A 54207-nucleotide genomic window follows, 5' to 3' on the forward strand; every position below is an offset into this window, starting at 1 on the left:
TTTTCGCCGAGCCATGGCAGGCCGAAGCGTTCGCGATGACGGTGGCGCTGCACGACAAGGGCCTGTTCTCGTGGGCCGAGTGGGCGCAGGCGCTGTCGGCGCAGGTCAAGAGACCGGGTGCCGCGGCTGACGGCCATGACTACTACGAGCATTGGCTGGCGGCGCTGGAAAGCCTGCTTGCCTCAAAAGGGCTGGCCGCCAAGGCGGATGTCGACGCGATGGCTGAAGCCTGGGAGCGTGCTGCGCATGCCACCCCCACACGGCAAGCCGATCCTGCTGGAGAACGATCCTCGACCGGCCAAAGGTCGTGGCGGCCCGAGCGGTCAGGGCCGTGCGGCCAGATAACTCGTTTTCGCCTGGCGATTGTATTCGGCAAGCCTTGGCCTTTAACCGGTGGGCATGCCGTCCAAAGCGAAGATCCTCGTCCTGGCAGAGCGTTCGCGGACAGGTTTGAGCCGTTGGTATTCTGGCGAATCGTACCATGCCGTCAGGGAAGCCATGTCTGGGAACTCGACAATAACCAGGCGGTGAGGTTCCCAATCGCCTTCCAACACTTTGGTTGCTCCGCCGCGAGCGAGGTACCTTCCCCCGTAGCGCTCTTCGGTTGCAGGTACATCCCGGCGGTATTCCTCGAAAACGGCGGCGTCGGTTATGTCTACATCGGCAATAAGATATGCTGCCATTGCCCTTACCTCCATGAAGAGACGCATTGAAGCGCGTCCATTAGCGATCCTGCAATTAAGCCAGGGTATTGCCTAGCCGTACGTATGGCGGCACCTAGGTACCTCCGATGGTCAATGATGGTGGCAGCTATCTTGTCTTTCCCTTGCGAATCCGGTCTCTCGCTGTGATGGAATTCTCTCCCCAACAGGACGAGGCGCTGCAAGCGGTTGCCCGCTGGCTGAAGACCGGAAAGCCGCAGCTGTTCCGGCTGTTCGGCTATGCCGGCACCGGCAAGACGACGCTGGCGCGCTATTTCGCCGAACATGTCGACGGCCAGGTGCAGTTCGCCGCCTTCACCGGCAAGGCGGCGCAAGTGCTGCGCTCCAAGGGCGCGGTCAATGCCCGCACCATCCATTCGCTGATCTACCGGCCAAAGGGCGAGGAATCGGTATCTGACGAGGTCACCGGCAAGACGTCGATGTCGCCGACCTTTTCGCTCAACCGGCAGAGCCCGATCTCGCGGGCGAAACTGGTCGTCATCGACGAATGCTCGATGGTCGACGAGCAGCTTGGCCGCGACCTGATGAGCTTCGGCACGCCGATCCTGGTGCTCGGCGACCCCGGCCAGCTGCCGCCGATTTCGGGCGGCGGCTTCTTCACCGACCACGAGCCGGATTTCCTGCTCACCGAAATCCATCGGCAGGCGCGCGACAACCCGATCCTGCGGCTGGCGCTCGATGTTCGCGAAGGCCGCGAATTCATGCGCGGCGACTACGGCACGGCACAGGTGATCGGCAAGGAAGACGTCACCCAGGAGTTGGTGCTGAAGGCCGACCAGGTGCTGGTCGGCACCAACCGCACGCGCCGACGCTACAATCAGCGGCTGCGCGAGCTCAAAGGCTTCAATGCCGACTATCCGCAGGCAGGCGACAAGCTGGTCTGTCTGCGCAACGATCCGGCCAAGGGTCTGCTCAACGGCTCACTGTGGAAGGTGATGACGTCGTCGCGCGAGACGGTGAAGCCCGGCATCAACCTTTTGGTGTCGCCGGAAGAGGACGATCCGGATCGCGGCGTCGCCAAGATCAAGCTGCTCAAGGCGGCCTTCGAGGATCCGGATGCCGATATCCCCTGGCAGCAGAAGAAGCGCTTCGACGATTTCGACTATGGCTACGCACTGACCGTGCACAAGGCACAGGGCTCGCAGTGGAACGAGATCGTGTTGTTCGACGAAAGCTGGGCCTTCAAGGAAACCCGCCAGCGTTGGCTCTACACCGCCATCACGCGGGCAGCCGAGCGGCTGACGATCGTCAGGTAGCGAGCATTCGCCAGGCCCTTGCGGGGAGCCGCGACCCTATTGCTTCCCGGTCGGCCGGGCGCCGAGCCATTGCCAGGCCGCGGCTTCATCCTCGGTCGTGAAATGCTTCAGTTCGATCGACGGCGAAGCCCGCAGCAGGTGTCGCGCGTCCGCGGTCCAGTCCGGCTCGCCGATCGCCGCGCAACGGCCGACATATTCTGTTGCGTGGACTGTGCCCTGCTTCAGGGTTTCTTCCGCGATATTGGCCCAGTCGACGCCATCATGGTCGACAAGGCGCACCAGCACATCGATGCGTTGATGGAGGGCATAGGCTGCCTCCATCAACCCGAAAAGGTTTTCGCCATCGGCCGCCGAGACGTGCCCGACGACGTCGATGGCCAGAAGGTCGTCACGGCTGGTCTCGAGACGGCGGATCGCCGGCACGGCGTCGAGAAAATTCATGGCGCTTCCTTTCCCGGACTCAAATTCATCAAGCTTGGAACACCCGAAACCCCCTGTCTGTTCCCGCCAAAGGCATTATAGGTGGCGCGTCGAATGATTTCCGAGGCCGCCGCCATGCCTGCAAAGCTCTCCGTCAATCTCAACGCCGTCGCCATGCTGCGCAACCGGCGTGACCTGCCGTGGCCGAGCGTGACCGGTCTCGGCCGCATTGCGCTCGCAGCCGGAGCCCATGGGCTGACGGTGCATCCACGCCCCGACGAGCGGCACACGAGACACTCCGACCTGCCAGAGATCCGCTCCCTGATCGACGACGAGTTTCCGCGCGCGGAATTCAACATCGAGGGCTATCCGACCGAGGATTTCCTGCTGCTTGTGGAAAAGCATCAGCCCGAACAGGTGACGCTGGTGCCGGACGATCCGGCGCAGGCGACTTCAGACCATGGCTGGAACTTTGCCGCCGAGGCCGCGTTCCTGACACCAATCGTCAAGCGTCTGAAAAAGGGGGGCTTCCGCGTGTCGCTGTTTGCCGATCCGGACCCCGATTGCGTGACGGCGGCGCGTGACACCGGCGCCGACCGCATAGAGCTCTATACGGGGCCGTATGGCAGTTATCATTCCGATCCCGCCAGAGCGGCCAAGGAGCTGGAAAGACTGGGAAAAACCGCCGACGCCGCGCTTGCCGCCGGCCTCCAGGTCAATGCCGGCCATGATCTGGTGGTCAGCAATCTGCCTGCGCTGGCAAGGCGCATTCCCGCATTGGCCGAAGTGTCGATCGGACATGGGTTGACAGCCGATGCGTTGGAGTATGGCATGGCTGGCACGGTGGGTCGATTTCTCAAGGCCTGCGGGTGGTAGCGATGGCAGCCTCGCGCGGCAGGCATGGCAGCCATCACGCGACGGCACTTGATATTGCATCGCAGCAAGCGTAGAGCACCGCGCGCTTATCGGAGTGTCGTCCATGGCCCTTACCAATGCTGGTACTGAGGCAGAACCCGTCGAACAATCGAGCCATCCAGAAATCGAACAGCACAGCACCAAGGTTCTGATGCTGGGCGCGCTCGGCGTTGTCTATGGGGATATCGGCACCAGCCCGATCTACGCCTTCCGCGAGGCGCTGGTGGCGTCGTCGGGCGGCAATGTCGCCCAGCGTGGCGATATTCTCGGTGTGCTGTCGCTGATCATCTGGTCGCTGACGATCATCGTCACCATCAAATACATCATGTTCGTGCTGCGCGCCGACAACCGCGGCGAGGGCGGCGTGCTGTCGCTGATGGCGCTGGCGCGAGGCAGTTTCCCGAAGCGCTCGGCGGTGATCCTGGGCGTCGGCATCGTCGGGGCGTCGCTGTTTTTCGGCGATGCCGTCATCACGCCGGCGATTTCGGTGCTGTCGGCGGTAGAGGGTATGAATGTCGTCACCCCCACCTTCCAGCCCTATGTCGTGCCGCTGACGCTGGTGATCCTTGCCATGGTGTTCGCGGTGCAGCGCTTTGGCACGGGCGGGGTGGGATTGGTGTTCGGCCCGGTGACCGCGGTATGGTTCCTGGCCATTGGCCTGTCCGGTCTCAACCATATCATCGCCGACCCGGAAATCCTGTGGGCGATCAGTCCGCACTATATCGTCGCCTTCCTGATCAATTCGCCCGACGTCGCTTTCGTCACCATCGGTGCCATCTTCCTTGCCGTCACCGGCGCCGAAGCGCTCTATGCCGATCTTGGTCATTTCGGCCGCAAGCCGATCGTGCTGGCCTGGCTGGCGATCGTGTTTCCATGTCTGCTGCTCAATTACGCCGGGCAGGGCGCTTTCGTGCTGGCGAAGAACGGCGTGGTCGGCCATCCGTTCTTCGAGATGAACCAGGGCTGGACGCTGATCCCGATGGTGGTGCTGGCGACCGCCGCGACGGTCATCGCCAGCCAGGCGGTGATTTCCGGGGCTTTCTCGCTGACCAGGCAGGCGGTGCAGCTCAACATGCTGCCGCGCCTGGAAATCCTGCACACTTCGGAAAAACAGTCCGGCCAGATCTACATGCCGCGCGTCAATCTGCTCTTGGCGCTGGTGGTGATGATGCTGGTCGTCGGCTTCGGCGAGTCCAGCAGGCTGGCTTCGGCCTATGGCATCTCGGTGACCGGCAACATGCTGGTGACGACGACCTTGCTCTTCGTCATCATGACGCGCATCTGGAAATGGAACCTCTGGCCGGCAATCGCGCTGACGGCGCTGTTCATGTTCATCGATATCGGCTTCTTTGCCTCCAACATCGTCAAAGTGTTCGAGGGCGGTTGGGCCTCGCTGGCGGTGGCCTTCGCGATCATCATGGCCATGTGGACCTGGGTGCGCGGCAGCCGCTATCTGTTCGACAAGACCCGCCGCAACGAAATCCCGCTCGATTTCCTCGCCGGCAATCTCTTGAAGAAGAAGCCGCAGCTGGTGTCCGGCACCGCGGTGTTCCTGACCAGCGATCCACTCAGCGCGCCAACCGCGCTGATGCACAGCCTGAAGCACTACAAGGTGCTGCATGAGCAGAACGTCATCCTTTCCGTGGTGACGGCGCCGCAGCCGGTGGTGCCCGACAGCGACCGGGTCAAGATGGAGACGGTCAACGAGCTGTTCATGCGGGTGACGCTGACCTTCGGCTATATGGAACAGCCCAACATCCCGCGCGCGCTGGCGATCTGCCGCAAGCAGGGCTGGAAGTTCGACATCATGACGACCTCGTTCTTCCTGTCGCGACGTTCGCTCAAGGCCTCGCCCAATTCCGGCATGCCGGTGTGGCAGGACCGGCTGTTCATCGGCCTGGCGCGCACGGCGGCCGACGCGACCGAGTATTTCCAGATTCCGACCGGACGCGTGGTAGAAATAGGTACGCAGGTGGCGATCTGACGGGCTCTTGCCGATGAATGGCTGAGGAGGCGGAATGAGCGGCGAATTGGTGCTTGTTACCGGCGGCTCCGGCTTCCTTGGCGCGCATTGTATTCTCGAACTGCTGAAGGCCGGCTACCGCGTGCGCACGACCGTGCGCTCGGCCAAGCGCGAAGCCGATGTGCTCGCCATGCTCAAGGCCGGCGGCGTCGACCCCGGGGCGGCACTTTCGTTCACCGTCGGCGACCTTATGGCCGATGCGGGCTGGCCGGATGCGGTGGCCGGTTGCGACTATGTGCTTCATGTCGCTTCGCCATTTCCGCCCGGGGTGCCCAAACATGAAAATGAGCTGATCATCCCGGCCCGTGAGGGCGCGCTAAGGGTGTTGCGCGCGGCGCGGGATGCGAAGGTTAAGCGCGTCGTGCTGACCTCGTCCTTCGCGGCCATCGGCTATGGCAAGCTGCCGCCCGGCGGCCAGCCGTTCACCGAGGAGAGCTGGACCGACCCGACGGCCAAGGTCAGCGCCTATGTGAAATCGAAGACTTTGGCCGAACGTGCCGCCTGGGATTTTATTGCCGCGGAGGGCGGCAAGCTCGAGCTCGCGGTCGTCAATCCGGTCGGCATCTTCGGGCCGGTTCTTGGGCCCGACCATTCGACTTCCACCGATTTTGTCCAGCGTATGTTGAACGGTGCCATGCCGGGGCTGCCGCGCCTGTCCTTCGGCGTTGTCGACGCGCGCGACGTGGCGGATCTGCATGTTCGTGCCATGACCAATCCTGCCGCCAGGGGCAAGCGGTTCCTGGCGGTTGCCGGCGATTTCATGACCGTGCGGGAGATCGCGCTGACCTTGAAAACGCGGCTGGGCGACGCCGGCGCGCGCGTCTCGACGCGGGAGCTTCCCGATTGGCTGGTGCGGATCGTCGGCCTGTTCAACCCAGAAGTCGCACAGTTGGTGCCGGAACTGGGCAAGGTCAAGAATGCGACCAAAGCGAGGGCGGTCCGCCTGCTCGGCTGGGCACCGCGATCGCGGGAAGACGCGCTGGTTGCCACCGGCGAAAGCCTGATCCGGCTAGGGTTGCTCAAAACGACGAAGTAGCGGCGCCGAAAGCCGGGATTTCGGCTTCCGGCACCGCCAACGTTCAACCGGTCAACGCTGCCTTGTTGGCTTCCAGGAACTGCTTCAGCGTTTTCGGCTTCCTGCCGGAAAGCGTCTCGACCGCGTCCGTCACCATGGCGATACGGCCGGCGCGCGTGTTGGCGTCGAACGACACGACGATGCGGGCGAAGTCCTCGGGAATGCCGGCCGCCTTCACCCCTTCGGTCAGGGCTTCATCAGAAATCTGCACGACATCGAGCGGCTTGCCTATAACCTCGCTCGCCAGGGCGGCGATCTCGGCCGTGGTGTAGGCATGCGGGCCAGTCAGCGTGTAGGTCTTGCTTTCGTCCGAAACGGCAGCGAGGCCGGCGGCGATCGCCGCTGCCATGTCATCGCGCGCGCCATGGGCAATGCGGCCGTCGCGGGCCGACGTGTACCAGTGTCCCGAGGCGATGGCCTGTGGCAATGCCATGAACAGGTTCTCCTGATACCAGCCATTGCGGAAGATGGTGTAGGCAATGCCGCTTGCCTTGATCGCCTGCTCGGTACCGTGGTGGTCGTTGGCAAACAGCACCGGCGAGACCGGCTCGGGGTTGGGCATCGAGGTGTAGAGAAGATGGCCGACGCCTGTCGCCTTCGCGGCGGCGACTGCGTTCTCATGCTGTCTCAGGCGCTTGCCGTGAAGCAGGTCGATCTCGCCGGTCGAGATGATCAGGACCCTGTCGGCGCCCTTGAATGCAGCCTCCAGCGATGCCGTATCGTCGAAATCGGCGGCCCTGACGACAACGCCGCGAGCGGCCAGGTCGGCAAGGTTCGCCGGCGTGCGGGTCGTTGCGATGATCCGTGCCGCCGGAACCTTGAGTGTGTCCAGCAGGTGATTGATGATGCCGCGGCCGAGTTGGCCGGACGCGCCGGTGACGAGAAGGGTTTTGCTCATTGGTGATCCTGGCATGGGTCGGAGGGAAGCGGGCAAAGGTCGGTCTCAAAAAGAGACCAGCACTAAAATAGGAATTGACCTGTCGCCGTAAAGAAGGCAGTTTTTCGGGAGGTAGGCACAGGCAGGGAACCAGCCGTGGACAGCACGATCGTCAATCTGAGATCCAAGCTCGAGATCTACAAAGCCATGAGCGGCGGCGGCAATTTTGCCAATTGTCCGGTCCGCGATGTCATCCAGGGTGTGAGCGGCAAGTGGAGCTCGCTGTTGATGGCGGCGCTGGCCGAGCAGCCATATCGCTTCGGCGAGCTGCGGCGGCTGGTCCCCGATATTTCCCAGCGCATGCTCACCCAGACGCTCTACGATCTGCAGCGCGACGGTTATGTGCGTCGCGAAGTATTCCCGACCAAGCCGCCGAGCGTTGAATACAGTCTCACCGACCTTGGACGGTCGATGTTCGGCGCCTTGCATCAGCTGATCCTGTGGGCCGAACTCAACCACGACGCGGTGCGCGACGCGCGTGCCGGTTTTGATGCCGCCCAAGGGTGAGCAGGGCCCGTGAGCCGGACAAAGCCCGGGGTGGCAGCTTGATTTAGTCCGCCCGCTGAAGGATTGTCCGGCCATTCGGCTTTGGGGGCGTTGGCATTTCCTACGATATCGCGATTGCCGGGGCCGGCCCGGCGGGGCTAGCCATGGCGCTCTATCTCAAGCGTGCCGGGCATCGGGTCACCGTGTTCGAGCGCTTCGAGGAGCCGAAACCGGTCGGTTCCGGGCTGATCCTGCAGCCGACCGGACTGACGGTATTGGCCGATCTTGGCCTGCTCGACGACATAATGGCGCTGGGCAGCCGCATCGATCGCCTGCATGGCGCCGATGCCTCGACCGGCCGCACCGTGCTCGACGTTCGCTATGATGCCCAGCGCGGCCATCGCTTCGGGCTGGCGGTGCATCGGGCGGCCTTGTTCGGCGTGCTCTTTCGCGCTGTGCGGCGCGAAGCGATCGCCATCGAGACCGGAGTCGAGATCGAGACACTGGAGACCGGCGAACGGGCAACGCTGATCTGTGGCAGCGGGCGAAGGGCAGGGCCGTTCGATCTGGTCGTGGACGCCAGCGGCTCGCGCTCGAAGCTGCGGCAGTGCGCGGGCAATGCCGGTGCGCCGCGCCCGCTCACCTATGGTGCGTTCTGGGCGTCGCTGCGCTGGCGCGGCGAAGGTTTCGACGAGCGCGCGCTGCTGCAGCGCTACGACAAGGCCAGCGTAATGATCGGCGTGCTGCCGATCGGGCGGCCGGAGCCGGGCGCTGAAAAGATGGCTGCCTTCTTCTGGAGCCTGAAGCCGGCGGACGCCGATGAGGTGCGCGCCCTAGGCCTCGACGCCTGGAAGGAGAGGGTGGTTCGGCTGTGGCCCGAGAGCGAGGCATACACCAGCCAGATCGAGGATTTCGACCAGCTCTCGCTGGCGCGCTATGGCCACCACACGATGAAGTGGCCGGCCGGCCGGCGGCTGGCCGTCATCGGCGACGCGGCGCATTCGACCAGCCCGCAATTGGGCCAAGGGGCGAACATGGCGCTGCTCGACGCGGCGGCGCTCAACCATGCTTTGGCGCGGACGGACAATGTCGAGGCGGCACTTGAGACCTATGCGAAGGCACGGCGCTGGCACGTGCGTGTCTTCCAGGCGCTGTCGCTGGCGTTCACGCCGTTCTACCAGTCGGACTCCATGGCGCTGCCCTTCATCCGCGACAGGCTGGTGGCGACGGTGGCGAAAATCCCGCCGGCGCCGCAATTCCTTGCCTCGATGGTGGCCGGCACGGTGATCGATCCGTTCAGGCGGATCGGGCTGGCCGAAACGCGGTGGCCGGATCGTCTCGGCGGATAATTGTCGAAAGGTAGGATCCCTTCGCCTGCAGGAAGGCATGCAGGCGCTGCGGGTAGTCCGGCGCCACGGCGTTTCTGATCGACGGGCGTTCCTTCAACGCCTGGCGCCACGCCCGGACGAACGGCTTGGCGTCCAGAATGCCGAAATCGTCGATCCGGTCGAAGGCGTCGAGATATCTGAAAACAGGGCCATGGACGGCGTCGACGAGCGAGAAGCGCTCGCCGGCGAACCACGGTCCGTTCGGTTCGGTGTCCGCCAGCTCGGCCTCGAGACGATCGAACATTGCCGACAGCGCGCCGGATACGGCGAGGAAGCCAGCTTCGGTCTGGGCCGAATAGAACCGGCCGATGGCGTTGAGGACGGCCGAGCCGAATTCGATCCAGGCACGATGCCGGGCGCGGGCATAGGGGTCGGCAGGGTGGAGGGGATCGGCTTGTGTCTCTTCGAGGAATTCGAGAATGACAGCGGATTCGAAGATCACCGTTTCCTCGCCACGTCGCTGCACGCGCAGCAGCGGGACCTTGCCGAGCGGCGAGATCGCCTTGAACCAGCCCGGCTTGTTGGCGAGGTCGATGTCGACGCGCTCGAACGGCACGCCTTTCTCGGTCAGCGAGATCGCGGCGCGCTGGACATAGGGGCAGAGAGGGTGGCTGACGAGGATGAGCCTGTCGGTCATCTCACTCTCCCCAGACATAGTTCAACGCGCCGTTCTCGACGTGCGTCGACAGGAACATCAGGCGGGAATTCTTGGGCGCGGGACCGTCAAGGCGATCGCCCGATGCCATGTCGAAGGCGGCGCCGTGCCATTGGCAGACCAGCCTGCCATCCTTGCAGTCCAACGGTCCGCCGAAATGCAGACAGGCATTGGCGGCAGCGCGGATACGCTCGCCGCTGCGATAGACATGGACCTCACGGCCGAAGAACTGGGCGATCAGGCTGCCCGTCTCAGGGACGTCGGCGACCTTGCAGATTTCGTGTTTCATGGGTTTGCCTTTCGATGTTAATGCAATTGCATCTATGTAGATGCAGTTGCATTGATCGTCAAGCTTGATGCATCTGCATCTATCGCCTAGGGTGGGCCATGACCGAGAAAGCCATGCCATCGCCCGAAGCCATCAAGGCCTGGGCCCGCCTGATGCGGGTTTCGCGCCAGCTTGTGGAAACTGCTGAAGAGGCGCTGAAGGTGAGCGGCCTGCCGCCGCTTGCCTGGTACGACGTGCTGCACGAGCTCGCCGAGGCGGGCGAGAGCGGCTTGCGGCCATTCCAGCTGATCGAGCGCACTCTGTTTGCGCAATACAACATCTCGCGGCTGCTGGCGCGCCTCGAGGCTGACGGGCTGGTCGAAAAACTGCCGGTGGCCGATGACGGCCGCGGCCAGACCATCCGCATCACGGTCAAGGGCCGCGAGATGCGCCGCCAGATGTGGGCCGTCTATGGACGGTCGATCACCGAACTGATCGGCGCCAAACTCTCTGGGGACGAGCTAAACATGGTCTCGGCCCTGCTTGGCCGATTGCGCCATCCGCCGGTTGTGGACCGATGATGTACCGCCGGTGAGGCTGAATGTCAGACCAGATGGCTGCCCGAGAGAAAGGCCAATGTCGCCAGCACGCCAAGTGTCGCGCGAACCAGGTGCATGTCGCCCCATTTGACAATCAAGGATCTCGCTTGCGGATTGCTGGTGCCTGCGTCCATCGCCTCCAATACTTTGTTCGTCGGCATCATGGCGATAAGCGTCCACGGCCAGGGCAGGATGATCAGTACCGCGCCCACCAGAAAGGCGGGACCGCCGGTCTGCCACCAGGCGATGAGACCGAGAACACAGGCGACAATGGCAATCGACGCCTGCATGGCGGCACCGCGCTTGTAGGAAGGCTGCCATTCCTGCAGCAGCGCCTTGTCGTCGAGACGAAGCCGCGCCGGTTGCTCTGCGACACTGACATAGATCGCGGTGCCAGAGAATGCGGCGGCAACCGTCAAGGCAAGCAATCCGATCAGCACTTTCTTTCCCCGCGCACGCCGTCCGGCGCCGACGCCGTACTGATAGAAATAGGGCTTGCAAGGCTCGGAACAATACGCCATAGAAGCGGCGAACCGTAACGTACGGTACGGCTATCCGGAAAGACCGGACGGCCTCGCCTGCCGAGGGAAGAGCGTGTTGCACATCGTGCCCGAGATCGACACCAGCGAAGTGCTGACGGAGCGGCAGAAAGCCGTGCTCGACGCTGCACTTCGGCTGCTGGTCGAGGAGGGCGATCAATTGACCATGACCGCCGTGGCGCGGCGGGCGAGCTGTTCCAAGGAAACGCTCTACAAATGGTTCGGCGACCGTGACGGGCTGTTGACTGCGACGGTGCAGTGGCAGGCATCCAAGGTGCGGGTGGCGCAGGTCGATGGCAAGGGGCTCGATCTTGCCTCGCTGACGGCGAGCCTCGAACGCTTCGCTTCCGACTGGCTGAAGGTGATTTCGAGCGACACCTCGATCGCGCTCAATCGCGTAGCGGTCGGTCATGCCGGTTCGGGCAAGGATGACCTTGGCGCCGTCGTGCTGGAGAATGGCCGCTTTGCGTTGGCCAAGCGACTGAAACCGGTGCTTGAAGCCGGACGACAGGCCGGGCTGCTTGACTTTGCGGATGCCGAAACGGCCTTCCGCACCTTTTTCGGGCTGGTCGCCCGCGACGTGCAGATCCGCCTGCTGCTCGGCGACCGGCTGGAATTGACTGAGGCGGCGATCGGCGGCGATGCCGCGCGGGCGACGCAGCAGTTTCTCGCTCTTCATGGAGCAACAACCGGCCGCAAGGCCTCTGATTCATAAAACGGGAAGGAAGACAAAATGCGTGTCTATTACGATCGCGATGCCGATCTCAACCTGATCAAGGGCAAGAAGGTCGCCATCATCGGCTATGGCAGCCAGGGCAGGGCGCATGCGCTCAACCTCAAGGATTCGGGCGCCAAGGACATCGCCATCGGCCTCAAGGCCGGCTCGGCGACCGCCAAGAAGGTCGAGGCCGATGGGCTCAAGGTGATGAGCGTTGCGGACGCCGCCAAATGGGCCGACCTGATGATGATGGCGACACCTGACGAGCTGCAGGCCGACATCTACAAGAACGAGATCGCCCCGAACATCCGCGACGGCGCGGCGATCGCCTTCGCGCACGGCCTCAACGTGCATTTCGGCCTCATCGAGCCGAAGGCTTCGGTCGACGTCGTCATGATTGCGCCGAAAGGCCCCGGCCACACGGTGCGCGGCGAATACCAGAAGGGCGGCGGCGTGCCGTGCCTTGTCGCCGTCAACCAGGATGCCTCGGGCAACGCGCTCGACCTGGCTCTGTCCTACGCCTGCGGCGTCGGCGGCGGCCGTTCGGGCATCATCGAGACCAATTTCCGCGAGGAATGCGAGACCGACCTGTTCGGCGAGCAGGTCGTGCTGTGCGGCGGCCTGGTCGAGCTGATCCGCGCCGGTTTCGAGACGCTGGTGGAAGCCGGCTATGCGCCGGAGATGGCCTATTTCGAGTGCCTGCACGAGGTCAAGCTGATCGTCGACCTGATCTATGAAGGCGGCATCGCCAATATGAACTACTCGATCTCGAACACCGCCGAATGGGGCGAATATGTCTCGGGCCCGCGCATCATCACCGCCGAGACCAAGGCCGAGATGAAGCGCGTGCTGAAGGACATCCAGACCGGAAAATTCACCTCGGAATGGATGCAGGAATACCGCGCCGGCATGTCGCGCTTCAAGGGCATCCGCCGTATGAACGACAGCCACCAGATCGAGGAAGTCGGCGCCAAGCTGCGCGCGATGATGCCGTGGATTTCCAAGAACAAGCTGGTCGACAAGGCCAAGAACTGAGCCTGCCCACGTTCGGAGAAGAAGCAGCTTCGAACAGCCAAATCAAAAAACGGCGCCATGGGGCGCCGTTTTTCATTCTGTGTCGGTCAACTCGACCAGGCCGGCTCAGCTATAGGGCGACCAGCACTGCTGACGCGGACCGTTGTAGGGCTGGAACGTGTTGTCCCAGGCGCGATACGACCGGTAGCGGTCGTAGCACCATTGGACATGTGCGCTCGAAAGCCTATGCGTCCGATAGGTGCGGTAGTAGCGGCGCGGCGGCGCATCGTAGTAATTGTAGTTGTTGTACATGCTGCCAATGCCGAGCCCAAGGCCGAGGCCCAGAAGGGCAGCCGCGCCGTCATCGTAGTAACGGCCGCCGCGATAATGATGGCGACCATGGCGCCAACGCCAGTTGTCGCCATTGTCCCAGTTTCCGCCGCCCCCGTTCCAGTTTCCGCCGCCTCCGTTCCAGTGTCTGTGGCCCCCGTTCCAGTTGCCAGACCTGCGCCATCTCCAATCGTTGTAGAATTGCCGGTTATTGCCGCCCGCCCACTCATCGCGGACCGGCGTGATCGCCGGCGCCGCCGTGCTGGTGGGAATCGACATATCCGGCTGCATCATCGGGCCTGCGGCCGACGGCGCCGTGACGCCGGAGACGATACCAAGGGCTATCAGCCCTGATTTGACCGTGGAAGAAAAGAGCGAGTTCATTGCACTCTCCAAGAGATACAGGCCCCACGCCTACCCTGGGGGCCTACTGTGCGTGTTTGCATCTGAACGGCGCATGAACGGAAAGGTTCCGTCAACCATGGCGCGAGTGGCATCAGGACCAATCGATCTCCGCCGATGGTTCCGCGACCTTGTTTTCTGCCGCGCTTGCGGGCAAAGGTCATGACATGTCGCTGCGCCTCGCCACCTTCAATGTCGAGAACCTGATGAACAGGTTCGATTTTTCCGGCTATCGCAACCAGCTCAACGAGGATCGCACGCTGGCGCTGTTCGACATCCAGAGCGAGGCGGAATACAAGATGCTGGAGCAGGCCCGCGCCATCGCCCAGTCCGACGATACGCGCCAACTGACGGCGCTGGCGATCGCGGCCACCCGCGCCGACATCATCTGCATGCAGGAGGTCGATAATATCGAGGCGCTGAAGGCCTTCGAATACGGCTATCTGTTCAAGATGGTGGGGCGGGGCTACCGGCAGAAATACACCACTGCCGGCAATGATTCGCGCGGCATCGACGTCGCCGTGATGATGCGCAACGAAACCGCGCAGGGCCAGCCGATCGAATTCGTGCGCATGACCAGCCACGCCTACGTCACCTATGAACAGTTCGGGCTGCACACAGCCGAGTTGGCGGCACTCGGCAACCAGGCCAATGAGCGCATCTTCCGGCGCGACTGCCTGGAAGTCGATGTGTCCGTGGGCGGCGTGCCGCTGACACTTTATCTGGTGCACTTCAAGTCGATGGGCTCGCCGCGCAACGGGCTCGACGGGCGCGAAGCGACGATGCCGATCCGCATTGCCGAGGCTCAAGCGGTGCGGCGGATCATCGAGGAGCGTTTCGGCAAGGACCACGCCGCCGACAAGCGCTGGGCGATCTGCGGCGACATGAACGACTACCGGCAGCGCGTGAAGATCGCCGGCGATGCCGTCGACGGCTACCGCTTCGAGGTGGTCGACGAGAACCAGTCCTGCATCAACGTGCTGACCGCTGGCGGCTTCTGCGAAAACGTCGTCGAGCGGCGGCCGGAGATGAACCGCTGGAGTTTTTACCACACGCGCGGACCGGAAGAACGGCATCTGTGCCAGCTCGACTACATCCTTTTGTCGAAGGGGTTCGCCGCCAGCAACGCGACGGCCGTTCCCGACATCATCCGCAACGGCCAGCCCTGGCGCACGATTTTCCCACCCGGCCAGGAGGTTGACCGGTTTCCGCGCGCCGGCTGGGACCGGCCGAAGGCATCGGACCACTGCCCGGTGGCGATCACCCTGGACATGGCCTGATACGCCAATGAGTTTCGACCTGCCACGCAATGTCATCCTGCCGGTCGATGCCGTCGACGTCCGGCTCGATCCCGGCCCGCACCCGTTCGCGGTGGAGAATGCGGAGGCCATCGCCGACAACTGGCAGCGCGAGATCTCAGCCAAGCCGGCGCTGTTCGACGGCACGGTGGTGCTGCTGTCGCGACTGGCGTATCGCGACAACCGTCTCGTCGGCCGCTGCCATGCGGTCAACTACTCCACCTTCATGCTTTGGCGTAAGCGGCGCGAGAATTCAGGCGCCGAGCACGCCTATGCCCATGCCATTCTGGTGGCCGGCGACAATGCGCTGGTGGCGATCCGCATGGGTTCACACACGGTCAATGCGGGGCGCGTCTATTTCGCCGCCGGTTCGTTCGAGCCGGACGACTTTCGCGACGGCCTGGTCGACGTCGATTTCAACATGATCCGCGAGGTGCGTGAGGAAACAGGCCTCGACTTGTCAGATGCTGAACGGGGCAGACGCTACCATGTCCTGTCGACGACCAGCGGCACGGTGATCTTCCGCCGCTACCGCGAGACGGCGCCGGCCGACGAGATTGCCCAGCGCATCAGCGCCTTCGTCGCCACCGAGACCGAGCCGGAGATCGAGGGGCCGATCATCATCCGCCATGCCGCCGACCTGCCAGACGGGTTGGCGCCGCACATGAAGCCGCTGATCGAGTGGCATTTTGCGGGCGTCGATTAACGACGCGGCTTGTCCTGCGCCGCCTTGCGATCGTTGCGGGCGGCGACGAAGAACAAGATAAAGCCGAGACCCAGCAAGCCGCCCATCGCCATTCCCATGGTCTGTCCGACGACTGCCTGGAAATCGGCGGTGACGCGATCGGGATTGGCCATGCCGAAGCGGGCGAGATACCACCAGATGCCTGCAAGGACAGCCTCGATGATGACCATCACCAGGATCAGTCGTGCTTTCTTGCTCATGCGTTGTTCGCCCCCGACCACAGATATCTTGCCTTAAGGCCTGGAGATCGCCGTGTCGATCGAAACTGCATCGAAATGAGGTCGATTTGGAAGCGATGGCGGCGGACACGCAGCGCGCCGGAAGCTCCATTGCATGCCGCCAATCCGTGTGCTAACACTGAACCACATGGTTCAGTATATTCGCCCCCGTCTCGATGCCTCGTTCGCCGCGCTCTCGGACACCACCCGACGCGGTGTTCTGGAGCAACTCGGACGTTCCGATGCTTCGATCACGGAGCTTGCCGAGAAGTTCCATATGACCCTCACGGGCATGAAGAAGCATGTCGGCGTCTTGGAGCAGGCGGGGCTCGTCACCACGAAGAAGGTCGGGCGCGTGCGGACCTGCAAGCTCGGCCTGCGCCGACTGGAGGAAGAGGCGGCATGGATCGAGAGGTACCGCCAGCTCTGGGACGCACGCTTCGATGAGTTGGACAAGGTTGTCGAGGAATTGAAACGGAAGGAGAAAGCCGATGGACGCAAGAAGAGAGAGTGAGCCCACCCCCATGAATAGCCGCACGACGATCGAACGGAAGTCCGAGCGAGAGCTCGTCGTTACGCGAACGTTCAATGGCCCGGCGCGTATCGTGTACGAGGCGTGGACCAGGCCCGAGCTGTTCATGCAGTGGTGGGCACCGAAGTCGACGGGCGTGCCTCTGCTTTCCTGCGAGATGGATGTTCGTGTCGGAGGCGGGTACCGTGTTGCGTTTGGCCGCGATGACTCAAGCGCTATGGCATTCTTCGGTAAGTACATCGAAGTGATACCTAACTCCCGCCTCGTCTGGACGAATGAGGAAAGTGAGGACGCCGCGGTGACCACCGTGACCTTCGAAGAAAAAGACGGCAAGACGCTGCTGGTGCTGCACGAACTCTATCCCTCGAAGGAAGCGCTCGACGAGGCCATCGCCGGAATGGAGGATGGGATGCCCGAGCAGTTCGAACAGCTGGACGAGCTTCTCGTCACCCTGGGCGCGAACTTGGGAGGGTGATGAAGCCGTCGATCTCGCGGTCGGCCGCCTGGGAAATTCACGACGCGGAAGAGACCCCCCGGCGAGATCGTTGTGGCGGCTGGCCTGGGCTTACTCGTGCCGTAGCGCGTCGATCGGGTCGAGCCTTGCACCACGCAGCGCCGGGAAGAAACCGAACACCATGCCGATCAGCGCCGAAAAGCCGACGGCGAGCAGGATGACCGCCGGGCTTGGCGCGAAGGGGATGGCAAGCGTCGCTGCAGCGAGACCGGCCAGCGCCAGGCCGATCAGGATGCCGATGATGCCGCCAAGCAGCGACAGCACCGTCGCCTCGACCAGGAACTGGATGAGGATGTGCTTTTCATGCGCGCCGATGGCAAGCCGGATGCCGATCTCGCGCGTGCGCTCGGTGACCGAGACCAGCATGATGTTCATGATGCCGATGCCGCCGACTAGCAGGCTGACGCCAGCAACGGCGCCCAGCATGCCGGTCATGGTGGTGGTGGCGCTGGCCATGGCGTCGGCGATCTGGGTCATGTCGCGGATGGCGAAATCGCTCTCGCGGTCGGGGGTGATGCGACGTGAGTCGCGCAAGATGTCCTCGACGCGCGGCTGCAGTTCGCTGGTCGGCGTGCGGTCGTCGGCGGCGATGTAGATGTTGTCGATGTCGCGGTTGCCGGCGATACGGCGCTGATAGGCGTGCAGCGGCATCAAGACGACGTTGTCCTGGTCCTGACCGAAGCCGGTGTAGCCCTTGGGTTCGAGCAGGCCGATGATCTTGCAGGAGGTGCGGTTGACGCGGATGATCTCGCCCTCGGGATCGCCGGCGCCGAAGAATTGCTGGCGCACCGTCTCGCCGATCAGGCAGACGCCGGTGCCCGAGCGGGTTTCGGAATCGCTGAACGGGCGGCCGGACACCAGCTTCCAGTCGCGCGCATCGAGATAGGCGCTATCGGTGCCGGTGACGCCCGAGGTCAGGCTCTCGGTGCCGAAGATGACACGCACCTGCTTTTGCGAGGCCGGCGAGATGGCGCGCGCGCCCGTCAGATGCGCGACCAGTGCCGCGAGGTCCTTTTCGGCCAGCGGACGGACCACCGGGTCGAGCCCGCCCGGACCGCCGGGGCCGGCCGGGCGGCCGGAGCGGACGACCAGCAGATTGCTGCCGAGCTTGGAGATGTCGGCCTTGACCTTTTCGGTGGTGCCCGAGCCGATGGTGAGCATGGCAATGACTGCGGCAACGCCGATGACGATGCCAAGCAAGGTCAGGAACGAGCGCAGCACGTTGCGGCGGATCGAGCGGAGCGAGAGGCGGACGGTTTCCCAGATCATGGTTAGGCCACCTCTAGATTCTTGGAATCGGAGGCGACATGGCCGTCGAGGAAGCGAATGGTGCGCCCGGCGTAGCCGGCGACGTCGGCCTCGTGCGTGACCATGGCGATGGTCAGGCCGAGCTCGGTGTTGAGCTGCGTCAGCAACTCCATGATTTCGTGCGTGCGAGCGGTGTCGAGATTGCCGGTCGGCTCGTCGGCGACGAGCAGCGTCGGCCTTGTGACGATGGCGCGCGCGATCGCCACGCGCTGCTGCTGGCCACCGGAGAGTTCTGCCGGCGTGTGGTGCTCGCGGCCGACAAGGCCGACCTGGGCCAGCGCCTGCATGGCGAGGTCGTGGCGCTCACGGGCGGCAACGCCGCGATAGATCAGCGGCAGTTCGACATTTTCCGCCGCCGTGGTGCGGGCCAAGAGATTGTAGCCCTGGAAGACGAAACCGACATAGAGGTTGCGCAGCATGGCGCGGCGGTTGCGGTCGAGCCGGCCAGCGTCGATGCCCATGAATGAGTAGGTGCCGGCAGTCGGCGTGTCGAGGCAGCCGATGATGTTCATCGCCGTCGACTTGCCGGAGCCCGACGGGCCCATGATGGCGACGAATTCGCCGCGCCGGATGGCAAGGTCGACGCCGGCCAGCGCATGCACCTTGGCCTCGCCCTGGCCATAGCTCTTCCAGACCTTGTCGAAGGTGATGAGGGTGGCGCTCGCAGCCACGGCCTCAGCTCCGCTGCTGCGACGCGGTGATGACCTCAGTGCCTTCCTTCAGGCCCGAGGTGATCTCGGTCAGTTCGCCATCGGTGGAGCCGATCTTGACGTTGACCGGATGCGGCCGTCCGTTCTCCAGCACATAGAGCGTGCGCGAGCCGTCTGTGGGCACCGTCGCGGCCTGGCGCTGGCGGTTGCCGCCGGGACGACCCATGCGGCCGGTGAACAGGTCGCTGAGGCTCCAGCCGCGGGCCGCCTGCTGGGCGGGGCGATAACGGAAGGCGGTGGCCGGCACGGTGAGCACACCCTTGGCCTGCCGGGTGACGACCGAAACCGTGGCGGTCATGCCGGGCCGCAACAGCAGCTCGTTGTTGTCGACCTCAAGCCGCGCATTGTAGGTGACGACGCCATCGGTGGTGACCGAGGCATAGGAGATGTCGCGGATTTCGGCATCGAACGGCCGGTCCGGGAAGGCATCGACGGTGAAACGGGCATGCTGGCCGGTCTTGACCGCGCCGATGTCGGCCTCGTCGACCGCCGCCACCAGTTCCATGTTCTTCAGATCGGCGGCGATGATGAACAGCACCGGCGCCTGCAGCGAGGAGGCGACCGTCTGGCCGGGGTCGACCGAGCGCGTCAGCACGATGCCGTCGATCGGCGCATAGATGGTGCTGTTGGCGAGGTCGGTCTGCTGCGATTTCAGGTCGGCATTGGCGATGGCGAGATTGGCCTCAGCGCTGTCGAGCGCCGCCTTGGAACGGTCGCGCGTCGCGGCCGCTGCCTCGAGCGACTGATCGGTCGCCATGCCACGCTTGGTCAACGCCGCCGCGCGGACAAGCGCCTTTTCGTTCTCGGCGAGCGTCACCGTGGCGTCCTCGACATTGGCGGCCGCTCCCTTGGCGGATGCCTGCGCCCGCTCGATCTGGACCTGCAGCTTGGCGGTGTCGAGGGCCGCCAGCACATCGCCCTTCTTGACCCGCTGATTCTCCTCGACGGAGACCGAACGGATGATGCCGGACAACTGGCTGGAAATGTCGACCTGGGTGAGGGGCTGCAGCGTGCCGGTCGCCGAGACCTCGACGGTGAGATCGGCCTTGGCGGCAGGCATGGTGGTGTAGTCGATCTTGGTGGGCGAGCCGGCATACCACTGATACGCGCCAAGGCCGGCGGCGAGCACGATCAACGTCAGCAGCGCATAGAGCCAGCCACGCCGGCGCGTCTTGCGCAGGCCTTGCCTGTCGAGCCCGAGCGCCGTCTCGATGGCGGAATCCGATTCCGTCTTTGGCGGATTGACAATCTGGTCCACGTCGGACCCCTATGATGCGCAATGTCCCTATCTGTGCACAGATCAGGCTGACAGGCTCAAATATCAAATTAAATTTCGCCCATGTTGGGATTGAGGCAGGAATGCAAACCCGGAATTATTTGCTTTACGATGTGTTTACGACCGAGCGACTGGCCGGCAACCCGCTGGCCGTGATGTTGGATTGCAAAGGTCTGGACACGGCCGCGATGCAGGCCATCGCGCGCGAGTTCAACCTGTCGGAAACGGTCTTCGTGCTGCCGCCGGACAATCCCAAGCATCGAAACCGTATCCGCATCTTCACGCCGGACTATGAAATGCCGTTCGCCGGCCATCCAACCGTGGGCTCGGCGATCGCGCTGGCCGAGCAGGGCGATATCGCTCTGGCCGAATTTGCCGACAATGACGGCGGCGCCGGCATCTTCGTGCTGGAGGAAAACATCGGCCCGGTGCGCTGCGCCGTCAGCAGGCACGACGGCGCCACCTTTGCCGAATTCGACCTGGCGAAGCTGCCGGAGCCGCTGAAGCTCGAGGCCGATCCGGAGGCGATCGGCGCGGCCCTTGGGCTGGCGCCGCATGAAATCGGCTTCGAGAATCACCGCGTCTCGTTCTGGTCGGCGGGCGTGCCCTACGTCACCATCCCGGTTGCAAATCTCGAGGCGGCGGGCCGAATCCGTCTGGACAACCAGGCGTGGTCGGAACTGGCGCCACGCAAGAGCGAGTGGGCCTTCGCCAGCCCCTATGTCTATTGCCGCGAGACGGTGAACCACGAAAGTGCATTCCATGTGCGCATGATCGTGCCCGGCACGCCGTCCTATGAGGATCCGGCGACCGGTTCGGCGGCTGCGGCCTTCGCCGGCGCCATCATGCATTTCGACGCGCCGACCGACGGTGTTTCGCAGCTGTGGATCGAGCAGGGGCTGGAGATGGGCCGGCCGTCGCGCATCCGCCTCGAACTGACCGTGCAAGGCGGAAAACTGACTTCGGCGCGCATCGGCGGCAACGCGGTCAAGGTGGCGGAAGGCAAGCTGTTCGTTTGATCGTAAGCGGGCTTGGTCGATTTGTCGGGAAATGATTCCGGCAGGGCTGGACAGGACCGATGGTGGCGGCTATATGCCCGCCAACGCCGGTTTTTGCCGGCCGAGTGGGTGCGTAGCTCAGTTGGTAGAGCAGCTGACTCTTAATCAGCGGGTCCACAGTTCAATCCTGTGCGCACCCACCAAATTCTTCAAAGACTTGGTGGAAAGACCTGAAAGCGAGACGCGTTGACGCGTCTCGGGCATGCGCCGGTTATGGTGCGGGCTTGCCGAGACTGGCGTTGAACTTGACCGTCATGGCGATCGGTCAAGCTTCATCGGCGGCAAATTATTTCTCCGAAACACCCGCCTCGGCAAAGCTAGCCATCCTCGCATGGCATTCCAGTGCCGAGCGGACGATGTTGACGGCGAGACAGGCGCCGGAGCCTTCGCCGAGCCGCATGCCGAGATCGAGCAGCGGCGGCAGGCCGAGCGCTTCGAGCAGGCTGCGGTGGCCGGATTCGGCCGAGACATGGGCTGATATGGTGTGAGCGAGCCCGGTTGGGTGCAGCCTTGCCAGCGGTGCTGCCGCGGCGGTGCAGACGAAGCCGTCGAGCAGCACGGGTATGCCCAGATGACGGGCGGCCAGCGTGGCGCCGAAGATGGCGGCGAGTTCGCGACCGCCAAGCGCGGCAGCGATACCAAGCGGATCGGCAAGGGCAGCGGCGTGGCGCTTCAGGCCGGCCTCGATGGCGACCACCTTGCGCTTGAGGCCGGCGTCGTCGACGCCGGTGCCGCGCCCGGTCCATTTTTCAGCACCACCGCCGAACAGGGCGGCTGAAATGGCGGCCGCCGGCGTGGTGTTGCCGATGCCCATTTCGCCGAAGCAGACCAGATCCAGGTCCTTTGTCACCGCGTCATAGCCGGCCGACACGGCGGCGAGAAACGCCTTGTCGTCCATCGCCGGCGTTTGCGTAAAATCGCCCGTGGGATGATCGAGATCGAGCGGAATGACGTCGAGTTCGGCGCCCGCGATGCGGGCAAGCTGGTTGATGGCGGCACCGCCGCCGGCGAAATTCGCCACCATCTGCACCGTGACTTCGGAAGGATAGGCCGACACGCCTTGCGCGGTGACGCCGTGGTTGCCGGCGAAGACGAAAACCTTCACCCGGTCCAATTTCGGCATCTCACGACCTTGCCAGCGTGCCAGCCATGCGGCGATCGTTTCCAGCCGGCCGAGACTGCCTTGCGGCTTGGTCAGCGTGTCCTGGCGGCGGGCAACCGCATTGGCGGCGGCATCGCTGCCGGCAGGTAGATCGACGCAGGCGGCGCGCAGTTCATCGAGTGATTTGAAGGGCATGGGGGCAAAGTCTCCGAAAGGGAATCAGGCCAAGGGGAATCAGGAGAGGGCTACGGAAGCGACGAGCAGCACGGCGATTTCACTCAGCTGCTGCAAGGCGCCGATCGTGTCGCCGGTCTGGCCTTCGATTTGGTTGAGGCACAGGGTGCGGAACGCGGCAAACAGCAGGCCAAGCAGGATGAGCGCGACAATGGCGCCGCCGAGCCCGAGCAAGAGCAGCGGTATCGCGCCGAGCACGGCGCAGGCAATGGCGGTCTCGACCGAGACGGTGCCGGCATCCGCAGAGAGGCCATCGGAGCGCGCCGGGGGCAGCAGGTGCATGAAGGCGCCCAGCACGCCGCGCGAGGCCGCGTGTGCCGCTACGAGGGCGAACAGGGCCTGCGTGGGTTCGACGAATTCCGAAAGCGCGCTCCAGCGGATCAGCAAGGAAAGAGCCAGCGCCATGGCGCCGTAGGCGCCGATGCGGCTGTCGCGCATGATGTCGAGTTTGCGACCGCGCGATTTGCCGCCGCCAAAGCCGTCGGCGACGTCGGACAGTCCGTCCTCGTGTAGGCAGCCGGTGGTGAGAATGGTTGAAACCAGGGCAAGCGCTGCCGCCGGGCCTATGGCAAGGCCAAACCGTTCCGCCGTGGCAAAGACGATCGCGCCGATCAGGCCGACGACCAGGCCGGCAACGGGTGCTGCCCAGATCGCGGCGGCAAGGCTTCGGCCGCGAAAGTCGAAGACGGGCAGCGGCAGCCTTGTGAAGAAGACCAGGCACAGCGCGATGTCATCGAAGATCTGCCGGGGCGAAAGGTCCTGGAGTTTGAGCCTGATTTTTTCCGAAAACCGGTTGCCACTTTTCGGGATCATACTTCAGCCCCTCGCAATGGCGTGGAAGAAGGTGCCGCTGACATGGCCGCGCCGGTACCCCGAGGCGCCGATCGGATTGCCCTGGCCGTCGGCGAGATCGGCCAGCGGCTCATCATTGCCGCTGGCCGTCATCTGCGCATAGTGAAATTCGTGGCCGCGGATCAGCGCGCCTTGTGTGCCCAGCGGACAAGCGGCGCGCAGCCGCGCCTCGCGGTAACCGAGGTTCATCTTGCGCTTGGCAAAGCTGGTGGAATGGCCGAGCAGGCCGAGCATCTTGTGCGTTTCGCCCGACGCGTCCTCCAGCGCTTCACCAAGCACCATGAAGCCGCCGCACTCGCCATGGATGGGTTTCGTCGCGGCGAACCTTGCCATTCCCACGCGGAAATTCGCGGCGGCGCTGAGCCGGCCGGCATGAAGCTCCGGATAGCCGCCGGGCAGCCAGCAGACGTCGCAATCCTCGTCGGGTGCTTCGTCGGCGAGCGGCGAGAACGGGACGATCTGCGCGCCCGCCTTGCGCCAGTAGGCCGCCACATGCGGGTAGAGGAAGGTGAAAGCGGCATCCTCGGCCAGTGCGATCCGCTGGCCGGGCGGCGGCAGTGCATCGGCGAAGCCGCCTGGTGCCGGGGTGAGGGGTGTCGCCAGGGCCATGAGGGCATCGAGATCGAGCGACTTTTCGGCCATGTCGGCCAGCCGGTCGAGATGCGCCATCAGGTCGTCGTATTCGCCGGCCTGGACGAGGCCGAGGTGGCGCTCCGGCAGATTGAGCGTGGGGTCGCGCAGGATGGCGCCGACGACCGGCAGGCCGATTGCCTCGATGGCGTCGCCGGACAATCGGCGGTGGCGCTCGCTGCCCAGCCGGTTGAGCACGACGCCGGCCATGCGCACATCCGGATCGTAGGTGGCAAAACCCTTGGCCACGGCTGCCGCGGTGGTCGACTGGCCGGAAACGTCGAGCACCAGCAGCACCGGCAGGCAGTAGAGCCGTGCCAGGTCGGCCGCGGAACCGGTGCGGCCGGGAGCCGCCGGAATGCCATCGAACAGGCCCATGGCGCTTTCGAGGATGACGAAATCGGTGTCGTCGGCTGCTTGCGCGGCGAGTGCGTTGAGCAGCGAGGGAGGCATGGCCCAGCTGTCGAGATTGACGCCGGAAAGCCCCGTGGCAGCGGTGTGGAAGCCAGGGTCGATATAGTCTGGGCCGGATTTGGCACCGCGCACTTTCAGGCCGCGCCGGGTCAGCGCGCGCAAGATGCCGATGGTGACGCTGGTCTTGCCAGAGCCGGACCGCGGCGCGCCGATGATGATGGCGCGGGCGGTCATGCTTTCCCCGCCAGTGCCGCGCGCATGGCGACGATGCCGCCGACGACGATCAGCGCCGGCGAGGCGAGGCCGGCAGCGGCGGCTTCCTCGGCAATGGTGGCGAGCGTGGCGACGACCGTTCGCTCCTGCGGTGTCGTCGCGGCGACGATCACAGCCGCCGGCGTCGCCGGCGTCAGCCCGCCGTCGAGCAGTGCCGCGGCGATGAGGGGCAAATTGGCCATGCCCATATAGACCACGACGGGCTGGCCGGTGCGGGCGATTGCCGCCCAGTCGAGGTCGTCATCGGTGCCGGCGGCGTGGCCGGTGGCCAGGATCACCGCCTTGTTGATGCCGCGCATGGTGGCGGGGATGCCGGTCGCAGCCAGCGCACTGAGCCCCGATGTCAGGCCGGGCAGGACGCGGAACGGGATATCTTCCCGCGCGAGCGCCAAAGCTTCTTCGCCGCCACGGCCAAAGATATAGGGATCGCCGCCCTTCAGCCTGACGACGCGGCGGCCTTCGCGCGCCAGCCTGACCAAAAGTGCGGTGATGTCGTCCTGCTTCATCGACGGTTTTCCGCCGCGCTTGCCGGCAAAGAAAAGCTCGGCGCTTTCGGCAACGGCGACGACATCGGGAGAGACCAGCGCGTCGTAGACCAGCGCATCCGCCTCGGCCAAAGCCGCCAGCACTTCCAGGGTCAGGCAGCCGGGATCGCCGGGGCCGGCGCCGGCCAGCCAGACATGGCCAGGCTCAAGCCGGCGCGGCTTGAAGTTCAGCCGCGCAAGAGCCTGTTCGAGCGTGGCGTTGTCGCCCTTGTTCCCAGTGCTGCCGCTCACAATCCGTCCCGTCCGCGAAAACGCCGCTGGTAGTGGGCGTCGTACAATGAACTCTCGCCAAAATCTTCCGTCGCGAGCGACCGGCCGACGAAGATGATCGCCGTACGCTCCATCGGATCGGTGGCCAACCGCGCTTCGATGGTCGCAAGCGTGCCGGTCAGCACGCGCTCGTCCGGCCAGGAGGCGCGGAAGACGATCGCCACCGGGCAATCTCCGCCATAGTGCGGCGTCAGCTCGGCGACGACGCGATCGATGGCGTGGATGGCCAGATGAATGGCGAGCGTCGCGCCGGTGCGGCCGAAGCCGGCCAGCGTTTCACCGGGCGGCATCTTCGAGGCGCGGCCGGAGATGCGGGTCAGCACCAGGCTTTGCGCGACCTCGGGAATAGTCAACTCGCGGCGAAGTGCTGCGGCAGCAGCGGCGAAGGAGGGAACGCCCGGCGTCAGCGTATAGGGAATGCCGTGCTTTTCCAGCCGTCGGATCTGCTCGGCAACGGCGCTCCACACCGAAAGGTCGCCGGAATGCAGCCGGGCGACATCATGGCCGGCCTTGTGGGCATCGAGATACGCTGCTTCGATCTCGTCGAGCGACATCGGCGCGGTGTCGATCAGCTTTGTCCCCGGCGCGCAGTGCTGCAGCAATTCGGGCGCGACGATCGACCCGGCATGGAGGCAGACCGGGCAGCTTGCCAGCAGCCTGGCGCCACGCAGCGTGATGAGGTCGGCGGCCCCTGGACCGGCGCCGATGAAATGCACGGTCATGGCGCATCTCCGCTGATGGCAATGGCGCAGGTGACCTGGCCGAGCACCGTGCGGGCACCGAGCAGCCTGGCGCCTCTGCCGGCGACGGCAAGGGCGGATGCTTCGGAAACCGATGGTGTGCCGGCCAGATCTCGTGAAAGGCCGGAGAGGCTGATCGTGGCTGATGAAGCGGCCTCGATCGCGGCTGCATCGGCGACGATGACCGGAAGATTGAGCCGATGTCCGGCGGCGAAGATGGCCTTTTCGACCCGCTTCAGAGGTGCGGTGGCCAAGACGGATAGCGCCGTCATCGCCAGCCCATGCGCCTCCAGTGCGGTTTCTATCGCCGCCAGCACGTCCTCGACCGTCACGCCTTTTCGGCTGCCGATGCCCGCGACCATCATGGCTTCACCCAGCTCCATTGCGTGACCGGCATGGCCGGCCGCCAGGCCTGCATCGAGCCGACAGGTGAGGCGCGCGATATGTTTATGCGGGTAAGGTCGCCGCCAAGCGAGATATGGCGGGCAAGAAGCAAAGCTTCCATCTCCAGCGTCACCGCATTGGCGACGAGATTGCCGCCGGGGCGCAACGCCTTGATGGCAGCGTTCAACACGCCGGCATCGCTGCCGCCGCCGCCGATAAAGATCGCATCTGGTGTGTCCAGCCTGGCAAGGGCCTTGGGCGCGCTGCCTTCCACCACGACGAGGTCGGGAACGCCGCAGGCTGCGGCATTGCGGCCAATGCGGGCGGCGCGGGTCGGGTCGGCCTCGATGGCGATGGCGCGCAGCGAGGGATGGGCGAGCATCCATTCGATGCCGACGGAACCGGAACCGGCGCCGATGTCCCACAGCAACTCGCCGCGCCTCGGCGCCAGCGCCGAAAGGGTGATGGAGCGGATCTCGCGCTTGGTGATCTGGCCGTCATGGTCGAACAAATGGTCGGCAAGCCCGACCGTCAGCGGCAGGACTCGCGCATCCGGACCGGATTCAACTTCGATCGCCAGTACGTTGAGCGGATTGATGTTTTCGAAGTCGAAGGCATCGGCATGGGTCGAACGCAACGTTTCCTTCGGCCCGCCCAGGGCCTCGAGAACCGTCAGCCGCGATGCGCCGAAGTCGAGTTCTACCAGCAGGCGCGCGATTGCAGCGGGTGCCTCCGCGTCGGATGTCAGCGCCAATATGCGCGCGTTCGGCTGCAGCAGCGGCCGGATCAGGTCGAGCGGCCGGCCATGCAGCGACACGGTCTCGATATCCTGCAGCGACCAGCCGAGGCGGGCCGCGGCCAGCGAAACGGCCGACGGCGCGGGAATGACATGCATCTCCTGCGCCTTGACCTTGCGGGCGAGGGTGGCGCCGACCCCGTGGAAGAACGGATCGCCGGAGGCGAGCACGCAGACCGATCTGCCTGCAAGCGCCAGCACATCGGCCATCCCGGCATCGAAAGGAACCGGCCAAGGTCGTGGTTCACCCTTGGCGAAGGAGGCGACAAGCGCCAGGTGCCGCTTGCCGCCGAAGATGATCTCCGCCTTGGCGATCAGCCGCTTGGCCTCGTCGCCGAGACCCGCTAAACCGTCCTCGCCGAGGCCGACGATTGTGAGCCATTTTGAGTTGAGCTTGGCGACGCGCGGACCCTCAGCAGGCATGATGACCCACCGCATTCTGATCCTCGGCGGCACCACCGAAGCCCGGCAGCTGGCCGGAAAACTGGCCGCACGCGCCGATTGCCTGGTCACGCTGTCGCTGGCTGGCCGCACCGAAAGCCCGGTTGCGCAGGGCGTGCCGGTGCGAACCGGAGGATTTGGCGGCGCCGATGGGCTGGCTGCCTATCTGCTGGAGATGCGCATCGACCTGCTGATCGACGCCACTCACCCGTATGCCGCGCAAATCTCCGCCAATGCGGCGCAAGCCGCGCGCGTCGCCGGCGTGCCTGTCCTGGCATTGCGACGCCCCGGCTGGGAGCCTGTCGCAGGCGACCGCTGGACGCAGGTCGATACAACAGTCGATGCCGCGCGGGCGTTGGGGCCCGCGCCGCGCCGGGTTTTTCTGGCGCTGGGCCGGCAAGAGGTTGCCGCTTTCGAAGCAGCGCCCCAGCACCACTATCTCATCCGCAGCGTCGATGCGGTCGAGCCGAAGCTGGCGGTGCCGGATGCAAGCTATCTTCTGGCGCGGGGTCCGTTCCGCGAAACGGAAGAACGCGCGCTGCTCGAAACACATCGCATCGATGTCGTGGTGTCCAAGAACAGCGGCGGCGAGGCGACCTATGGCAAGATCGCCGCGGCGCGGGCGCTTGGCATCGAGGTGGTGATGGTCCGCAGGCCGGCCCTGCCGGACGTTGCCTCGGCTGAAACCGTCGAAGCGCTGGCCGCCATTGTCAACCAGTTTGGGGTCGATCATTTTCTTTGACCCGTCGACGAGCGCGGCGTGTAGACCAGCGCCGGTCTGTCGTCGCGTTTGATGATCCTGGTTTCCGGCGAGCCGATGATGATGCAGGTCGCCATGTCGGCCTTTTGCGCGTCGACATCGGCCAGCAGCGTGACCTCGATGCGCTCGTCCGGGCGGCCGGCGGCGCGGCCGAAAATCACCGGCGTGGTGCCCGGCAGGATCGCGGTCAGGCATTCGAAGGCGCGGCCAAGCTGCCAGGGGCGCGCCTTGCTGATTGGGTTGTAGAGCGCGATGACGAAGCCGGCGCCGGCTGCCGCCAGCAGGCGCAGCTCGATCAGGTCCCACGGCTTCAGATTGTCGGACAGCGAAATGGCGCAGAAATCATGGCCGAGCGGGGCGCCGATGCGGGCGGCAACCGCGAGCATGGCAGTGATGCCGGGCACGACAGCGACATCGATCGCTCGCCATTCTGCCGGGCCGGCCTCGATCGCCTCGCAGACGGCCGCTGCCATGGCGAACACGCCGGGATCGCCACCGGAAACGACAGCGACGTCATGACCTTCGGCGGCCTTTATCAGCGCGTCCTTGGAGCGGGCGAGTTCCTCGCGGTTGTCGGAAGCAACGCGGGTCTGGTCCGCGCGCAATTCGAGCCTGTCGAGATAGGGCTTGTAGCCATAGAAGAATTTGGCCTCGGCGACGGCGCGGCTGGCCTCCGGTGTGACCTGATCGGCATTGCCCGGTCCAAGCCCGATGACTGTCAGACGGCCGCTCATGCCTGTGCTCCCGAAACGCCGGGCCGGCCGGACCAGCCGGCGACGAGCACGATGGCGAAATAGGGCGCCTTGTCGTCCTGCTTGTCGGCCAGTCGCATCGAAACGCTGCCCGCCATAGTGCCGCGCTCGACATAGACGGCGCGCAGCAGCTTGCCGGTGGCTTCCAATGCCCGCTTGATCTTGGGCAGGTTGCGGCCGACCTTCATGATGACGGCGGCGTCGGTGTCTGCCAGCCGCCGGGTGAGCTCGAACTCGCTCATCGTGCCCGGCAGCACGGTCAGCACATCGTCGCCCTGGACGATCGGCAGGCCGGTGGCCGACCAACAGCCGGACATGGCGGTGACGCCGGGAATGACTTCCGTCGGGAAGCGATGCGCGAGCCGGACATGCAGATGCATGTAGGAGCCGTAGAACAGAGGGTCGCCTTCGGACAGCACGGCAACCATCTTGCCGGCCTGAAGATGCTCGGCGACCTTCTCGGCGGACTCCTCGTAGAAGCCGGTGATCTGCGAGCGGTAGTCGTCGTGGTCCTTGTCGATTTCCGTGGTGACGGGATAGAGCAGCGGCAGTTCCGTCATGCCCGGGCGGAATTGCGCTTCAACGATGGCGCGCGCGTTGCTGTTGTTGCCGCGCTTGGCGAAATACGCCACGACATCGGCCTCGGCCAAGGCGCGAGCGGCCTTAAGCGTCAACAGTTCGGGGTCGCCGGGACCGGTGCCGACGCCGACGAGACGGCCTTTGGGAAGCGCGTTCACAGGCCAGGCCTCGCCAGGGCGTTGAGCGCGGCCGCGGTCATGGCGCTGCCGCCCAGCCGGCCACGCACGATGGCATAGGGCACGCCATAGGAATTCTCGGCCAGCGCATCCTTGGATTCGGCCGCACCGACGAAGCCGACCGGCATTCCGATGATGGCTGCCGGCTTCGGCGCGCCATCGCGCAGTTTTTCCAGGAGGTAGAAGAGCGCGGTCGGCGCATTGCCGATGGCGACCACCGAACCGGCCATTCGCTCGCCCCACAGGTCGATCGCGGCGGCCGAGCGGGTGTTGCCGATCTCCTTGGCGAGTTCGTGCGTGCGCGGGTCGCGCAAGGTGCAGATCACCTCGTTGCCCGCCGGCAGCCTGGCGCGGGTGACGCCATGCGAGACCATTTCCGCGTCGCAGAAGATCGGCGCGCCAGCCGAAAGTGCTGCGCGCGCGGCGGCAACGAAATCCGTCGAAAAAACAAAATGCCTGGTGGCTTCGACCTGCCCGCAGGCATGGATCATGCGGATGGCGACATCGGCCTCGGCTTCGGAGAAGCGCGACAGGTCAGCCTCGGCGCGAATGATGGCGAAGGAGCGCTCGTAGATCGCCGTGCCGTCGTGGATGTAGTCGTAGGCGGCCATGCTCATTCCTGTCGGTAAGCCTCGGCGATGCCGGCCGCGCCAAGCCTTGTCAGGCAGGCGGCGGCGGTTTCGCCGGGAAGTCGTGCGCGGCGGATCGCTGCCGCGACGCGGCCGATGCCGCGCGCGGCGTCATAGCCCGGCCTGTAGCCGGCAGGAAGGGCCTTTGCCGTCGCGTTCACGACAAGTCCGGCTCCGTTTTCGCCGCCGACCAGGGTAAGCGCTGCTTTGCCCGGATGGGCGCAGCCCTTGGCGCAGCCGGAAATGTGCAGCGTGAAGTCGAGGATGTCGGTGTTTTCAACGGCAATCGTCTCGGCAATGTCGCGCGTGGCGATCCGGCCGGAAGCGCAGGCCGGCGTGCCGGGGCAGGCGGCGATGCGTGTGCGCGGGTCGGCCGGGTCGGTGACGAAGCCGAGGGTGGCGGCTGTGTGCTGAAGAGGCTGGCTGGCGGCTGCCGGCTGGCCGAGGAACAGCAGGGCGCGGCCGGGGGCGAGGCGAATTTCTGACGTGCCGAGGGTTAGGGCGCCCTGCGCGAGGCCGATGATCTTGTCCGCCGGCATGCTGCCATAGGGGAGAGCGATGGCGAGAGCGGTGTTGGCTGTGATCGTGTCGAAAATGCCGATGGGCGAGCGAGTTGACGGCGAAGGATGGCGATCCTGCCCACCCCCCTCTGTCCTGCCGGACATCTCTCCCGCAAGGGGGGAGATTGCGCTGTCACCACTGGTTTCGCCAATTGCAGACGTGGCGCTAATAGCTGGCGCTGCAAAAGGAGAGCCGACCGTTGAACTGCCGATCTCCCCCCTTGCGGGAGAGATGTCCGGCAGGACAGAGGGGGGTGGGACGGAGTGCCAGCTTGCCAACGATGTCAGCTGCCTCTCCGACAAATCCCTCGCATGAGCCCCGCGGCCTTTCTCGGCAACCATCCTCAGCACGGCAACGGCAATGTCGCGCGCCGCCTCGTCCTCGACCATGACGAGCGGCTTCGCATTCCGCCCATCACCTGCGACAGACATCAGCCACCGAACTCCTGCATCGCTGCGAGTTGCAACAAGCCGCACGTCGGCCGTCACCGCATCCAAAGTTAGTTGCCCGCCGCCGTCCACGACGACCGAAACCTTCGGCCCAAGCCGCTGAGTCAGCCCAGCCTCTTCGATCGCCGCCCTGATCTGGTCCGCCAGCGGCCGCGGATCGGCAATCTCCCGTGGATCAATGCCCGCCAGCGGCCCGGTCTCGACCGGTACACCAGTACGCACGGCGATGCCAAGCGCATCGACTTCCGTCGCCAGCAGCGGCGCGCTTTCCGGCGTCAGGCCACGTATCTGCAGGCTGCCACGGGCGGTGACTTCCATGATGCCGTTGCCGTGCCGCAGGGCAGATTCGGCGAGTGCGATCAAGAGCTTCGGCGACAATCCTCCAGAAGATGGGCCTCCAGCAACGGGGTTGAGCCGCACCAGCAGGCCGTCGCCGGTCTGCATGGGGGCTGCCAAAGCGGGGCAGGCGCCGCGGCGCGAGAAGGCGTTCATGCCGCAACCCCAAGCGCCTCTGCCTCGGCAATCAGCGCGGCAAGATCGTCGTCGATGGAATTGCGCATGGGATGCCAGAGGCCGCGCCGGCGCGCCGACAGGAAGCGTTCGGCAATGACTTTGGCGGCGGCGGGATTCTCGCGCAGGATGAAGGCGCGCACCTCGGGATTGCCGAGATAGGCATCGTGAACCGCCTCGATCAGCGTACCCGATATCGCATGGGTAGTTTCGGCGAAGCCAACCAGCCGGTCGACCGTTTCGGCAAATTCGGAGGCGCCACGCGGGCCATGGCGCATCTGGCCCGATATGAAGCGGGCGTTGACGGCGCGGGCGCGCACGACGCGGGCCACCGCCTCACCAACCGAGCGCGGCTTCGGTTTCTGCGGATCCGTGGTGTCGAGCACGATGACGTCGGCATTCCTGCCAAGTGCGGCCAACGCTGCCGAAAAGCCGCCGATGAAGGCGACGTCGGCGGACCCTTCTAGAATGTCGCGGCCGGGGTCGTCGCCGGTGTGGACGAGAAGATCGGCTTCGGCGATGCGGCCCTCGAAGGCGCCGGGTACTGACACGCCTTCGCCCCCGGCGCCGCCATAGGCATGCGAGGTGGCGTCGAGATAGGCGCGGCCGACCTCTTCGCGCGCCACCCAGTCGCCGCTCGACAGCAAATCCTCGATGCCGGCGCCATAGGTGCCGGGCGAGGTGCCGAAAATGCGCGGGCTGACCTTGCCGTCGGCGCGGGTTCTCGCCGCGAGCGGGTTTTCGCAATCCTCCTCGTCGCGGGCGGCAACGGCGTTGGCGGCGGCATCGATCAGCGCGATCTGGGTCGGGAACATGTCGCGGAACAGGCCGGAAATGCGCCATGTGACATCGACACGCGGGCGCCCGAGGGTGGCCGGCGGCAGCACCTCGATGCCGGTGATGCGGCCGGTCGCGGCATCCCATTGCGGCCGGCATCCCATCAGCGCCAACCCTTGGGCGATCTCCTCGCCGCCGGTGCGCAGCGAGGCCGAGCCCCAGAGATCGATGACCAGCGAACGCGGCCAGTCGCCATGCGATTGCATGTAGCCGCGCACCACTTCTTCCGCCGCCGCCTTGCCGAGGTCATAGGCGGTCGGCGTCGGCATGGTGCGCGGGTCCGACGTGAACAGGTTGCGGCCGGTGGGCAAGACATCGGAACGGCCGCGCGCCGGAGCACCGGCTGGACCGGCCTTGACGTGGCGGCCATCGAGCGCCGCAAGCAGCGCCGTCTTCTCCGCCACGGCACTTTGGCGGCGCATGGCGTCGGGCTCGTCCGCTGGCGCGCGGCCATAGACGTGCAGCCCGTCCTTGATGGCGAAATCCTTGAGGTCGCACAGCCAGGCATCGATGCGGCGCAGCGCTTCGTCGGGCGCGTCGGTCCTGGCAACGCCGGCTTCGGAGGCGAGGCCGGTCTTCTGCGCGGTGTCGACGATCAGCTTGGCCAGACGGTCGCGGCGGCGGCGGTCGAGACCGTCGGCCTGGGCGTATTCGTCGACCAGCCGTTCGAGCCGGTGTTGGTCCTCGTCCAGCCCGGCGCCGGTCAGCGGCGGCGGCAGATGGCCAAGGGTGACGGCGGCAATGCGCCGCTTGGCCTGTGCCGCTTCGCCGGGGTTGGAGACGATGAAGGGATAGACGACGGGCAGGGGACCGGTGACGATTTCGGGAAAGCAGTTTTCCGAGAGCGCAACCGTCTTGCCCGGCAGCCATTCCAGCGTGCCATGGGCGCCGACATGGACTAGCGCATGGACGCCGAGCGACTTGCGCAGCCAAAGGCCGAAGGCGATCAACGCATGGCGCGGCGGTAGCGTCGGATCGTGATAATCGGCGCGGCGATCCCTCGAGCGCCCGCGATCGGGGGCGAGCGCCACGGTGACGTTTCCGAAGGTCGCGGCGCGGAAGGGGAAGTGCTTACCCTCCCCCTTGTGGGGAGGGTGGCCCGCAGGGCCGGGTGGGGGTAGAGCGCCGCTACCCCCACCCCGTTTCGCGCCACCCGCTTCGCGAATGTCGCGAACCGACCCTCCCCACAAGGGGGAGGGTGAAGGATCGGCAGCGCCCCATGCTGCCTCGACCGTAGCGAGTGCCTGAACGGGAAGTTCCTTCGAGAAGTCGAGATAGTCCTCCAGTTTCAGCCCGGTATCGCTGCGCTCCAGCAAATCCAGCAGCTCACGCGGCGTTTGCGGAATCCCGTCAACGGCGTAGCCCAGCTCTCTCAGGTCATGCAGCATGGCCAGCACGCTGGACGGCACGTCGAGGCCGACGGCATAGCCGGTGCGGCCGGGCGCACTCGGATAATCGGGGACCAGGATCGCCAGTTTGCGTTGGGCGCGGAGCGTCTCCTGCAGCCGGATGAAGGCTGCTACGCGGTCCGCGACCTGCGCGACGCGGTTGGGCTCCGGCCGGTTGGCGAAGGCGCGGTGACCAAGTACGGGATCGACCTCGCTCTCGCCCTTGAAGGAAACAGCACCAGCCAGGATGCGGCCGTCGAGTTCGGGCAGCACGACATGCATGGCGAGGTCGGCGGGCGCCAGCCCACGCTGGTTGTTTTCCCAGATGTCGCGGCGGGTGGTGGCGACAATGACCTGGAAGACAGGCACGCCGGCACGGTCGAACAGGGTTTCGACGCCGGGTTCGGCGCCTGAAGCGAAGGCGGTCGCGGTGATGATGGCGGCAGGCTGTAGTGCGGCCAGTGCGGTTTCCACGAACGCCAGCGACGCCGGGTCCTTGAGGCTGGAGACGAAGATGGGGACTGGGTTGATGCCGCGTTGCCGCAGCGCTTCAAAAAGCGCGTCGATCGGTGCGACATCGGCGGCCAGCAGCATCGAACGGTAGAACAGGATGGGGATGGTGCGGGCGGCAACACGGAAATTGTCGGCGTCGCTACCGCTCTTCGATATCCGGAAAGCACTCGGATCATCAACGACGCCAAGTCCCGGCTCATAAAATCCCGCCTTCGGTACCGCGACCGGCGCTGAAATTGCTGCTTCAGACCCCGCCAGCCGCGCCAGTTTCTGCACCAGCGCGCTCATATTCGCAGGACCGCCCTCGCGGAAATAGTCGAGCAGGCCGTCCAATTCCTCGCGCGGCAGCGTCGAGGCTTCGATCAGGCGCAAATCCTCGTCGCGGCATTCGCCGGGCAGCAGCGCCAGCTTGATGCCGTGCGCGCGGGCGATCGAGGCAAGCTGGTCGCAGCCGTAGCGCCACCAGTCGTAGCCGCCGAGGATGCGCACGAGGATGACCTTGGCGTGTCGGGCGACGCTGTCGACCCAGAGGTCGACGGACATCGGATGGCGCAGGTCACGCAGGGCCGCCAGCCGCATCGAGGGCAGGCGGCCGGCATTGGCCTTCCAGGCTGCGGCCAGTCCGGCGAGATCACTGTCGGTGAAGGACAGGGCCACCACATCCGCCGGCGTCTGCCGCAGATCGACCGGCTCGGCGAGGTCGTCGAGTGAGGCGGAGGTCGTGGTGAGGATGTGCATCGCGATCCGTGGTTTGCGTCAGCCGGCGAGTATACGCTCGATGGCCGGGCGGTTCAGCCCCTTCAGTCCGATGACGACCAGGCGCGAGCGGCGGTCGTCCTGCGCCGTCCAGGCGCGGTCGTAATAGTGATTGACACGCGGTCCGACGGCCTGCAGCAGGAGCCGCATCGGCTTGCCGCCGACCTCGACAAAGCCCTTCACGCGCAGCACATTTTCTTCCTCGGCGGCGGTGGCGACGCGTTTTGCCAGCTCATCAGGGTTGGCGATCGATGGGATGTCGATGACGAAGGAGTCAAAGTCATCATGCTCGTGGTCGAGCTCGTCGTCATGGTGGGTTTTGCGGTTTTCGATGTCGTCTTCCACGGCGAGGCCGAGGCCGAGCAGCACCGATGGGTCGACCTTGCCTTGCGAGGTCGGCACGATCTTTACCGCGCGGGAGATGTGCTCGTTGATGATGGCGTTGGCGCGGATCGAGCCGGCGGCGTCCATCAGGTCGCTCTTCGACAGGATGATCAGGTCGGCGCAGGCGATCTGATCCTCGAAGACTTCCTCGACCGGATCGTCGTGATCGAGCGTCTCGTCCTGCGCGCGCTGTGCCTGGAGTGCGTCCATGTCGTTGGCGACACGGCCTTCGGCCAGCGCCGGTCCATCGACCACGGCGATGACGCCATCGACCGTCACGCGGCTTTTCACCGTCGGCCACTGGAAAGCCTGGACCAGCGGCTTGGGCAGCGCCAGGCCCGAAGTCTCGATCAGGATATGGTCGACTTTCGGCACCAGCGACAGGATCTGGTCGAGCGCCGGCACGAAATCGTCGGCAACGGTGCAGCAGATGCAGCCATTGGCCAGTTCGACGATGTTTTCCTCCGGGCAGGTGTCGATGCCGCAGCTCTTCAGGATTTCGCCGTCGATGCCGATGTCGCCGAATTCATTGACGATGATCGCGATGCGCTTGCCGCCGGCGTTTTCCAGGAGATGGCGGACCAGCGTCGTCTTGCCTGCGCCGAGGAAGCCGGTGACGACGGTGCAAGGGACGCGGGAGACGGAGGCAGTCATGATCAGTCCTTCAACAGGTCGAGGGGAGGGATGCGGGCAACGAGGCCGCGCTTGAGGCTATCGGGACGACCGCGCCATGGGATCAGTCCGTCGGTGGAGGTGGCGAAGAGTTTGGCGCCGGTGACGAGGTCGGCGCCGCTGGTCGCGGTCAGATCGCCGAAGACATAGCTCCAGCAGCCGTCGCGCAGGATCGCTGCGCTGAGGCGGCGCTTGCAGTTGCCGAGGCATTCGACAGTGCGGACCCGGATCGCTTCCTCCGCCGCGGCGCGGCGCGTGTCGTCGGCGAGCAGTTCCCCGGCACGCGGGTGGCCGTCGGAGCCGGTCTCGTCGCGGCAGGAGGCGCAGACGATGACGGTGACGCCGGACAACGCATCGCCATCGGCGGACGAAACATCCGCTGCACCAGCCGAAATACTGCCGTTATGATCCAAAAATCGGGCTCCTTGCCCGGAAACCCGCCGGGCGATCGGATTCTAATGTCGCAGACGGCAGGTCTCCTGGCTCGCGAGTCATCGCCTTGGGTAGCCGCCTTCCCGGGAACGCCCCAGTGGCTTTCGGCCTTGGCTCTTCGCTTACAGTTGCGGGGACAGCCGCGGATTTGGGATTTTTGTCCCGCACCGCATTCCCTCTTAGCCCCTGCCGTTGCTGGCAGAGGACCATCTGTACCGGATTTAGGCTTTTGCGGGGAGTTGTGTCAACGCACGGCTACGACATGGCGATGTCGGCCCAAGGCTCTCACGAGCCGCCAACCGGCAGAGCCAGGATAACTTGACGGATTGCTTGATAGCCATCGCCATAATCCCAGTCATGGTTGCGGGCCAGATCCTGTCCTTCTTGCCAAACCGCGTTGTCGAGAAGGACCTCGACACTAATTGGCTCGCCTTTCAAGCCTGCCACAAAGGTACGTACAAAATGACTGCCAGGGGACGCGGAAGCCGTGAACAGCTTTTCCAGCTTGGCATAGAATGCTGGATAACCCCGGTTCAGCGAGCAAAGCTCGGTTGTGGCCTGGGAGATGACCGGTCCGCCATAGATCTTCCAGGGGGCATTTTTTCGCCAGATCTTCCAGCTGGGAATAGTCTGCTGCCAAATTTCTACCTCGGCCTGCATGTTGTCGCAGACATGATCAGCCAGTCCCTCAATGGCTACATGGAAAACCCCTCGGAGAAATTTTTCAAACGCCTGATTCAATTCTTCTTCGCGTGTGTCACCGAAGCCAGCGAAGGATTCAATGACCGGCTGAACGTCAAGCAGCGGAGAGAAGATGTAGATTTCGAGAACCAGCCTACCGCTAGTGCCCGTCTCGAAAATCTCAGCCTCAAAACGAAGTTGCCTCGACTGGAGCGTAACGTCTTGTTCTCTACGTATTGCATCCATTCCATGTGCAATCAGCGCACCATGGATCATGTCCAGCACTTTGTGCGAACGCCATTGCAAAACCTATCAAGCTTGTTGAAGCGTCTATGGCAGAAGTTACTGCGGTTGGCCATGTTACCGAATTGCTAGCGCTGGCCCCAAATCCCCAGCCGGCGTCACTTCCATTCGCTCAAGGCCAAGCCAGCCCTGCATCTGCTTCAGTTCCTCGAGGAGTTCTGCGGCGGTCTCAGGCGGCGCGCCGGGTTCGGCGTAGGCGGCGTGGACGCGTAACACTCCAGCGGGCCGGTCGGCCTTGAGGTCGACGCGTGCCACGATCCTGTCGCCGAGCAGGAACGGCAGGACGTAGTAGCCGTATTGGCGCTTTTCGGCAGGGGTGTAGATCTCGATGCGGTAGTGGAAATCGAACAGCCGCTCGGTGCGTGACCGCTCGAAGACGACGGGATCGAACGGCGCCAGCAGGGCACGGGCCTCGATCTTTCGTGGCAGGCGCGCGTCTTTGTGAAGATAAGCCCGCTTGTCCCAGCCTTCGACGCGCACCGGCAACAACTCGCCTGTTTCAACCAGTTCCTCCAGCCGGCCCTTCATGTCGGCGGGCGACAGGCGGAAATAGTCGCGCAGATCTCCTGACGTCGCCACGCCGTGGGCGCGGGCCGAGATGCGCAGCAATTCGCGGTGCGCGTCCTCGGCGGCGGGCATCGGCAGATCGAGGATCGCCTGCGGCAGCACGCGCTCCGGCAAATCATAGAACCGCTCGAAACCGCGACGGTGCGCCGTGGTGATGCGCCCGGCCCAGAACAGCCATTCGAAGGCGTGCTTGGCATGGCTCCAGCCCCACCAGCCGCCGGAGCCTTTCTGGCCTTCGAGCGCGGAAGCGGCGATCGGACCGCGCTCGGCGACTTCCCTATAGATTTCCTCGATATAGGCGGCGTGCTCGCGGCCCCATTTGGCGAGGCCGAGATACATTTCGTCGCCGTTTTCGGCCCGTTGCATACGCCAGCGCATGAGCGGGTATGTCTCGACCGGCAGGAAGGAGGCTTCGTGCGCCCAGTATTCGAACACCGTGCGCTTGCGCGTCACGGCCGCGTTGTCGAGCAAGGCGAGCGGGTAGGGGCCAAGGCGGGAATAGAGCGGCATATAATGAGCACGCACCACCGCGCTGACGGAATCGATCTGCAGCAGGCCGGTGCGGGAGAGCACACGGGCGAAATGGCGGCGGTCGGGCGTGCCGGCGGGGTGGGGATCGAGGAACCCCTGGGCGGCGAGCGCGATGCGCCGGGCCGTGGCAAGCGAGATCTTTTCCTTCATGCTGATGTCACTCTGAGGGTGATTTGACCGAGGGGCTGATGGGTGATTCCGGCCCATGCTAGCAGGGTTCTGGCGGCAACCATGTCAGGAGACAAAAGTGGAGTAAAATGTGAAGGAAATCAACCAGGAGCGGATCGGACCAGTTTCCCAGGATATGCCGTCCAGGTCAGCGTTTTGAACAAGGTTTGACTTGCTTCGCTGGAAGTGCTGCGCTAACCCTCGCCGCGTTGCAGCATAGGCCCTTAAAACGGTTCAGCGGTTAAACTGTCACGCTTCCGCATTAGGGTCCGGTGCTGTAATCAAAGTGGATTGGCGCCAACGGAAAGCCGAGCATGAACGCACTTCTAAGCTCATACCTGCCCATCGTCCTGTTCATCGGCGTGGCGCTGGTCGTCGGCCTGGCGCTGCTGGCCGCCCCCTTCCTGGTGGCCTACCGCAATCCCGATCCCGAAAAGCTTTCCGCCTACGAGTGCGGGTTCAACTCGTTCGACGACGCCCGCATGAAGTTCGACATCCGTTTCTACCTGGTGTCGATCCTGTTCATCATCTTCGACCTGGAAGTGGCCTTCCTGTTTCCGTGGGCGGTGTCGTTCTCGAAGATCGGCATGCTCGGCTTCTGGTCGATGATGGTCTTTCTGGCGGTGCTGACCATCGGCTTTGCCTATGAATGGAAAAAAGGAGCGCTGGAATGGGATTGAACGACAGTTCCGGCACGCTCGTCGCGCCGAAGCCGAAGGGCCTGATCGATCCCAACACCGGCAGGCCGGTGGGGGCGGACGATCCTTTCTTCCTCGAGATCAACAACGAGCTGGCCGACAAGGGCTTTCTCGTCACCTCGACGGAAGCGCTGATCACCTGGGCGCGCAGCGGTTCGCTGATGTTCATGACGTTCGGCCTCGCTTGCTGCGCGGTCGAGATGATCCACACTTCGATGCCGCGCTATGACAGCGAGCGCTTCGGCGTCGCGCCGCGCGCGTCTCCGCGCCAGTCCGACATCATGATCGTCGCCGGTACGCTGACCAACAAGATGGCGCCGGCGCTACGCAAGGTCTACGACCAGATGCCGGAGCCGCGCTACGTCATCTCGATGGGCTCCTGCGCCAATGGCGGCGGCTACTACCACTATTCCTATTCGGTGGTGCGTGGCTGCGACCGCATCGTGCCGGTCGACATCTATGTGCCCGGCTGCCCGCCGAGCGCCGAAGCGCTGCTTTACGGCATTCTTCTCCTGCAGAAGAAGATCCGCCGCACCGGCACGATCGAACGGTAAATCCATGACCGCATCCCTGAGCGAACTGTCGACCTATCTCGGCGAGAAGCTGATCGGCCGCGTGAACGACGCGGTGATCGCCTATGGCGAGCTCACCGTTCACGTCGAGCCGCGCGATCTGGTCGAGGTGATGACCTTCCTGCGCGACGATGCGCGCTGCCAGTTCATCTCGATCATCGACGTCTGCGGCGCCGACTATCCGTCGCGGGCCAAGCGCTTCGACGTCGTCTATCACCTGTTGTCGCCGAAGCAGAACGTGCGCATCCGCGTCAAGGTGCAGGCCGACGAAGAGACGATGGTGCCGTCGATCACCGGCGTATATCCCGGCGCCGACTGGTTCGAGCGCGAGACTTACGATCTCTATGGCGTGCTGTTCTCCGGCCACCCGGACCTGCGCCGCTTGCTGACCGACTACGGTTTCGAAGGCCATCCGCTGCGCAAGGATTTCCCGCTGACCGGCTTCGTCGAGGTGCGCTACGACGACGAGGCCAAGCGCGTCATCTATGAGCCGGTCGAGCTCAAGCAGGAATTCCGCAATTTCGATTTTCTCTCGCCATGGGAAGGGACGGATTACGTCCTGCCGGGCGATGAAAAAGCCAAGACGAATTGAGGCGCCAGAATGGCTGAAACCTCCGTCCGCAACTTCAACATCAACTTCGGCCCGCAACACCCTGCGGCGCACGGCGTTTTGCGCCTCGTGCTGGAGCTCGACGGCGAGGTTGTCGATCGCGTCGATCCGCATATCGGGCTGCTGCACCGCGGCACGGAAAAGCTGATCGAGGCCAAAACCTATCTGCAGGCGATCCCGTATCTCGACCGGCTCGACTATTGCGCGCCGATGAACCAGGAACACGCCTTCGCGCTGGCCGCCGAGCGCCTGCTCGGCATCGACGTGCCGAAGCGTGGCCAGCTGATCCGCGTGCTTTATTGCGAGATCGGCCGCATCATGTCGCACATCCTCAATGTGACGACGCAGGCGATGGACGTCGGCGCGCTGACGCCGCCGCTGTGGGGCTTCGTCGAGCGCGAGAAGCTGATGGTGTTCTATGAGCGCGCCAGCGGTTCGCGCATGCATGCGGCCTATTTCCGTCCCGGCGGCGTCCATCAGGACCTGCCGCAGAAGCTGGTCGAAGATATCGGCAAGTGGATCGACCCGTTCCTGAAGTCGATCGACGACCTCGATCAGTTGCTCACCGGCAACCGCATCTTCAAGCAGCGCAATGTCGACATCGGCACGGTTTCACTGGCCGATGCCTGGGCCTGGGGCTTTTCGGGCGTCATGGTGCGTGGTTCGGGTGCGCCCTGGGACCTGCGCAAGTCGCAACCCTATGAATGCTATTCGGAAATGGATTTCGACATTCCGATCGGCAAGAACGGCGACTGTTTCGATCGCTACCTCGTGCGCATGGAAGAGATGCGCCAGTCGGCGAAGATCATGCGGCAATGTGTCGATCTCCTGCTCGGCAAGGAAAGCACCGGCCCGGTGTCGAACCTCGATGGCAAGGTGGTGCCGCCGAAGCGCCAGGCGATGAAGCGCTCGATGGAAGCGCTGATCCATCACTTCAAGCTCTACACCGAGGGCTACCGCGTGCCGGCCGGCGAGGTTTACGCCGCGGTCGAAGCGCCGAAGGGCGAGTTCGGCGTGTATCTCGTCTCCGACGGCTCCAACAAGCCCTACCGCTGCAAACTGCGCGCACCCGGTTTCGCGCATCTCCAGGCGATGGATTTCCTCTGCCGAGGCCACATGCTGGCCGACGTCACCGCCGTTCTCGGCTCCCTCGACATCGTGTTTGGTGAGGTCGATCGCTAAATGTCAGTCCGCCGTCTCGCAGAAGCCAGCGTCCAGCCAGCCTCCTTCGCCTTCAACCGGGCGAATGCGGCTGCGGCGAAGCAATGGCTGAAGAAATACCCCAAGGGCCGCGAACAGTCGGCCATCATTCCGCTTTTGATGCTGGCGCAGGAGCAGGAAGGCTGGGTGACGAAAGCGGCGATCGAGACGATTTCGGACATGCTCGGGATGCCGCGTATCCGAGGGCTGGAAGTCGCCACCTTCTATACGCAATACCAGTTGAGCCCGGTCGGCACGCGCGCCCACATCCAGGTTTGCGGCACAACGCCGTGCATGCTGCGCGGCTCTGAAGCGCTGATGGATGTGTGCCGTTCCAAGATCCATCACGACCAGTTCCACACCAACGACAAGGGCACGCTGTCGTGGGAGGAGGTCGAATGCCTCGGCGCCTGCGTCAACGCGCCGATGGTGATGATCTTCAAGGATACGTTCGAGGATTTGACGCCGGAGCGGCTGGCCGAAATCATCGATCTCTACGACGCCGGCAAGGGCGCTTCGGTGGTGCCCGGACCGCAGGACGGCCGCACCGGCTCGGAGCCGGCCTCCGGCCTCACGACCCTGAAGAGCGAAAAGGCGATCCTCAAGTCGACCCGCGACAGGGAAGCCAGGGAGGCGGCCAAGGCCGCCAAGGCGGCGCCGGACGCGATAATCGCCAAGGTTGTGCACGAGCCAGCTGCCGCCCCCGTCGCGCCGTCCAATGCCAGCAAGCCGAAGACCGATGCCCCTGAAACCAGCCCGGCATTGAAGACGCCTTCAAAGGCCAAGGTCGCGCCGGCGGTTGAAAGGGCGGCGAGCGTTTCGGCCCCGCTGCATTCGGCCGCCAATGCCAACACGGCAGCACCGGAAGTCGAAAAAGTCGCCAAGCAGCGCAGCGGCCCCACGGCCAAGGCCGAGCCGGCAACCGCCTTCAAGGCGCCGGAAGTCAAGGCGCCAGCCGCGAAGGCTGCCAAGCCGGCAAAACCCTCGCTCGAGTACAAGAACCGTCCGGCCGGGATCGACAGGCCGGCGCTGGTCGATGACCTCAAGCTGATTTCCGGGGTCGGCCCGAAGATCGAAGGCGTCCTGCATTCGCTGGGCATCTTCACCTTCACGCAGGTTGCGTCCTGGAAGAAGGCCGAGCGCGAATGGGTGGACGGCTATCTCGCCTTCCATGGCCGCATCGATCGCGACGACTGGGTCAAGCAGGCCAAGGCGCTCGCCAAGGGCGGCGTCGCCGAATACATCCGCGTCTTCGGCAAGAAGCCGGTCTGAGGGACGAGAAATGCTTCAGGACAAAGACCGCATCTTCAACAACATCTACGGTCGCTTCGACAAGTCGCTGGCCGGCGCGATGGCGCGCGGCGCTTGGGACAATACGCCCGGCATCGTCGCCAAAGGGCGCGAGTGGATCGTCAACGAGATGAAGGCGTCAGGCCTGCGTGGACGCGGCGGCGCCGGCTTCCCGACCGGCCTGAAATGGTCGTTCATGCCCAAGCAGAGCGACGGCCGCCCGAGCTATCTCGTCGTCAATGCCGACGAATCCGAGCCCGGCACCTGCAAGGACCGCGACATCCTGCGCAATGACCCGCACACGCTGGTCGAAGGCTGTCTGCTCGCCGGCTTCGCCATGGGTGCGATTGCCGCCTACATCTATGTGCGCGGCGAGTTCATTCGCGAGCGCGAGGCGCTGCAGCGCGCCATCGACGAGGCCTACGAGGCCAAGCTGATCGGCAAGAACAACAGGTCCGGCTACGACTTCGACATCTACATGCATCACGGCGCCGGCGCCTATATCTGCGGCGAGGAGACGGCGCTGCTCGAAAGCCTCGAAGGCAAGAAGGGCCAGCCACGGCTGAAGCCGCCATTCCCGGCCAATGTCGGCCTCTATGGCTGCCCGACCACCGTCAACAATGTCGAATCGATCGCGGTTGCGCCGACCATCCTGCGCCGCGGTGCCGCCTGGTTCTCGTCCTTCGGCCGGCCCAACAATGTCGGCACCAAGCTGTTTTGCATCTCCGGCCACGTCAACAATCCGTGCACGGTTGAAGAGGCGATGTCGATCCCGTTCCGCGAACTGATCGAGACGCATTGCGGTGGCATTCGCGGCGGCTGGGACAATCTCCTGGCGGTCATTCCGGGCGGCGCCTCGGTGCCGCTGGTGCCGGCCGAGCAGATCATCGACACGCCGATGGATTTCGACGCTTTGCGCGATCTCAAATCCGGCCTCGGCACCGCGGCTGTCATCGTCATGGACAAGTCGACCGATATCGTGAAGGCGATCGCGCGGCTTTCCTACTTCTACAAGCACGAGAGCTGCGGCCAGTGCACGCCGTGCCGGGAAGGCACCGGCTGGATGTGGCGGGTGATGGAGCGGCTGGTGCGCGGCGAGGCGCAGAAGCGCGAGATCGACATGCTGCTCGACGTCACCAAGCAGGTCGAAGGCCACACGATCTGCGCGCTGGGCGACGCGGCGGCATGGCCGATCCAGGGCCTGATGCGGCATTTCCGCGGCGAGGTGGAACGGCGCATCGACGAGTTTTCGCGCAATGCGCATCGGGCCGAGCCAGTGATGGTGGCGGCGGAATAGAGAATTTGTGAAATCGGGCGAAAGCCCGAAGCGAGATACGGGCAAGTGCCCGATTTGAGACAACCGTGGCGGGGCGAACGAACAAACGACCAGGAGATATCTATGGCGCCGTATTCGACACCCACCTCATTGATGCCCAATTTGGACCATTTCGAAAAGATGAATCAGGACCTGACTAGGATGATGCCGAAGGAGATGGCCAGTGCCGTCAACCTTTTCGTGCACCCTGTGGCGGGTGCGGCGGCGATGTCGGCGCTCGGCATCGGGCTGGTCAACCACGCCTTCGGCGTCTGGCTGGGCGCGCTTTCGGGGGCTGCCGAAGCCTCGCAACGGCTGCTGCAGCCGATCGTCGATGATTTCGAGGCGCGCACCGAGCGCTTCTCGGAGACGGAAAAGAACGCGTCCAAGGCGCGCGCCGCGACCAGGACGTTGATCGCCGAGGCACAGTCCTTCGCGCAGGACGTGACCGATATGGCTGCCAGGGAGGCAGCCGACACAGTGCCGGTCGTCGACGCAGGCCCGATGGCGGGTGCGGTTCCGGCCGGATTGATGCCGGAGGATTTCAGGCAGCCGAAGGCCATGGACAAGCCCGCGAAGCCGTCGGACCTCAAGGCGATATCGGGCATCGGCCCGAAGCTGGAGAAGGTTCTCAATAGCCTGGGCATCTGGACATATGCCCAGATCGCGGCATGGGCGCCGGAAGAGGTTGCCTGGGTCGAGGACTATTTGTCGCTCACCGGCCGCATCGGCCGTGACGATTGGACTGCCCAGGCGGCGGCGCTCATCGTCAGGAAATGAATGAATTGCCGGGTGCGGTTTCGACCGTGCCCGGGACAAGAGATTGCGGGAATCCGCAGGGGTTTGAGGCGAATGGCAAAACTCAAGGTCGACGGGAAAGAGATCACTGTACCCGACCACTACACGCTGCTGCAGGCGGCGGAAGACGCTGGCGCGGAAGTGCCGCGCTTCTGCTTCCATGAGCGGCTGTCGATCGCCGGCAACTGCCGCATGTGCCTGATCGAGGTGAAGGGCGGACCGCCCAAGCCGCAGGCCTCCTGCGCCATGGGCGTGCGTGACCTGCGCCCTGGCCCGAATGGCGAGCCGCCGGAAATCTTCACCAACACGCCGATGGTCAAGAAGGCCCGCGAGGGCGTGATGGAATTCCTGCTGATCAACCATCCGCTGGATTGCCCGATCTGCGACCAGGGCGGCGAATGCGACCTGCAGGACCAGGCGATGGCCTTCGGCGTCGATTCCTCGCGCTATCACGAGAACAAGCGGGCGGTCGAAGACAAGTATATCGGACCGCTGGTCAAGACGGTAATGAACCGCTGCATCCATTGCACGCGCTGCGTCCGCTTCACCACCGAGGTTGCCGGCATTTCCGAACTTGGCCTGATCGGCCGTGGCGAGGATGCCGAGATCACCACCTACCTCGAACAGGCGATGACCTCGGAGCTGCAGGGCAATGTCATCGACCTTTGCCCGGTCGGCGCGCTGACCTCCAAGCCGTTCGCCTTCCAGGCGCGGCCGTGGGAACTGACCAAGACCGAATCGATCGACGTGATGGACGCCGTCGGCTCGGCGATCCGCGTCGACAGCCGTGGCCGCGAAGTGATGCGCATCCTGCCGCGCGTCAACGAAGCGGTGAATGAGGAGTGGATTTCCGACAAGACCCGCTTCATCTGGGACGGCCTGCGCACGCAGCGCCTCGACCGTCCCTATGTGCGCAAGGACGGCAAACTGGTTCCCGCAAGCTGGGCCGAGGCTTTTGCCGCGATCAAGGATGCGGTGTCGAAGGCGGCACCCGAGAAGATCGGCGCCATATCAGGCGATCTCGCCGCGGTCGAGGAAATCTATGCGCTGAAGCTGCTGATGGCGTCGCTCGGTTCGAAGAACACCGATTGCCGTCAGGATGGCGCCGCACTCGATCCGGCGCTCGGCCGGGCGAGCTATATCTTCAATCCGACCATCGAAGGCATCGAGCAGGCCGATGCGGTGCTGATCATCGGCGCCAATCCGCGCTATGAAGCCTCGGTGCTCAACGCCCGCATCCGCAAGCGCTGGCGGATCGGCAATCTGCCGGTCGGCGTGATCGGCGAAGTCGGCGACACACGCTACGACTACGAACAGCTGGGCGCCGGTCCGGATTCGCTGAGGGATCTGGCCGATGGCAACGGCAAGTTCTTCCAGACGCTGAAAAAGGCGTCGCATCCGCTGATCATCGTCGGCCAGGGCGCGCTGGCGCGCGCCGATGGCGCGGCCGTGCTCGGCCAAGCGGCAAAACTCGCCGCCGCCGTCAACGCCGCAAGGGCGGACTGGAACGGCTTTGCCGTGCTGCACAATGCGGCCGGTCGCGTCGGCGGCCTCGATCTCGGCTTCGTGCCGGGCGAGGGCGGCAAGAACGTCGCCGGCATGCTGGGCGAGATGGGGCTGCTGTTCCTGCTCGGCGCCGACGAGATCGACATGGGCAAGACCGGCGGCGCCTTCGTCGTCTATATCGGCACGCATGGCGACCACGGCGCGCATCGCGCCAACGTCATCCTGCCGGCGGCTGCCTACACCGAAAAATCGGCCACCTATGTCAACACGGAAGGCCGCGTGCAGCAGACCAACCGCGCCGGCTTCGCACCCGGCGACGCGCGCGAGGACTGGGCGATCCTGCGGGCGCTGTCGGATGTGCTGGGCAAGAAGCTGCCATTCGATTCGCTGCCGCAGCTGCGTGCCAAGCTCTATGGCGAATACCCGCATCTGGCCCGCATCGATCAGGTCGCCGCCGGCCATGCCGAGGACCTCGCTGAGGTGGCGAAGCTCGGCGGGCGGTTGAACAAGGGCACCTTCACCTCGCCGGTCACGGATTTCTACCTGACCAACCCGATCGCGCGGGCATCGGCCGTGATGGCGGAATGCTCGGCGCTGGCCAAGAGCGGCTTCAAGCAGGCGGCGGAATAAGCATGGACACTTTCTTTTCCTTCTACGTGCTGCCGGCGCTGCTGATCCTTCTCAAGTCGGTCGTGCTGATCGTCGTGCTTTTGATCTTCGTCGCCTACATCCTCTACGCCGACCGCAAGATCTGGGCGGCGGTTCAGTTGCGCCGTGGCCCGAACGTGGTCGGCCCCTGGGGCACGCTGCAGGCCTTCGCAGATCTGCTGAAGTTCGTCTTCAAGGAACCGGTGATCCCGTCCGGCGCCAACAAGGGCGTTTTTCTCCTGGCGCCGCTGGTCTCGGCCGTGCTGGCGATCTCGGCCTGGGCGGTCATTCCGGTCAGCCAGGGCTGGGCGATCGCCAACGTCAATGTCGGCATCCTCTATGTCTTCGCCATCTCCTCGCTCGAGGTCTATGGCGTGATCATGGGCGGCTGGGCGTCCAACTCGAAATATCCGTTCCTCGGCGCGCTGCGTTCGGCCGCGCAGATGGTGTCCTACGAAGTCTCGATCGGCTTCGTCATCGTCACCGTGCTGCTCACCGCCGGCTCGCTCAACCTGTCCGACATCGTGATGTCGCAGCAGGATGGTCTGGGCACCAAGCTCGGCCTGCCCAACACCTTCCTCGACTGGCATTGGCTGTCGCTGTTCCCGATGTTCGTCATCTTCTTCATCTCGGCGCTGGCCGAGACCAACCGGCCGCCCTTCGATCTGGTGGAAGCCGAATCGGAACTGGTCGCCGGCCACATGGTCGAATATTCGTCGACGCCGTTCCTGCTGTTCTTCCTCGGCGAGTATGTCGCCATCGTTCTGATGTGCGCGCTGGCCACCATCCTGTTCCTCGGCGGCTGGCTGCCGCCCTTCGATTTCGCGCCGTTCACCTGGGTGCCGGGCGTCATCTGGTTCGTGCTGAAGGTCTGCTTCGTGTTCTTCGGCATCTCGATGGTGAAGGCCTTCGTGCCGCGCTACCGCTACGACCAGCTGATGCGGCTCGGCTGGAAAGTGTTCCTGCCGATCTCGCTGTTCATGGTGGTCGCCACCGCCGCCTTCCTCAAGATCACGGGGTTTGCGTGATGTCCGCTCTGTCCCAAGCCGCAAAATCGCTGTTGCTGCAGGATTTCGTCAGCGCCTTCTTCCTGTCGATGCGCCAGTTCTTCGCGCCGAAGGAGACGATCAACTATCCGCACGAGAAGGGGCCGACCAGCCCGCGCTTCCGTGGCGAGCATGCGCTGCGCCGCTATCCCAATGGCGAGGAGCGCTGCATTGCCTGCAAGCTGTGCGAGGCGATCTGCCCGGCGCAGGCGATCACCATCGAGGCCGGTCCGCGCCGCAATGACGGCACGCGCCGTACGGTGCGTTACGACATCGACATGGTGAAATGCATCTATTGCGGCTTCTGCCAGGAAGCCTGCCCGGTCGACGCCATCGTCGAGGGGCCGAATTTCGAGTTCGCGACGGAGACGCGCGAGGAACTTTACTACGACAAGGACAAGCTGTTGGCGAATGGCGACCGGTGGGAGCGCGAACTGGCGCGCAACATCTCGCTGGACTCGCCGTATCGCTGATATTTGACGCATGGACGGGGCGAGGGGCCTCGTCTAAGGACACAACGAAACTTGCCGACCGGAGGCGGCGGCAAGCAAGATCGAACAGGACGAGCGTCCTGTTCGGACAGGAACCCGGGGGAACCCCATGCTGAGTGGACTAGAGGCGGCCTTTTTCTACCTCTTCGCCTTTGTCGCGGTGGCGTCGGCGTTCATGGTCATTTCGTCGCGCAACCCCGTGCATTCGGTGCTGTTCCTGATCCTGACCTTCTTCAACGCCGCCGGTCTGTTCATGCTGACCGGCGCCGAGTTCCTGGCGATGATCCTGCTCGTCGTCTATGTCGGCGCGGTGATGGTGCTGTTCCTGTTCGTCGTCATGATGCTCGACGTCGATTTCGCCGAGATGAAGGAAGGGGCGCTGCAGTATGCACCGATCGGCGCGCTGGTCGGGCTGATCCTGGCGGCGGAGCTGATCGTCGTGCTGGGCGGCTATACATTCGCGCCGCAGCTGGCCGCGACGGTCTCGAAACCCATCCCGGATCTCGCCACGCGGACAAACACGGCCGCACTCGGTGACATCCTCTATACCGACTACCTCTACTACTTCCAGATTTCGGGCCTCGTGCTGCTGGTCGCCATGATCGGCGCCATCGTGCTGACGCTGCGCCACAAGGAAGGGATCAAGCGGCAGTCGATCGCAGCCCAGGTCGGCCGCACCGCGGCGACCGGCATGGAAATCCGCAAGGTCAAGTCGGGCGAAGGAGTCTGAGATGGTCGTCGGCATCGCACATTATCTGACCGTATCGGCGATCCTGTTCACGCTCGGCGTGTTCGGCATCTTCTTGAACCGCAAGAACGTCATCGTCATCCTGATGTCGGTCGAGCTGATCCTGCTTGCGGTCAACATCAACTTCGTCGCCTTTTCGGCCGCACTTGGCGATCTGGTCGGCCAGGTGTTCGCGCTGTTCGTGCTGACGGTCGCGGCGGCTGAAGCCGCCATCGGACTTGCCATTCTCGTCGTCTTCTTCCGCAACCGCGGCTCGATCGCGGTCGAAGACGTGAACATGATGAAGGGTTGACGGAACCACCATGTATCAGGCCATCGTCTTCCTTCCCCTGCTCGGCTTCCTGATCGTCGGCCTGTTCGGCACGTCGCTCGGTGCCAAGGCATCCGAATACATCACCTCAGGCTTCCTGGTGATCGCCGCGGTACTGTCGTGGGTCGCCTTCTTCACCGTCGGCTTCGGCCACGGCGAGGTGTTCACTGTGCCGGTGCTGCGCTGGATCCAGTCGGGCGGTCTCGAGGCGTCGTGGGCGCTGCGCATCGACACGCTGACGGTTGTGATGCTGGTGGTGGTCAACACGGTGTCGGCGCTGGTCCACATCTACTCGATCGGCTACATGCACCACGATCCGAACCGGCCGCGCTTCTTCGCCTATCTGTCGCTGTTCACCTTCGCCATGCTGATGCTGGTGACGGCGGACAACCTGGTGCAGATGTTCTTCGGCTGGGAAGGGGTGGGTCTCGCGTCCTACCTGCTGATCGGTTTCTGGTACAAGAAGCCGTCAGCCAATGCCGCCGCCATCAAGGCCTTCGTCGTCAACCGCGTCGGCGATTTCGGCTTCGCGCTCGGCATTTTCGGCTTGTTCGTGCTGTTCGGCTCGGTCAATCTCGGCACCATCTTCGCCAATGCGGCGACGTTCATCCCCGCTGAAGGCGCGCCGCAAGGTGCTGCCGTGCTGACCTTCCTTGGCCATGCACTGGACAAGCAGTCGGCAATGACGATCGTCTGCCTTCTGTTGTTCATGGGCGCGATGGGCAAGTCGGCGCAGGTGCCGCTGCACACCTGGCTGCCGGACGCCATGGAAGGCCCGACGCCGGTCTCGGCACTGATCCATGCCGCAACCATGGTGACCGCCGGCGTGTTCATGCTGGCGCGGCTGTCGCCGCTGTTCGAACTGTCGCATTCGGCGCTGACGGTCGTGACCTTCATCGGCGCCTTTACCGCCTTTTTCGCCGCGACGGTCGGTCTCGTCCAGAACGACATCAAGCGCGTCATCGCCTACTCGACCTGCTCGCAGCTAGGCTACATGTTCGTGGCGCTCGGCGTCGGCGCCTATGGTGCCGCGATCTTCCATTTGTTCACGCATGCTTTCTTCAAGGCGCTGCTGTTCCTCGGCTCGGGCTCGGTCATCCATGCCGTCTCCGACGAGCAGGACATGCGCAAGATGGGCGGCCTAAGGTCGTTGATCCCGACCACCTACTGGATGATGGTGATCGGCACGCTGGCGCTGACCGGCGTTGGCATTCCGGTGACGGTCATCGGCACGGCCGGCTTCTTCTCCAAGGACGCCATCATCGAAAGCGCCTTTGCAAGCCACAATTCGGTTGCCGGCCTCGCCTTCGTGCTTTTGGTCATCGCCGCCTGCTTCACCTCCTTCTACTCCTGGCGGTTGATCTTCATGACCTTCCACGGCCAGCCGCGGGCGAGCCATGAGGTCATGCACCACGTCCATGAATCGCCGCCGGTGATGCTGGTGCCGCTGTTCATCCTGGCTGCGGGTGCGCTGTTTGCCGGCATCATCTTCCACGGCGCCTTCATCGGCGAAGGCTATGCCGAATTCTGGAAGGCATCGCTGTTCACGCTGCCGGAAAACCACATCCTGCACGAGATCCACGAACTGCCGCTGTGGGTCGAGCTGTCGCCCTTCATCGCCATGTTGATCGGCTTCGCGGTGGCCTGGAAGTTCTACATCCGCTCACCGGAATTGCCCCGAAGCGTCGCCGCCAACCATCGCTTGCTCTACGCATTCCTGCTCAACAAGTGGTATTTCGACGAACTGTACGACTTCCTGTTCGTGCGGCCCGCCAAGCGCCTCGGCCATTTCCTGTGGAAGACCGGCGACGGCACCATCATAGATGGCCTTGGGCCGGATGGCATCTCGGCGCGAGTCGTCGACGTCACCAACCGCGTCGTCAAGCTGCAGACCGGCTACCTCTACCACTACGCCTTCGCCATGCTGATCGGCGTTGCCGCACTCGTCACCTGGATGATGCTCTGATGACCGCTTGGCCAATCCTCTCGCTGGTCACCTTCCTGCCGCTGGTTGGTGTGCTGCTTATCCTGTTCATCAAGGATGACAGCGAAAACGCACTCCGCAACATCCGCGCCATCGCGCTGTTGACGACGACGTTCACCTTCATCATCTCGGTGTTCATCTGGACAGGCTTCGACAATTCGCAAGCCGGCTTCCAGTTCGTCGAGAAGGTCGCCTGGCTCGACTCCGGCATCTCCTACCACATGGGTGTCGACGGCATCTCGATGCTGTTCGTCATCCTGACGACCTTCCTGATGCCGCTGTGCATCCTGGCCTCGTGGGACGCGATCGAGAAGCGCGTCAAGGCCTACATGATCGCTTTCCTGCTGCTGGAGACGCTGATGATCGGCGTGTTCTGCGCGCTCGATATCGTGCTGTTCTACGTCTTCTTCGAAGCCGGCCTGATCCCGATGTTCATCATCATCGGCGTCTGGGGCGGCAAGCGGCGCGTCTATGCCTCGTTCAAGTTCTTCCTCTACACGCTGGCCGGCTCGGTGCTGATGCTGCTCGCCATCATGGCGATGTTCTATCAGTCGGGCACGACCGACATCCCGACGCTTTTGACGCACAATTTCCCGGCCAACATGCAGACCTGGCTGTGGCTCGCCTTCTTCGCCTCCTTCGCGGTGAAGATGCCGATGTGGCCGGTGCACACCTGGCTGCCCGACGCGCACGTCGAGGCGCCGACGGCGGGCTCGGTGATCCTGGCCGCAATTCTGCTTAAGATGGGTGGGTACGGCTTCCTGCGCTTCTCGCTGCCGATGTTCCCGCTGGCGTCGGAAATGTTCGCGCCGCTGGTGTTCACGCTGTCGGTTGTCGCCATCATCTACACCTCGCTGGTGGCGCTGATGCAGGACGACATGAAGAAGCTGATCGCCTATTCCTCGGTCGCCCATATGGGCTTCGTCACCATGGGCATCTTCGCCATGAACCAGGAAGGCGTGCAGGGCGCCATCTTCCAGATGCTCAGCCACGGCCTCGTCTCCGGCGCGCTGTTCCTGTGCGTCGGCGTCATCTACGACCGCATGCACACGCGCGAGATCGCCGCCTATGGCGGGCTGGTCAACAACATGCCGAAATACGCCACCGTGTTCATGGTCTTCACCATGGCCAATGTCGGACTGCCCGGCACCAGTGGCTTCGTCGGCGAGTTCCTGACGATGCTGGGCGTGTTCCGGGTCAACACCTGGGTGGCGTTCTTCGCCGCCACCGGCGTCATCCTGTCGGCGGCCTACGCG

The 54207-nt window shown here is 64.4% G+C and carries 56 protein-coding genes, 1 tRNA gene, 1 pseudogene and 1 riboswitch (1 of these 59 only partly in view); of the genes and pseudogenes, 31 read left to right on the forward strand and 27 right to left on the reverse strand.

All coding sequences use genetic code 11. From position 1 onward, the window contains the following. Positions 1-345, forward strand: a pseudogene (locus ACFSQT_RS30645) (nitrile hydratase accessory protein); the annotation flags it as partial. 41 nt (positions 346-386) lie between these two features. Here the strand turns inward: ACFSQT_RS30645 and ACFSQT_RS30650 are convergent. Continuing rightward, on the reverse strand, positions 387-710 hold the full coding sequence (locus ACFSQT_RS30650; RefSeq protein ID WP_379025173.1) for a DUF1330 domain-containing protein: 324 nt from the start codon (positions 708-710) through the stop codon (positions 387-389). A gap of 140 nt (positions 711-850) precedes the next feature. On the opposite strand from ACFSQT_RS30650, the gene ACFSQT_RS30655 reads away from it, so the two are divergent. Next, on the forward strand, positions 851-1978 hold the full coding sequence (locus tag ACFSQT_RS30655; RefSeq protein WP_184873422.1) for an ATP-dependent DNA helicase: 1128 nt from the start codon (positions 851-853) through the stop codon (positions 1976-1978). Positions 1979-2014: 36 nt separating this feature from the next. Here ACFSQT_RS30655 and ACFSQT_RS30660 read toward each other — a convergent pair whose 3' ends face one another. Beyond that, positions 2015-2419: a SpoIIAA family protein gene (locus ACFSQT_RS30660; RefSeq protein WP_379021953.1), complete on the reverse strand. Its 405-nt coding sequence runs from the start codon at positions 2417-2419 to the stop codon at positions 2015-2017. 114 nt (positions 2420-2533) lie between these two features. Between ACFSQT_RS30660 and ACFSQT_RS30665 the strand changes: the two genes are divergently transcribed. The 3 genes from ACFSQT_RS30665 to ACFSQT_RS30675 all read left to right on the forward strand — a co-directional run bounded on the left by ACFSQT_RS30665 (position 2534) and on the right by ACFSQT_RS30675 (position 6372). Next, positions 2534-3274: a pyridoxine 5'-phosphate synthase gene (locus ACFSQT_RS30665; RefSeq protein ID WP_379022171.1), complete on the forward strand. Its 741-nt coding sequence runs from the start codon at positions 2534-2536 to the stop codon at positions 3272-3274. Positions 3275-3377: 103 nt separating this feature from the next. Further along, positions 3378-5297 (forward strand): potassium transporter Kup, encoded by a 1920-nt coding sequence (locus ACFSQT_RS30670; protein ID WP_379025175.1) that lies wholly within the window; start codon positions 3378-3380, stop codon positions 5295-5297. A 34-nt stretch (positions 5298-5331) separates the two neighbouring features. Beyond that, positions 5332-6372 carry an SDR family oxidoreductase gene (locus ACFSQT_RS30675; protein WP_379025177.1) on the forward strand — a complete coding sequence of 347 codons (1041 nt, stop codon included), beginning with the start codon at positions 5332-5334 and terminating at the stop codon, positions 6370-6372. Positions 6373-6415: 43 nt separating this feature from the next. Here the strand turns inward: ACFSQT_RS30675 and ACFSQT_RS30680 are convergent, their stop codons facing one another. Further along, complete coding sequence (locus ACFSQT_RS30680) at positions 6416-7309, reverse strand: SDR family oxidoreductase (RefSeq protein ID WP_379025179.1); 894 nt, start codon at positions 7307-7309, stop codon at positions 6416-6418. Positions 7310-7444: 135 nt separating this feature from the next. Here ACFSQT_RS30680 and ACFSQT_RS30685 point away from each other — a divergent pair, with 135 nt between their 5' ends. Together ACFSQT_RS30685 and ACFSQT_RS30690 are read left to right on the forward strand one after the other, a co-directional pair. After that, positions 7445-7855, forward strand: coding sequence for a winged helix-turn-helix transcriptional regulator (locus ACFSQT_RS30685; protein WP_379025181.1), 411 nt, complete (start codon positions 7445-7447; stop codon positions 7853-7855). 143 nt (positions 7856-7998) lie between these two features. After that, on the forward strand, positions 7999-9183 hold the full coding sequence (locus tag ACFSQT_RS30690; protein WP_379025183.1) for an FAD-dependent oxidoreductase: 1185 nt from the start codon (positions 7999-8001) through the stop codon (positions 9181-9183). Here the strand turns inward: ACFSQT_RS30690 and ACFSQT_RS30695 are convergent. Together ACFSQT_RS30695 and ACFSQT_RS30700 are read right to left on the reverse strand one after the other, a co-directional pair. Further along, a complete protein-coding gene (locus ACFSQT_RS30695; RefSeq protein WP_379025185.1) occupies positions 9131-9859 on the reverse strand; it encodes a glutathione S-transferase family protein in 729 nt (242 codons plus the stop codon). The genes ACFSQT_RS30690 and ACFSQT_RS30695 overlap by 53 nt on opposite strands. Position 9860: 1 nt before the next feature. Beyond that, on the reverse strand, positions 9861-10166 hold the full coding sequence (locus ACFSQT_RS30700; protein WP_379025187.1) for a Rieske (2Fe-2S) protein: 306 nt from the start codon (positions 10164-10166) through the stop codon (positions 9861-9863). A gap of 98 nt (positions 10167-10264) precedes the next feature. On the opposite strand from ACFSQT_RS30700, the gene ACFSQT_RS30705 reads away from it, so the two are divergent. Further along, the gene (locus ACFSQT_RS30705; protein ID WP_379025189.1) at positions 10265-10726 is read left to right on the forward strand and encodes a MarR family winged helix-turn-helix transcriptional regulator; all 462 of its coding nucleotides are present in this window, start codon (positions 10265-10267) and stop codon (positions 10724-10726) included. 23 nt (positions 10727-10749) lie between these two features. Here ACFSQT_RS30705 and ACFSQT_RS30710 read toward each other — a convergent pair whose 3' ends face one another. After that, positions 10750-11181: an anthrone oxygenase family protein gene (locus tag ACFSQT_RS30710; RefSeq protein ID WP_379025339.1), complete on the reverse strand. Its 432-nt coding sequence runs from the start codon at positions 11179-11181 to the stop codon at positions 10750-10752. Positions 11182-11338: 157 nt separating this feature from the next. Between ACFSQT_RS30710 and ACFSQT_RS30715 the strand changes: the two genes are divergently transcribed. Next, positions 11339-11998: a TetR/AcrR family transcriptional regulator gene (locus ACFSQT_RS30715; RefSeq protein WP_379025191.1), complete on the forward strand. Its 660-nt coding sequence runs from the start codon at positions 11339-11341 to the stop codon at positions 11996-11998. Positions 11999-12016: 18 nt separating this feature from the next. Then, positions 12017-13036, forward strand: coding sequence for a ketol-acid reductoisomerase (ilvC, locus tag ACFSQT_RS30720; RefSeq protein WP_379025193.1), 1020 nt, complete (start codon positions 12017-12019; stop codon positions 13034-13036). A gap of 105 nt (positions 13037-13141) precedes the next feature. Here the strand turns inward: ilvC and ACFSQT_RS30725 are convergent, their stop codons facing one another. Beyond that, positions 13142-13729 carry a BA14K family protein gene (locus ACFSQT_RS30725; RefSeq protein WP_379025195.1) on the reverse strand — a complete coding sequence of 196 codons (588 nt, stop codon included), beginning with the start codon at positions 13727-13729 and terminating at the stop codon, positions 13142-13144. Between the two features lie 185 nt (positions 13730-13914). Between ACFSQT_RS30725 and ACFSQT_RS30730 the strand changes: the two genes are divergently transcribed. Together ACFSQT_RS30730 and ACFSQT_RS30735 are read left to right on the forward strand one after the other, a co-directional pair. Then, positions 13915-15027 carry an endonuclease/exonuclease/phosphatase family protein gene (locus ACFSQT_RS30730; RefSeq protein WP_379025197.1) on the forward strand — a complete coding sequence of 371 codons (1113 nt, stop codon included), beginning with the start codon at positions 13915-13917 and terminating at the stop codon, positions 15025-15027. A 7-nt stretch (positions 15028-15034) separates the two neighbouring features. After that, on the forward strand, positions 15035-15751 hold the full coding sequence (locus tag ACFSQT_RS30735) for a hypothetical protein (RefSeq protein WP_379025199.1): 717 nt from the start codon (positions 15035-15037) through the stop codon (positions 15749-15751). Here the strand turns inward: ACFSQT_RS30735 and ACFSQT_RS30740 are convergent. After that, the gene (locus ACFSQT_RS30740; RefSeq protein WP_379025201.1) at positions 15748-15990 is read right to left on the reverse strand and encodes a hypothetical protein; all 243 of its coding nucleotides are present in this window, start codon (positions 15988-15990) and stop codon (positions 15748-15750) included. The genes ACFSQT_RS30735 and ACFSQT_RS30740 overlap by 4 nt on opposite strands. 166 nt (positions 15991-16156) lie before the next feature. Between ACFSQT_RS30740 and ACFSQT_RS30745 the strand changes: the two genes are divergently transcribed. Continuing rightward, positions 16157-16522: an ArsR/SmtB family transcription factor gene (locus tag ACFSQT_RS30745; RefSeq protein WP_379025341.1), complete on the forward strand. Its 366-nt coding sequence runs from the start codon at positions 16157-16159 to the stop codon at positions 16520-16522. After that, the gene (locus ACFSQT_RS30750; protein ID WP_379025203.1) at positions 16500-17015 is read left to right on the forward strand and encodes an SRPBCC family protein; all 516 of its coding nucleotides are present in this window, start codon (positions 16500-16502) and stop codon (positions 17013-17015) included. The genes ACFSQT_RS30745 and ACFSQT_RS30750 overlap by 23 nt, the downstream gene beginning before the upstream one ends. 90 nt (positions 17016-17105) lie before the next feature. Here the strand turns inward: ACFSQT_RS30750 and ACFSQT_RS30755 are convergent, their stop codons facing one another. Genes ACFSQT_RS30755 through ACFSQT_RS30765 form a run of 3 tightly spaced genes read right to left on the reverse strand, consistent with a single transcriptional unit; the run spans position 17106 to position 20330 of the window. Beyond that, positions 17106-18323, reverse strand: a complete 1218-nt coding sequence (locus ACFSQT_RS30755; RefSeq protein ID WP_379025205.1) for an ABC transporter permease — start codon at positions 18321-18323, stop codon at positions 17106-17108. 2 nt (positions 18324-18325) lie between these two features. Next, entirely contained in the window at positions 18326-19033 is a 708-nt protein-coding gene (locus ACFSQT_RS30760) for an ABC transporter ATP-binding protein (protein ID WP_379025207.1), read from the reverse strand. Positions 19034-19037: 4 nt separating this feature from the next. Further along, positions 19038-20330, reverse strand: coding sequence for an efflux RND transporter periplasmic adaptor subunit (locus tag ACFSQT_RS30765; protein ID WP_379025209.1), 1293 nt, complete (start codon positions 20328-20330; stop codon positions 19038-19040). Positions 20331-20431: 101 nt separating this feature from the next. On the opposite strand from ACFSQT_RS30765, the gene ACFSQT_RS30770 reads away from it, so the two are divergent. Next, positions 20432-21367: a PhzF family phenazine biosynthesis protein gene (locus tag ACFSQT_RS30770; RefSeq protein ID WP_379025211.1), complete on the forward strand. Its 936-nt coding sequence runs from the start codon at positions 20432-20434 to the stop codon at positions 21365-21367. 106 nt (positions 21368-21473) lie between these two features. Then, positions 21474-21549 (forward strand) — tRNA-Lys (locus ACFSQT_RS30775). A gap of 143 nt (positions 21550-21692) precedes the next feature. Here the strand turns inward: ACFSQT_RS30775 and cobT are convergent. Genes cobT through cbiE form a run of 7 tightly spaced genes read right to left on the reverse strand, consistent with a single transcriptional unit; the run spans position 21693 to position 28069 of the window. Next, on the reverse strand, positions 21693-22703 hold the full coding sequence (gene cobT / locus ACFSQT_RS30780; protein WP_379025213.1) for a nicotinate-nucleotide--dimethylbenzimidazole phosphoribosyltransferase: 1011 nt from the start codon (positions 22701-22703) through the stop codon (positions 21693-21695). 39 nt (positions 22704-22742) lie between these two features. After that, entirely contained in the window at positions 22743-23555 is an 813-nt protein-coding gene (gene cobS, locus ACFSQT_RS30785; RefSeq protein ID WP_379025215.1) for an adenosylcobinamide-GDP ribazoletransferase, read from the reverse strand. 3 nt (positions 23556-23558) lie between these two features. Beyond that, positions 23559-24872, reverse strand: coding sequence for a cobyrinate a,c-diamide synthase (locus ACFSQT_RS30790; RefSeq protein ID WP_379025217.1), 1314 nt, complete (start codon positions 24870-24872; stop codon positions 23559-23561). Next, positions 24869-25687 (reverse strand): uroporphyrinogen-III C-methyltransferase, encoded by an 819-nt coding sequence (gene cobA, locus ACFSQT_RS30795; protein ID WP_379025219.1) that lies wholly within the window; start codon positions 25685-25687, stop codon positions 24869-24871. Before cobA ends, ACFSQT_RS30790 begins: the two co-directional genes overlap by 4 nt. Then, complete coding sequence (cobM, locus tag ACFSQT_RS30800; RefSeq protein ID WP_379025221.1) at positions 25684-26448, reverse strand: precorrin-4 C(11)-methyltransferase; 765 nt, start codon at positions 26446-26448, stop codon at positions 25684-25686. Before cobM ends, cobA begins: the two co-directional genes overlap by 4 nt. After that, a complete protein-coding gene (locus tag ACFSQT_RS30805) occupies positions 26445-26831 on the reverse strand; it encodes a cobalamin biosynthesis protein (RefSeq protein ID WP_379025223.1) in 387 nt (128 codons plus the stop codon). The genes cobM and ACFSQT_RS30805 overlap by 4 nt, the downstream gene beginning before the upstream one ends. Further along, positions 26828-28069 carry a precorrin-6y C5,15-methyltransferase (decarboxylating) subunit CbiE gene (gene cbiE / locus ACFSQT_RS30810; protein WP_379025225.1) on the reverse strand — a complete coding sequence of 414 codons (1242 nt, stop codon included), beginning with the start codon at positions 28067-28069 and terminating at the stop codon, positions 26828-26830. The genes ACFSQT_RS30805 and cbiE overlap by 4 nt, the downstream gene beginning before the upstream one ends. A gap of 1 nt (position 28070) precedes the next feature. On the opposite strand from cbiE, the gene ACFSQT_RS30815 reads away from it, so the two are divergent. After that, entirely contained in the window at positions 28071-28829 is a 759-nt protein-coding gene (locus tag ACFSQT_RS30815) for a cobalt-precorrin-6A reductase (protein ID WP_379025227.1), read from the forward strand. Here ACFSQT_RS30815 and ACFSQT_RS30820 read toward each other — a convergent pair. The 9 genes from ACFSQT_RS30820 to ACFSQT_RS30860 all read right to left on the reverse strand — a co-directional run bounded on the left by ACFSQT_RS30820 (position 28817) and on the right by ACFSQT_RS30860 (position 39717). Further along, complete coding sequence (locus tag ACFSQT_RS30820; protein WP_379025229.1) at positions 28817-29581, reverse strand: precorrin-3B C(17)-methyltransferase; 765 nt, start codon at positions 29579-29581, stop codon at positions 28817-28819. The two genes, ACFSQT_RS30815 and ACFSQT_RS30820, sit on opposite strands and share 13 nt — an antisense overlap. Then, complete coding sequence (locus ACFSQT_RS30825; RefSeq protein WP_379025231.1) at positions 29578-30336, reverse strand: precorrin-2 C(20)-methyltransferase; 759 nt, start codon at positions 30334-30336, stop codon at positions 29578-29580. The genes ACFSQT_RS30820 and ACFSQT_RS30825 overlap by 4 nt, the downstream gene beginning before the upstream one ends. Further along, positions 30333-30965, reverse strand: coding sequence for a precorrin-8X methylmutase (locus ACFSQT_RS30830; RefSeq protein ID WP_379025233.1), 633 nt, complete (start codon positions 30963-30965; stop codon positions 30333-30335). Before ACFSQT_RS30830 ends, ACFSQT_RS30825 begins: the two co-directional genes overlap by 4 nt. A gap of 2 nt (positions 30966-30967) precedes the next feature. Beyond that, positions 30968-32485: a precorrin-3B synthase gene (gene cobG, locus ACFSQT_RS30835; protein ID WP_379025235.1), complete on the reverse strand. Its 1518-nt coding sequence runs from the start codon at positions 32483-32485 to the stop codon at positions 30968-30970. Beyond that, positions 32482-35979, reverse strand: coding sequence for a cobaltochelatase subunit CobN (cobN, locus tag ACFSQT_RS30840; protein WP_379025237.1), 3498 nt, complete (start codon positions 35977-35979; stop codon positions 32482-32484). The genes cobG and cobN overlap by 4 nt, the downstream gene beginning before the upstream one ends. 18 nt (positions 35980-35997) lie before the next feature. Then, the gene (cobW, locus tag ACFSQT_RS30845; RefSeq protein WP_379025239.1) at positions 35998-37035 is read right to left on the reverse strand and encodes a cobalamin biosynthesis protein CobW; all 1038 of its coding nucleotides are present in this window, start codon (positions 37033-37035) and stop codon (positions 35998-36000) included. 2 nt (positions 37036-37037) lie between these two features. Next, positions 37038-37466, reverse strand: coding sequence for a DUF1636 family protein (locus ACFSQT_RS30850; RefSeq protein ID WP_379025241.1), 429 nt, complete (start codon positions 37464-37466; stop codon positions 37038-37040). Between the two features lie 39 nt (positions 37467-37505). After that, a riboswitch (cobalamin riboswitch) is annotated at positions 37506-37711 on the reverse strand. Between the two features lie 59 nt (positions 37712-37770). Next, positions 37771-38442, reverse strand: coding sequence for a DUF6348 family protein (locus ACFSQT_RS30855; protein WP_379025343.1), 672 nt, complete (start codon positions 38440-38442; stop codon positions 37771-37773). An 84-nt stretch (positions 38443-38526) separates the two neighbouring features. Next, complete coding sequence (locus ACFSQT_RS30860; protein ID WP_379025243.1) at positions 38527-39717, reverse strand: winged helix-turn-helix domain-containing protein; 1191 nt, start codon at positions 39715-39717, stop codon at positions 38527-38529. Between the two features lie 332 nt (positions 39718-40049). Here ACFSQT_RS30860 and ACFSQT_RS30865 point away from each other — a divergent pair, with 332 nt between their 5' ends. The 14 genes from ACFSQT_RS30865 to ACFSQT_RS30930 all read left to right on the forward strand — a co-directional run. Then, positions 40050-40415, forward strand: coding sequence for an NADH-quinone oxidoreductase subunit A (locus ACFSQT_RS30865; protein ID WP_010910112.1), 366 nt, complete (start codon positions 40050-40052; stop codon positions 40413-40415). Beyond that, positions 40406-40987 (forward strand): NuoB/complex I 20 kDa subunit family protein, encoded by a 582-nt coding sequence (locus tag ACFSQT_RS30870; RefSeq protein ID WP_056596762.1) that lies wholly within the window; start codon positions 40406-40408, stop codon positions 40985-40987. The genes ACFSQT_RS30865 and ACFSQT_RS30870 overlap by 10 nt, the downstream gene beginning before the upstream one ends. A 4-nt stretch (positions 40988-40991) precedes the next feature. After that, positions 40992-41597: an NADH-quinone oxidoreductase subunit C gene (locus ACFSQT_RS30875; RefSeq protein WP_111547565.1), complete on the forward strand. Its 606-nt coding sequence runs from the start codon at positions 40992-40994 to the stop codon at positions 41595-41597. A 9-nt stretch (positions 41598-41606) separates the two neighbouring features. Then, positions 41607-42797, forward strand: coding sequence for an NADH-quinone oxidoreductase subunit D (locus tag ACFSQT_RS30880; RefSeq protein ID WP_379025246.1), 1191 nt, complete (start codon positions 41607-41609; stop codon positions 42795-42797). Further along, positions 42798-44087: an NADH-quinone oxidoreductase subunit E gene (locus ACFSQT_RS30885; protein ID WP_379025248.1), complete on the forward strand. Its 1290-nt coding sequence runs from the start codon at positions 42798-42800 to the stop codon at positions 44085-44087. It abuts the gene before it with no gap. A 10-nt stretch (positions 44088-44097) separates the two neighbouring features. Beyond that, the gene (gene nuoF, locus ACFSQT_RS30890) at positions 44098-45402 is read left to right on the forward strand and encodes an NADH-quinone oxidoreductase subunit NuoF (RefSeq protein ID WP_379025250.1); all 1305 of its coding nucleotides are present in this window, start codon (positions 44098-44100) and stop codon (positions 45400-45402) included. 102 nt (positions 45403-45504) lie between these two features. Further along, positions 45505-46200, forward strand: coding sequence for an NADH-ubiquinone dehydrogenase (locus tag ACFSQT_RS30895; RefSeq protein WP_379025252.1), 696 nt, complete (start codon positions 45505-45507; stop codon positions 46198-46200). A gap of 72 nt (positions 46201-46272) precedes the next feature. Beyond that, positions 46273-48354: an NADH-quinone oxidoreductase subunit NuoG gene (gene nuoG, locus ACFSQT_RS30900; protein ID WP_379025254.1), complete on the forward strand. Its 2082-nt coding sequence runs from the start codon at positions 46273-46275 to the stop codon at positions 48352-48354. Between the two features lie 2 nt (positions 48355-48356). Beyond that, a complete protein-coding gene (gene nuoH, locus ACFSQT_RS30905; RefSeq protein WP_379025256.1) occupies positions 48357-49400 on the forward strand; it encodes an NADH-quinone oxidoreductase subunit NuoH in 1044 nt (347 codons plus the stop codon). Beyond that, on the forward strand, positions 49400-49891 hold the full coding sequence (nuoI, locus tag ACFSQT_RS30910) for an NADH-quinone oxidoreductase subunit NuoI (RefSeq protein WP_023812382.1): 492 nt from the start codon (positions 49400-49402) through the stop codon (positions 49889-49891). The genes nuoH and nuoI overlap by 1 nt, the downstream gene beginning before the upstream one ends. A gap of 127 nt (positions 49892-50018) precedes the next feature. Next, a complete protein-coding gene (locus ACFSQT_RS30915) occupies positions 50019-50639 on the forward strand; it encodes an NADH-quinone oxidoreductase subunit J (protein ID WP_379025258.1) in 621 nt (206 codons plus the stop codon). 1 nt (position 50640) lies between these two features. After that, positions 50641-50949, forward strand: a complete 309-nt coding sequence (nuoK, locus tag ACFSQT_RS30920) for an NADH-quinone oxidoreductase subunit NuoK (protein WP_019858930.1) — start codon at positions 50641-50643, stop codon at positions 50947-50949. Between the two features lie 10 nt (positions 50950-50959). Then, positions 50960-52933 carry an NADH-quinone oxidoreductase subunit L gene (nuoL, locus tag ACFSQT_RS30925; protein ID WP_379025261.1) on the forward strand — a complete coding sequence of 658 codons (1974 nt, stop codon included), beginning with the start codon at positions 50960-50962 and terminating at the stop codon, positions 52931-52933. After that, a protein-coding gene (locus ACFSQT_RS30930; protein WP_379025263.1) for an NADH-quinone oxidoreductase subunit M crosses the window boundary here: on the forward strand, positions 52933-54207 show its 5' portion. It continues 231 nt past the right edge of the window; the window shows 1275 of its 1506 coding nt (coding positions 1-1275); it begins with the start codon at positions 52933-52935; its stop codon lies off the right edge, out of view. The genes nuoL and ACFSQT_RS30930 overlap by 1 nt, the downstream gene beginning before the upstream one ends.

It is taken from the genome of Mesorhizobium calcicola, assembly GCF_042682105.1.
GTDB lineage: Bacteria > Pseudomonadota > Alphaproteobacteria > Rhizobiales > Rhizobiaceae > Mesorhizobium > Mesorhizobium calcicola.

What these genes read in the sequence shown, in the direction of transcription:
- ACFSQT_RS30650 (WP_379025173.1), bottom strand. Translation starts at nt 710, where the DNA reads ATGCGTCTCTTCATGGAGGTAAGGGCAATGGCAGCATATCTTATTGCC.
- ACFSQT_RS30655 (WP_184873422.1), top strand. Translation starts at nt 851, where the DNA reads ATGGAATTCTCTCCCCAACAGGACGAGGCGCTGCAAGCGGTTGCCCGC.
- ACFSQT_RS30660 (WP_379021953.1), bottom strand. Translation starts at nt 2,419, where the DNA reads ATGAATTTTCTCGACGCCGTGCCGGCGATCCGCCGTCTCGAGACCAGC.
- ACFSQT_RS30665 (WP_379022171.1), top strand. Translation starts at nt 2,534, where the DNA reads ATGCCTGCAAAGCTCTCCGTCAATCTCAACGCCGTCGCCATGCTGCGC.
- ACFSQT_RS30670 (WP_379025175.1), top strand. Translation starts at nt 3,378, where the DNA reads ATGGCCCTTACCAATGCTGGTACTGAGGCAGAACCCGTCGAACAATCG.
- ACFSQT_RS30675 (WP_379025177.1), top strand. Translation starts at nt 5,332, where the DNA reads ATGAGCGGCGAATTGGTGCTTGTTACCGGCGGCTCCGGCTTCCTTGGC.
- ACFSQT_RS30680 (WP_379025179.1), bottom strand. Translation starts at nt 7,309, where the DNA reads ATGAGCAAAACCCTTCTCGTCACCGGCGCGTCCGGCCAACTCGGCCGC.
- ACFSQT_RS30690 (WP_379025183.1), top strand. Translation starts at nt 7,999, where the DNA reads ATGGCGCTCTATCTCAAGCGTGCCGGGCATCGGGTCACCGTGTTCGAG.
- ACFSQT_RS30695 (WP_379025185.1), bottom strand. Translation starts at nt 9,859, where the DNA reads ATGACCGACAGGCTCATCCTCGTCAGCCACCCTCTCTGCCCCTATGTC.
- ACFSQT_RS30700 (WP_379025187.1), bottom strand. Translation starts at nt 10,166, where the DNA reads ATGAAACACGAAATCTGCAAGGTCGCCGACGTCCCTGAGACGGGCAGC.
- ACFSQT_RS30705 (WP_379025189.1), top strand. Translation starts at nt 10,265, where the DNA reads ATGACCGAGAAAGCCATGCCATCGCCCGAAGCCATCAAGGCCTGGGCC.
- ilvC (WP_379025193.1), top strand. Translation starts at nt 12,017, where the DNA reads ATGCGTGTCTATTACGATCGCGATGCCGATCTCAACCTGATCAAGGGC.
- ACFSQT_RS30725 (WP_379025195.1), bottom strand. Translation starts at nt 13,729, where the DNA reads ATGAACTCGCTCTTTTCTTCCACGGTCAAATCAGGGCTGATAGCCCTT.
- ACFSQT_RS30730 (WP_379025197.1), top strand. Translation starts at nt 13,915, where the DNA reads ATGTCGCTGCGCCTCGCCACCTTCAATGTCGAGAACCTGATGAACAGG.
- ACFSQT_RS30735 (WP_379025199.1), top strand. Translation starts at nt 15,035, where the DNA reads ATGAGTTTCGACCTGCCACGCAATGTCATCCTGCCGGTCGATGCCGTC.
- ACFSQT_RS30740 (WP_379025201.1), bottom strand. Translation starts at nt 15,990, where the DNA reads ATGAGCAAGAAAGCACGACTGATCCTGGTGATGGTCATCATCGAGGCT.
- ACFSQT_RS30745 (WP_379025341.1), top strand. Translation starts at nt 16,157, where the DNA reads ATGGTTCAGTATATTCGCCCCCGTCTCGATGCCTCGTTCGCCGCGCTC.
- ACFSQT_RS30750 (WP_379025203.1), top strand. Translation starts at nt 16,500, where the DNA reads ATGGACGCAAGAAGAGAGAGTGAGCCCACCCCCATGAATAGCCGCACG.
- ACFSQT_RS30755 (WP_379025205.1), bottom strand. Translation starts at nt 18,323, where the DNA reads ATGATCTGGGAAACCGTCCGCCTCTCGCTCCGCTCGATCCGCCGCAAC.
- ACFSQT_RS30770 (WP_379025211.1), top strand. Translation starts at nt 20,432, where the DNA reads ATGCAAACCCGGAATTATTTGCTTTACGATGTGTTTACGACCGAGCGA.
- cobT (WP_379025213.1), bottom strand. Translation starts at nt 22,703, where the DNA reads ATGCCCTTCAAATCACTCGATGAACTGCGCGCCGCCTGCGTCGATCTA.
- cobS (WP_379025215.1), bottom strand. Translation starts at nt 23,555, where the DNA reads ATGATCCCGAAAAGTGGCAACCGGTTTTCGGAAAAAATCAGGCTCAAA.
- ACFSQT_RS30790 (WP_379025217.1), bottom strand. Translation starts at nt 24,872, where the DNA reads ATGACCGCCCGCGCCATCATCATCGGCGCGCCGCGGTCCGGCTCTGGC.
- cobM (WP_379025221.1), bottom strand. Translation starts at nt 26,448, where the DNA reads ATGACCGTGCATTTCATCGGCGCCGGTCCAGGGGCCGCCGACCTCATC.
- ACFSQT_RS30805 (WP_379025223.1), bottom strand. Translation starts at nt 26,831, where the DNA reads ATGATGGTCGCGGGCATCGGCAGCCGAAAAGGCGTGACGGTCGAGGAC.
- cbiE (WP_379025225.1), bottom strand. Translation starts at nt 28,069, where the DNA reads ATGCCTGCTGAGGGTCCGCGCGTCGCCAAGCTCAACTCAAAATGGCTC.
- ACFSQT_RS30815 (WP_379025227.1), top strand. Translation starts at nt 28,071, where the DNA reads ATGACCCACCGCATTCTGATCCTCGGCGGCACCACCGAAGCCCGGCAG.
- ACFSQT_RS30820 (WP_379025229.1), bottom strand. Translation starts at nt 29,581, where the DNA reads ATGAGCGGCCGTCTGACAGTCATCGGGCTTGGACCGGGCAATGCCGAT.
- ACFSQT_RS30830 (WP_379025233.1), bottom strand. Translation starts at nt 30,965, where the DNA reads ATGGCCGCCTACGACTACATCCACGACGGCACGGCGATCTACGAGCGC.
- cobG (WP_379025235.1), bottom strand. Translation starts at nt 32,485, where the DNA reads ATGAACGCCTTCTCGCGCCGCGGCGCCTGCCCCGCTTTGGCAGCCCCC.
- cobN (WP_379025237.1), bottom strand. Translation starts at nt 35,979, where the DNA reads ATGCACATCCTCACCACGACCTCCGCCTCACTCGACGACCTCGCCGAG.
- cobW (WP_379025239.1), bottom strand. Translation starts at nt 37,035, where the DNA reads ATGACTGCCTCCGTCTCCCGCGTCCCTTGCACCGTCGTCACCGGCTTC.
- ACFSQT_RS30855 (WP_379025343.1), bottom strand. Translation starts at nt 38,442, where the DNA reads ATGATCCATGGTGCGCTGATTGCACATGGAATGGATGCAATACGTAGA.
- ACFSQT_RS30860 (WP_379025243.1), bottom strand. Translation starts at nt 39,717, where the DNA reads ATGAAGGAAAAGATCTCGCTTGCCACGGCCCGGCGCATCGCGCTCGCC.
- ACFSQT_RS30865 (WP_010910112.1), top strand. Translation starts at nt 40,050, where the DNA reads ATGAACGCACTTCTAAGCTCATACCTGCCCATCGTCCTGTTCATCGGC.
- ACFSQT_RS30870 (WP_056596762.1), top strand. Translation starts at nt 40,406, where the DNA reads ATGGGATTGAACGACAGTTCCGGCACGCTCGTCGCGCCGAAGCCGAAG.
- ACFSQT_RS30875 (WP_111547565.1), top strand. Translation starts at nt 40,992, where the DNA reads ATGACCGCATCCCTGAGCGAACTGTCGACCTATCTCGGCGAGAAGCTG.
- ACFSQT_RS30880 (WP_379025246.1), top strand. Translation starts at nt 41,607, where the DNA reads ATGGCTGAAACCTCCGTCCGCAACTTCAACATCAACTTCGGCCCGCAA.
- ACFSQT_RS30885 (WP_379025248.1), top strand. Translation starts at nt 42,798, where the DNA reads ATGTCAGTCCGCCGTCTCGCAGAAGCCAGCGTCCAGCCAGCCTCCTTC.
- nuoF (WP_379025250.1), top strand. Translation starts at nt 44,098, where the DNA reads ATGCTTCAGGACAAAGACCGCATCTTCAACAACATCTACGGTCGCTTC.
- ACFSQT_RS30895 (WP_379025252.1), top strand. Translation starts at nt 45,505, where the DNA reads ATGGCGCCGTATTCGACACCCACCTCATTGATGCCCAATTTGGACCAT.
- nuoG (WP_379025254.1), top strand. Translation starts at nt 46,273, where the DNA reads ATGGCAAAACTCAAGGTCGACGGGAAAGAGATCACTGTACCCGACCAC.
- nuoH (WP_379025256.1), top strand. Translation starts at nt 48,357, where the DNA reads ATGGACACTTTCTTTTCCTTCTACGTGCTGCCGGCGCTGCTGATCCTT.
- nuoI (WP_023812382.1), top strand. Translation starts at nt 49,400, where the DNA reads ATGTCCGCTCTGTCCCAAGCCGCAAAATCGCTGTTGCTGCAGGATTTC.
- ACFSQT_RS30915 (WP_379025258.1), top strand. Translation starts at nt 50,019, where the DNA reads ATGCTGAGTGGACTAGAGGCGGCCTTTTTCTACCTCTTCGCCTTTGTC.
- nuoK (WP_019858930.1), top strand. Translation starts at nt 50,641, where the DNA reads ATGGTCGTCGGCATCGCACATTATCTGACCGTATCGGCGATCCTGTTC.
- nuoL (WP_379025261.1), top strand. Translation starts at nt 50,960, where the DNA reads ATGTATCAGGCCATCGTCTTCCTTCCCCTGCTCGGCTTCCTGATCGTC.